Below are 57671 nucleotides of genomic sequence, written 5' to 3' on the forward strand. Positions count from 1 at the left end.
ATTCGTAATATTGATTTACGAACATAATAATCATTTCAAATCGTCACGCTCTAAAATGACTCTTAAAATACAGATTTACAATAATTTCAAAGAACTTATTTTAATTTTTAGTGGACACTAGTGTTAATGTATATATAATAATAGCATATAACAAAGAGAGTAGCATTGATAGTCTTGAACTTTCAAAGAATTGTTTTAAAGGTAAGAATCTATTATTTTCGGAAGAAACATTCTTCCTATATAATCTTTTTGTTATGATTCTAAAAGTAATGCCCAAAAAAGCAATTGCAATAAGCATTAGAGAAATTTTATTCCAATTAGGAGCTGTCTTTTCAATTTGATTAATTAATAGCCAAATACATGTTGAAATTCCTCCAAATAATGCCCAAATAGTCCAACCAGGTTTTGTTTCTTCTTTTTCTATTTGTGAAATTTCTTCATTAAGAAAAGACAGTAATTGTGAACGTTGTTCAGATACTAAATCCTCAGTAGTTTTTTTTTTCAAAATATTAATATTAAAAGTTAGATATAGAAATACCAGTGACTAATATTTAAAATTATAATTGTTATATAATTTTATTTTTCTCCAATAACAAAGTTGCTAATTATACTGAACTTCATTCAGCTAATATAACAATCTTATTATTACAAAAGAAAATCAACATTCAAATCATCCACAAAAAAAACCTCCCGAAAAAATTACTTTCCGGGAGGTTCAATCCTACAACTATTAATATAAAAAATGATATTATTTCCAGCCTCCGCCTAAGTCTTTGTAGACATAAACTGCTGCATTAAGCTGTTCTTTTTTGGTGTCAATCAATTCTAATTTTGATTCTAAAGCGTCACGCTGTGTCATCAAAACTTCGAAATAATCTACTCGTGCCGACTTAAACAAGTCATTCGAAACCTCGATCGATTTATTTAAGGCGTCCACCTGCTGTGATTTTAAATCGTAGCTTTTCTGTAAATTATCAATTTTAGAAAGCTGATTCGAAACTTCCAGATACGCATTCAAAATCGTACGATCGTAGTTGTACAAAGCCTGAAGCTGTCTGGCATTGGCACTTGAAAACTCAGCCTTGATTGCGTTTCTGTTAATCAATGGTGCTGCAAGATCTCCTGCCAGCGAGTACAAAATCGACTCCGGAAACGTGAATAAATAAGACGGTTTAAAAGCCTGTACACCAAAAGCTGCCGAAATATCAAGCGAAGGATAGAATTCGGCGCGGGCTACTTTTACATCTAATTTGGCTGCAACGAGTTCTAATTCGGCTTGCTTAACATCCGGGCGGTTCATCAATAACTGAGACGGAATTCCAGAGTTCACTTCCGCAGGCAATAAGGTCAAAAAGTTACTATTGGTTCTTTTTACTTCCTGCGGATATCTACCTAATAAGAAATTGATTTTATTCTCGTTTTCTTTAATTTTCTGAAGGATATCAAACTCTAAACTTTTCGCAGTTAAAACCTCAGCCTGAAACTTCTGTACACCAAGTTCTGTAGCCCTGGCGGCCTGTTTCTGAATTTTTACGATTTCTAAAGCATTCGTCTGCAATTCGATGGTTTGTTTTACAATTTCCAACTGACTGTCTAAAGCCAATAACTCGTAATACGAATCGGCTACCTCAGCAATCAGATTGGTAATTACAAAGTTTTTCCCTTCTACGGTTGCGAGATAACGGTTTACTGCCGCTTTTTTAGAATTGCGTAGTTTTTTCCAGATATCTACTTCCCAGTTGGCATAAGCTGCAATGGTAAAATCACCCAATGGATCCGGAGTTTCTACTCCCGGTTTTATTTCGGTAGTCGCATCACCCGCACCCTGACTGGTGTAGCGCCCTACTTTTTCTACTCCTGCACCGGCACGTACGCCAACAGACGGCAGTAAAAGTCCTTTTTTAACACGGATATCATTTTTTGCAATTTCGATTTCCTGCAGTGTAATGTTTAACTCCTGATTGTTTTTTAAGGCTGCATCAATTAAGTCAATCAGATTTTGGTCCTTAAAAAATGTTCTCCATTTCATGGAACCCGTATTAACTGTATCCAGGTTTTTGGCTGCTCCAAAAGATTCCGGAACAGAGGCACTTGCAGTTGATGTCTCGGCTACAGGGGCTTTACAGCCCACTATAGCAAGACAAAGACCTAATGCAATACTATATTGATATGCTTTGAATTTATACATGATTATTGTCAATTTCTTCAGTTAATGGATTTTCTTCTTCATGTTTCACCAGCTTGTATTTCTCTGCTATTTTACCAAAAATGTAATACAGACCCGGAATCACAAATACTCCGCAAATGGTTCCGATAAGCATTCCTCCTGCTGCTGCGGTACCAATGGTTCTGTTTCCAATTTTACCCGGACCAGTCGCAAAAGCAAGCGGCAATAATCCGGCGATAAACGCAAACGAAGTCATCAAAATAGGACGAAAACGAGCTTTTGAACCTTCCATAGCTGCTTCCAAAACTGATTTTCCTGCGGCATGCCTTTGAATGGCAAATTCCACAATCAATACAGCATTTTTACCCAAGAGACCAATAAGCATTACCATGGCTACCTGCGCATAAATGTTGTTTTCTAATCCTGCGAATTTCAACAGAAGGAAAGCTCCAAAAATACCCGCCGGCAGTGAAAGAATTACAGATAATGGTAAAATGAAACTTTCGTATTGCGCTGCTAAAACCAAATACACGAATCCTAAACAGATTAAGAATACCCAGATGGCCTGATTGCCCTGAGCCACCTCATCGGCAGAGATACCTGCCCAGTCAATATCATAACCCCTTGGCAGTTTTTTGGCAGCCACTTCCTGAATCACTTTAATCGCTGTTCCGGAGCTGTACCCCATAGCAGGACCACCACTAATCTCTGTAGAAGTGTACATATTGTGTCTCGTAATTTCTGAAAGACCATATACTTTTTCCAGTTTCATAAAGGCCGAAAACGGTACCATTTCATCACGGTCATTTTTTACATACAATTTCAGAATATCATCCGGCTGAGCACGGTATTCCGGTGCAGCCTGAACGATAACTTTATAGTTGATTCCGTATTTAATGAAACTGATTTCGTAGTTACTTCCCACAAGGGTTGACAAAGTATTCATCGCATTTTCGATAGAAACCCCCTTTTGCTGCGCCAGATCATTATCAACTTTCATCATGTACTGAGGAAAACTCGCACTAAAAAAACTGAATACGTTGGTTAATTCAGGACGTTTGTTTAGTTCTTCAACAAATTCTTTATTAACTTCTTCCAGTTTTTTAAAATCACTTGTACCTGTTTTATCGAGCAAACGTAGCTCAAATCCTCCTGCTGCTCCATATCCCGGAACTGCCGGTGGCTGGAAAAATTCGATATTGGCACCTGGAATGTCTTTCGACTTTTCTTCGAGTTCAATCATAATCTCCTGAACGGATTGTTTTCTGTCATTCCAGTCTTTCAGGTTGATCAGACAGGTTCCGGCATTGGCTCCGGTCCCTTCTGTCAGGATTTCATAACCAGCCAATGATGAAACCGATTTTACTCCTTCTATACCTTCGGCCACTTTTTGCAATTGCTCGGCAATATTATTGGTCCTTTCTAATGATGAACCCGGAGGTGTCTGGATAATCGCATAAAACATTCCCTGATCCTCATTCGGAATAAACCCTGAAGGAACCGAACCGCTTATTAGCCATGTTCCGGCGCAAAATCCAAGAAGTGCAATAACTGTTACCGCTCTTCGGTTTACAATTTTTGCCAGTACATTTTGGTATTTGCCCTGCGCCAGATTAAATTTATTGTTGAAACCATCAATAAATCTGTTTACCGGAGTTTTCTTTTTCGGTTTACCGTGATTATTTTTCAGCATCATCGCACAAAGTGCCGGTGTTAAAGTCAAAGCCACAATACCCGAAAGTATAATTGCCGTTGCCATTGTAATCGAGAACTGTCGATAGAAAACTCCCACAGGGCCAGACATAAACGCAACCGGAATAAATACTGCCGCCATTAAGAACGTAATAGCAATAATTGCCCCCGCAATTTCGTGCATTGCTTTTTTAGTAGCTTTAAATGGCGACAGATGTTCTTCTTCCATCTTGGCGTGGACAGCTTCGATAACGACAATCGCATCATCGACGACGACTCCAATTGCCAATACTAAAGCAAATAACGTAATTAAATTCAGTGAAATATCGAAGAAGGTCATGAACACAAATGTTCCCACCAGTGAAACCGGAACCGCAATTGCCGGAATAACCGTAGAACGCCAGTCTCCAAGGAAAAGGAATACTACCAGTCCTACCAGAATAAAGGCTTCTACCAAAGTGTGGATTACTTTTTCTATAGAAGCATCAAGGAATTTCGAAACGTCATATGAAATTTCATAATCCATTCCTTTTGGGAATTTGGTTTTAAGTTTTTCCAGTTTGGCTTTTACGTCTTCAATAACCTGATTAGCGTTACTTCCAAAAGACTGTTTTAATACGATTGCTGCAGATGGTTTTCCGTTCAGGTTCGAATAAATATCGTACATCGAACTTCCGAATTCAATAGTCGCAATATCTTTTAAACGTAAAAGCTCTCCATTAGGATTAGATCTTACGACAACATTTCCGTATTGTTCTTTGGTTGTAAAACGCCCTGAATATTTCAGTACATATTCAAATGCCTGAGAACGCTTACCGGAACTCTCACCTGTTTTACCAGGCGAAGCTTCTAAACTCTGGCTGGACAAGGCCTCCATTACCTCTTCGGCAGAAATTTTATAGGCCAGCATTCGGTCCGGTTTCAGCCAGATACGCATGGCATATTCACGTGTTCCTAAGATATCTCCGGAACCTACACCGTTTACCCTTTTTAATTCTGACAGTATATTGATATCTGCATAATTGTAAAGGAACTTCATATCGGTATTTTTATCCGTACTGTAAAGATTCACGTACATCAGCATACTCGGTACCTCACGGGTAATTTTCACTCCTTCTCTCACGACCAAAGGAGGCAATTTATTGGTTACCGAAGCCACACGGTTCTGAACATTAACCGCAGCCTGATTCGGATCTGTACCCAGATTGAAAACCAGCTGAATACTGGCTTCACCGTCATTTCCTGCATCAGAAGTCATATATTTCATTCCCGGAACACCATTCAGGGCTCTTTCCAACGGAATAATAACCGACTTAATCATCAATTCTCCATTCGATCCCGGATAATCTACAGTGATATTTACCATTGGAGGAGAAATCGAAGGAAACTGTGTAATCGGTAAATTTAGCACCGATAATATTCCTAAAAAGACAATAATCAGCGATATTACGATCGACAGTACAGGTCTTTGTATAAATTTATTAAACATCTGTTTGTTTTTTTAATTGATTGAACTAAAAGAAAGTTTAAAATCGTTTCAGGTTTCAAGTTTCAAGTTTAAGCTCAACTTGAAACCTGAAACTTGAAACAACAAAAACAAAAACCTACTCAGCTTTTAATCGTAAATTGTTGATTACCTTTTGCGGAGCGATATAACCGTAATTGATTTTATCATCTTCTTTTACTTTCTGAACTCCTTCAAGCAAAATTTTATCATTTTCGGTAAGTCCGCTGTTGATTACATATAAATCCGGGATTTCGCCTGTAATCGTGATTTCTTTTGAACTCACTTTGTTGTTTTTACCAACTACGAATACGTATTTTTTATCCTGAATTTCATAAGTTGCTTTTTGCGGAATCACAATAGCATTTTTCAACGGAACCAGCATCTGAACTTTTCCGGTTTCTCCGTTTCTAAGCAGTTTCCCATTATTGGCAAATCTGGCCCTGAACGCAATATTTCCGGTTTCATTATCAAATTCACTTTCAATAAGTTCTACTTTTCCTTTGTATTTAAAAGATTCTCCATTAGCCAGAAGTAAGTTTACATTGTTCCCGGCACGGTCTTTTACATTAGTCTGATATTGCAGGTATTCCGGCTCAGATACATTAAAATAAGCAAACATCTGGGAGTTGTCAGAAAGGCTTGTCATCAATTCGCCTTCATCAATAAGACTTCCTAATTTTAACGGAATACGGTCAATCGTGCCGTCAAAAGGCGCCCTGATTTCGGTAAATGACAAATGAAGTTTTGCCAGTGCCACCTCTGCTTTTGCTGATTGCAGTTTTGCCTGGGCAACACTCAGTTCGTTTTTAGAAACGATATTTTTATCTGCCAGGGTTTTGGCGTTTAAAACTTCTATTTCTGCAGATTTTTGCTCTGCCTGCGCTTTCAGCAATTCTGCCTGATACATGTTTGGCATAATTCTGAACAACAACTGGCCTGCCTTTACAAACTGACCTTCATCCACATAAATGTTTTGTAAAAACCCTTTTTCCTGGGCACGGATTTCAATGTTTCGTACAGAACGAATCTGCGAAACATATTCTTTGGTAAACGAAGTATCAATTTTTACAGGATTGGTTACCGTAAATTTTTCTGCTTCCTCTTTTTCTTCTTTTTTAGATGTACAACTGGTTAGGCACACTAAGGCAATTAAGCCTGTGAAAACAATTCTTTTCATGATTTAAGTATGGAAATTAAGCGATTGAATGCTTGGAATGCAAAGATTCCCTTAGAGATAAAAAAGCATCAGTAACCATAGTCAGAACAGAACTGTCCCATGTGAAGAAATAAAAAATACACATCACGAGATATGAACATGCTCATAACTCAGGCAACCGATGTATAGGTTTTATCAGATTCTTAAAACGCGCTGCGTGATGTAAATAGGATTTGAATAGCCACAGAATGGCACGAAGAATTTGAAATGGCTGTGATAATTAAACGTAATCTGATCTGAAAATGCCAGATACCAATTATCAAGAAGACTGTAATTTGAAGTAAAAACTTTACTGCTTAAATCACTTTTAAGAGTATCGCCGCCCTGGAATTCCTCATCAAGGTCAACGTCAGCTTCTTCAAGGATAGAACTGCCCTGCTCGTGTGTGATATACTTTACACGGTGCTTGTGTTCGTAATTGTGATGAGGATTTTGGTGTGTACCGGCATTAACATATTGCCCTCCGCCCAGCAGAAGGAAATTCATAAAGACCAGAAAAACAATTATTCTTCTCATATTGGTTGCGAAAGTAAGCAAAGAATCCAAACAAAAAAATAAATTTTAATAAGGTTTAACAACTAGAAATATACGAAAACGTTTTCTTTTGTTCCTCCCGATTTTAGTGATACCAATTTTCAGATTTAATTTGTAAAGAATAGAAGACTTTTTCTTTGAAGTAAGTCGAAAGTCTGAATTCGTAAAGCCGAAAGAATTAATATTACAAATAATTACTCATAATCAATACGTTATAAAATTAAAAACACGGCATTATTCTATTATTATTACTTAAATTATCTCGAAAAACTGAAGCCTTATGTTTTAATTACAAACATTTCACCATCATATACATAAGAAGAATAAAATCAATAATCATAATGCTATCGTCAAGAGTTAATATACAACTATACACAAAACTTAATTCTTCCTTTTCATTTTTTTAAGCAAAAGACTTAGTCTTACAAAAGAAATATTTCTATATTCGTTTCATATTAATTTAAACCCCAAATTAGTTTTTATGAAACACCTATTACTTACTTTATTTTTTATGGTGACCTGCTCAGTATGGTCACAATCGGCAAATGATTATTTCGATAAAGCAATGAAAAAAGCTGAAACAGGAAACACAAAAGGCGCAATTGCTGACTATACTAAGGCAATCAGCAAAAATCCTAAATTTGTAGAAGCTTATCAAAACCGAGGCGTTGCCAAATTCAAACTGAATGATTTACAAGGAGCTTTAACCGATTTTAATAAAACGCTGGAATTAGACGATTTTAATTCCGGGGCTTATTCAGGAAGAGCAAATGTAAATTACAAATTAATGAATTATCCTGATGTTATAAAGGATTGTACAATGTCAATAAGTATAAACCCAAAAGACTATGTAGCTTACAACCTTAGGGCTTTGGCTTACAACAAATCTGGTGACAAGAAAAATTGTTGCAAGGATTTCTCAAAAGCAATAGAATTAGGCAGCCAGAGCGCTATTAAAAACAAAGCTACTTTCTGCAAATAAAAAACATCGGCTATTAAATCACACAAAGCAATCTGTAAAAAAAGTAAATTTTACAGATTGCTTTTTTTATATAAAAACCACAACTAATTTAATCTACTAAAATTGCTGTAATTCATAGCATAGTATAAGTTTTTTTTGCACTGAAGGGCTTCGACTCCGCTCAGCCTGACAATTTATAATTACAATAAAAGATATCCTTACATTTGTCCAAATTAAAAAACGAATGGCTCTTTTAAGAAAAATAAACCATAATGTCCAAACAGATCAAAACTCAGGTTTTGGTACCAATGCAAGCAGTTACGGTGGAAGATTTGTAAACAAAAACGGAACCCCGAATATCGAAAAAAGAGGCATGCATTTGTTGCGCCGAATCAGCTGGTATCATACTATGATTGATATGCCCAACTGGAAATTCATGCTTATTCTGTTTACATTTTATATCGTAATCAATTTTATTTTTGCCATTCTTTATTACGCAATCGGAATTGAACATCTTGACGGAATTGCCCAATCACAAAGTGTATGGACACAATTTGGACAGGCTTATTTTTTTAGTGCACAAACTTTTACCACCGTTGGCTATGGTCACATTAGTCCGACAGGTTTTTTAACCAGTGTTCTTTCTTCTGCTGAAGCCTTAATTGGCCTTTTAAGTTTTGCTATTGCAACAGGTTTGTTCTTTGGAAGATTCAGCAAACCGACTGCTTTTTTAAAATTTTCTCATCATGCTTTGATTTCACCTTATGGGGAAGGCAAAGGATTAATGATTCGGCTTGTTCCTTTTAAAAACACCAATTTTACAGATGCCAAAGCAAAAGTAACGCTTGGAATGACCGTAGAAGAAAATGGTAAAATGACGAATAAATTTTACAATCTGGAATTAGAATTAGACAGAATTAATGCGCTTTCATTAAGCTGGACATTAGTTCATCCCATTACAGAAAACAGTCCTTTATATAATTTTACCGAAGAAGATTTCAGAAGAATTCACGGTGAAATTTTAGTATTCATTACCACTTTCGATGATATGTTTAGTAATACCGTTGCTGCCAGAACTTCTTATACTTTTGATGAAGTTGTGTATGGAGCCAAATTTCAGACCATGTACAACCGAAGCAAAGACGGTTCTAAAACGATTTTACACCTGGATATGCTAAACGATTTTGAGCGAATAACCTTCTAATACTATCATTTTAAGCGTTCCTTCAGGGTTTTTTCAGATTTTATTCTATTTTTGTTTATCCAATTACAAAAAATGATAAACAATATAAAGACCGTTTTCAGTATAAAAGATCTTGAAAACTTATCCGGCATCAAAGCGCACACCATCCGTATATGGGAGAAAAGGTACAATGTCCTTGAACCCATGCGTACCGACACCAATATTAGGTTGTATAATATTGCAAGTTTACAAAAACTCTTAAACATTACGCTTCTTCATGAATATGGATACAAAATATCTAAGATAGCTACTTTTCCGGAAGAAAAAATTCCGCAGCTTGTTCGCGAAATTACTTCCAGAAAAAATTCAACAAATTACGCTATCAATTCTTTTAAGATGGCCATGATGAATTTTGATCAGGAATTGTTTTTTAACACATTCGACTGGCTCATTTCAGAGAAATCATTTCAGGAAGTTTTTAAGGACCATTTCCTGCCCTTGCTAAAAGAATTAGGATTATTATGGCAATCTCAAACCATAAGTCCTGCCAATGAACACTTCATGACCAATCTGATTAAGCAAAAAATATTAATTTACACTGAAAGTCTTCAAATTCTGAAACCCACCAGAACCGATAAGGTATTTGTGCTTTCACTACCAATGAATGAAGTACACCAGATTGGTCTTCTTTACATTCAGTACGAAATTTTATTAAGGGGTTACAAAGCGATTTATTTAGGCGAGAGCATGCCGATAGAAAATCTTCAGGATCTTACCAGACATTTCAATTCAATAGCTTTTGTTACCTTTATGACTATTCAGCCTGATCCCAATTTTGTCAATCAGTATGTAAAACAGATGGAACAAAAATTACTTTCTGAAAACAATGAAATATGGCTCATGGGAAAAATGACCAAAAATATAAACAGAGAAAATCTGTCTAAACGAACATTTGTTTTTGACTCAATGGATGAAACCATCCTGAAACTGTAACTTTTACGGTTTCATACAATTAAGTAAACAAGTCAATTCCGGGCTAAGCAATTACTATAGTTATGAAGTTATACAAAATAGAAACCGTACAATACATCAATACCAGCGTTGAAGAATGCTGGGATTTTTTTTCGAGTCCTAAAAACCTGCAAATCATAACTCCCGACAACATGAGTTTTGAAATTCAGTATTTTGATGGTAAACGAATGTATCAAGGACAAATTATAACGTATACTTTAAAACCTCTTTTGGGAATTAAAATTTCGTGGGTTACCGAAATTACAGCCTCCAAAGAGAATCAGTATTTTATAGACATTCAGCGCTTTGGCCCCTATAAATTATGGCATCATAAACATTTCTTTGAAGCTACAGAAGATGGAAAAACAAAAATGACAGACATTGTGCATTATGCATTGCCACTCGGAATTTTAGGACGTCTCATGAATCGTTTGGTGGTAAAAACCAAACTGAAAGCCATTTTTGAGTATCGCCATCATAAAATAGAAGAATTGTTTAATTCAAAATTATAATTGCAGATTTTAGTTTGAACACATAGATTCTCTTTGTGGTTAAAGGCGTTTCACTTTACGAAAACACATAAGTAATTATTCCCAAATGTGTTTCTCTTAGATCCTTTCCAGAAAATTAAAATCTATATTTCTATGTGTTAAAAAAAATATTTAGTGAAAAACTCATACAATGACAAAACCAAAAGTTACTTTTTTCTGGTTCAGACGTGATTTACGATTAGAAGACAATACCGGATTATTTCACGCTTTGCAATCAGATTTTCCTGTGATTCCGCTTTTCATTTTTGATGATGAAATTCTGGACAATCTTCCAAAAAATGATGCCCGAGTGAGTTTTATTTATGACTCCCTTGAAAAGATAAATACTGAACTGAATACTTTAGGATCTTCCATTTTAATTAAAAAAGGAAACACCAAAAACGTCTGGCAATCCCTCATCGGAGAATTTGATATTCAAAACGTTTTTTTCAATAAAGATTATGAACCTTTTGCGATTAAACGTGATTTAGCGATTACCAAATTATTAAAAGAAAACAATATTGAATCTTTCTCTTATAAAGATCATGTAATTTTTGAAGAAAAAGAAATTACAAAAGCAGACGGACTTCCTTACACCGTTTACACACCTTACAAAAATAAATGGCTGGAGAAATATCATTTTTTAGGTTCAGCTCCAGAATATGATAGCAAACCCTACTTTTCAAATTTTTCCAAAATTGAGTTTACATTTCCTGAATTAACCGCAATTGGTTTTGAAAGAAGTACCATAAAAGTACAGCCCCACAACCTGACTCAAATTGCCGATTATAAAGAAACACGGGATTTTCCTGCTTTGGACAGTACTTCTTATCTTTCGCCACATTTGCGTTTTGGAACCGTTAGTATCCGTAAATTAGTGAATTGGGCCAACCGAAAAAATCAGACTTTTTTAAGCGAACTAATCTGGAGGGAATTCTTTATACAAATACTTTTCAGTTTCCCGAATTGTGTCAATCACAATTTCAAACCGGCTTATGACGGGATTCAGTGGCGTAATGATGATGAAGATTTTAAACGCTGGTGTTCCGGAACCACAGGTTATCCAATGGTCGATGCAGGAATGCGCCAGCTAAACGAAACCGGATACATGCACAATCGCGTACGTATGGTTGTGGCGAGCTTTTTATGCAAACATTTATTAATCAACTGGCAATGGGGCGAAGCTTATTTTGCAGAAAAATTATTAGATTTTGAATTAGCCTCCAACGTTGGCAACTGGCAATGGGCTGCCGGAACCGGCTGTGATGCTGCTCCGTATTTCAGGGTTTTTAATCCGGAAATCCAGCAAAAGAAATTTGATGAAAAAGGAATCTACATCCGCAAATGGATTCCTGAATTTGATTTGGGTTATAATGAACCGATGATCGATCATGCTTTTGCAAGGGACCGAGCGATTGCAACTTATAAGGCGGGAATAGTTAAATAAAATAATCAATTTTTAAATTCCAAATTCCAATTGCTTTGCTTAGTCTTGTCAGAAATGACAAAAAAACCTTTGTAAAAATGTAAAACTTTCACAAAGGTTTTCAAAATTGGAATTTGGAATTTTTATATTGGAATTTCTCCTCTAATATTTCAAATAATTCTCAACAACAATCTTCGCTTTCAGATCAAACATCAAATTGTACAAGCCGAAGAAGGTACGGTTCATGTAAATAAAATGCTTGGAACCGCGATTACCGTTCATTTTTTTGAGGTTGGTATCTTCTGAAAAACGTTTTCCTAATTCGGCGATAGCATTGAAGAATTTTTCATCGGAAAAATCAAAAGTCTCTTCCTGAAAAGGTTTCGTAAACAGCGACAATAAATCATGAAACATTGCTGTAAAATATTCAATTTCTGAAGGCGTATCGTCTGCACGAAGGATTTCTAATTCGAATAATTTATCGTTGAAACGATTTTTGTCGGTAATGACATTTTTATTGATCAGTTCGAAATACGGAATGTAAAACTCATTGGGAATTTGCTTCATACAGCCAAAATCCAACGCAATCAGTCGGTTTTGATCGTCTACCAAAAAATTTCCGGGATGAGGATCGGCGTGTACTTTTCGTAAAACATGAATTTGGTACATGTAAAAATCCCAAAGCGCCTGCCCTATTTTATCTCCGGTTACACTATCAAAATCTTTTGCCGTAAACTCCGAAAGGTGAATTCCGGTCATCCAGTCCATCGTAATGATTTTCTCTGAGGAGAATTCCGGATAATAATTCGGGAACAAGATGTTTTCAATTTTACTGCAGGCTTTTACAACTTCCTGGCTTTGTTTTAATTCAAGCAGATAATTGGTTTCTTCGATCAGTTTATCTTCAACTTCCTTAAAATATTTATCAGAATCTTTTCCCTGCAGATTAAACATTCTGATGGCAATTGGTTTTACCAAAGCCAAATCTGACGAAATACTGTTGGCAACACCCGGATACTGAATCTTAACGGCGAGTTTTTTGTCGCCTTTCTTCGCCAGATGCACCTGTCCGATGCTTGCTGCGTTAACAGAATTGGCATTGAATTCGTCAAAGATTTCATAAGGCGTTTTGCCAAAATTACTTTTGAACGTCTTTAAAACCAAAGGTGCCGAAAGCGGCGGAACAGAAAACTGTGACAACGAAAATTTCTCTACATACGCCTGAGGCAAAAAGTTTTTGTCCATGCTCAGCATTTGGGCAACTTTCAGTGCGCTTCCTTTTAGGCTTTTTAATCCGTCGTAAATGTCTTCGGCATTGTTTTCATTGAGTTTATCCCGGGTCAAATCAGGATTAACTATTTTTTCGGCATAATGTTTAACATAATTAACTCCAATTTTAGCTCCAGTCTGAACCAGTTTTCCGGCCCTTTCTATTTTTGAAGTTGGTATATAATCGATTGTTTTCATGATTTGCTGTATATTTTTTCCTTGAACAGAAATTTCCCTAAATCTATAAGGTGATTCATTGGTCCTACATTCATTAATTCGAAGGAAGCATTGACCGATTTCTCGATAAAAATATCTGTTTTTTCAAAAGCTGCCGATTCATCGTCTTTCCAGAATTTTATCGTAAGCATCAATTGAACCCAGGCGCTTTCCTGAATGGCTTTCTCCTGAAACTTTTGCAGTTTTTCAACTTCAAGCCTGTAATCATCTGTCAGGATTTCAGAAACATATTCTTTAAAACTATCTCTGAGTGAAGTAAGCTGAACCAAATTTTTCAATGGGTTTCTGTCCAGTTTTAGCGATTGCAAAACATAGCTTCTGTTGGCAGTTAATATTTCGAAAAATGTGAAATAAAAGCTCAGCATTTTGTTCTTCATATCGTATTCTGAATAATCTGAGTTTTTATGAAGCAGATCAACTGTGTTGACAAAAAACAATCTGAAAATTTCTTTTTCCAAACCTTCCAATGTTCCAAAAAACGCATAAAATTCGGCCTCTGTAAAATCATTTTCTTTGGCAAAATGATAAACCGATTTTGGTTTCTGGCCTTTTTCCAAAACTTCATTCATGTATATTGAAACGATATCTTCTTTACTGATTACCTTCTTTTTAGCAGCCATTTCTTTTAAATTTAGAATTTGCCCTAAAGGTAAGCAATGTTTAAGTATCTTTACAGATGCTTAAACAGCTGACACTGTTAAATATATTATAAACTATCATGGCTAAAAACGTCTTATTAACCGGAGGAACCGGGTTCATTGGCAAACATCTTACCAGTGTACTGATTGCTAATGGTTTTTCGGTATCTGTTTTAAGCAGAAGCCCTCGAAAAAGCGCTGATTTTATTACGTATTACCAATGGAATCCGGATCGTAATTATATTGATGAAAATGCCGTTTTAAATGCCGATTTCATTATTCATCTCGCAGGCGAAGGAATTGTAGAAAAGCGCTGGACAGAGAAACGTAAAAAAGCCATTATAGAGAGCCGTATCAAGCCCATTGAACTTATTCATTCGGTTTTACAAAAACACAATAAATTTCCGGAAGCTTTTGTTTCAGCCTCAGCAGTTGGAATTTACGGAGCCGTAACATCTCATGAAATTTGTACCGAAGAGACACCAACAGCAAATGATTTTTTAGGCACCACCTGTCAAATTTGGGAAGATACAGCTGCTAAAATTGAATCATTAGGAATCCGGACTGTAAAAGTCAGAACCGGAATTGTACTGGGAAGAAACGAAGGTTTTCTAAAAAAATTAAAACCCAGCTTTAAATGGGGTTTTGGATCCATTTTAGGAACCGGAAACCAATACGTACCCTGGATTCATATTCAAGATTTGTGTGCTATTTATTTAAAAGCAATTCAGGATAAGGAAACAAGCGGTAGTTATAATGCAACCGTTTTAGATAACACAACCAATGCCATATTATCTAAAACGCTTGCCAATTTATATGGTTATTCTGTGTGGCTGCCCAAAGTTCCGGCTTTTGTTCTTAAATTGATTTTGGGAGAAATGAGTATTGCTGTCCTGACAGGTCAAAGAGTTTCACCGGAAAAGATTAAAAAAACAGGTTTGAAGTTCCAGTTTGAAGATTTAAAAACTGCCCTTTCAGATTGTGTATCCTGACCTCTGATTTATTTCAGGGTCAAAAGCATTTCATCATTTCCTATCACGCCGTTTAACTCAGTACTGACTGTTTTTGCAATTTTTGAAGATATCTTTTCAGGAATTGCAATATCAAAATCAGCAATAGCAATCGGAAAATCAGATTTGATCTGTATTCCCCCATATACTTTTTTTAGCATGGCTTTTACAGCAATTTCTTTGTATTTTCCGCGAATCATCAATTTTCCTTTAATTACATATTCTTTCTCCGTTTCATCAATATCCTTCAAATCAAATTTTGCTATTTTACCTTTAAAAATAGCTTTGGGATAACGGTCACTTTCTACGTAATTTTCATTAAAATGCTGTTTCATCAAATCCAGTTTAAAATGAAAATCTCTCATGACAACAGTACACAATAAAGTACTTGCTTTAGGATCTAAAATAATCATAACCGATCTGTTTACCGCTTTGATTTCCTCAAAATAGGGTACGGTAGCTTCAAAATTTATTATTGCCTTATTTGTAGATATTTTTTCCTGGGCAATAATAGAGCAGGCGGTAAACATTAAAATAAAAAATACAGTTCTTTTCATAATCGTCAGCATTTAAACAATTATGTCATTCGGTTTTTTTATTTGAAAAGAAAGTAATTAAAAAACCGAATGGCGTACTCCGTGAAAAATATAGCAACTCAGTGATTGTATACTTAAAGTTACGAAATAATAAGGAATACGAAAGGCGATTTTATGCTAAATATTTGTGAATCTTTATATTAAAATTACCTGCCTTTCATCAAAGCGTAAAACACATTTACAAGGAATAGCAACTGAGCACAAATAACCATAAACAAGGTTATAAATATTGCCCATCTCATCTTTTCGTTAAAATATATATCCTCTAAAAGAGTTTCAAAATCACCCGGAACTGTTTCCGAATAAGCATAAAAAAACCGGCTGTTAAACAAAAACCTCCAATGGAAATAATTACATGGGCAATTGTCATCCATTTTATCAATGGTAAATTAAATTTTATCAGGGCAAAATATGTAAGTCCTAAAAAGCCATAAACAAATGATAAAAGCAAACCAAAATCTAAATACGAAATAAGCAAATAGGTACTATGAATATTGATATCTAATATCTTTCCGGCATTTGTAAACCCAATTATTAAAAGAAGGATTATAAAAGCTAAAAATATAAAATAAGGTTTGCTGTAAATATATTTTATCATATTAGCCAATTTCAACCAATACATTGTATTTGTCTAAATTTGCCAGATCTTCAATCGAATTTACTTTAGCTTCTCTGGCATGTTCTTCGATTTCTTTTTTAGTTTCAATTTGTTTGATGCATTTTCTAAAGCGGCGCACCTCATCCAGATTCGTCAAAATTAACCCGGGTACCTGAACACTTTTACCTTCTTTATCTTTGGCAACCATCGTGAAATAAGAGGAGTTACAATGTTTGATTACACCCGTCTGAATATGCTCTGCTTCAACACGAATACCCACAATCATCGAACTGCGCCCTACATAATTCACCGATGCTTTCATCGTTACCAGTTCGCCAACTTCAATCGGTTTTAAAAAGTTTACTGTATCCACTGAAGCCGTTACGCAATAATTACCACAAAATTTTGAGGCACATGCAAAGGCAATCTGATCCAGTAATTGTAGAATGTAACCTCCGTGAATTTTTCCGCTGAAATTGGTATGCGATGGCAGCATTAATTCTGAAATACTAATTTTTGATGAAGAAACGGGTCTGAAATCTGTAGTCATTAATCTTGTAATTTATGGTTTTTGTTTGGTTTATTTTAAAATGAAAATTTAATTCAATAATTGGTTTTCATCTGTATTTGAAGCTCTTGCAATAATATTTTCCGGAAGTGTTTTTTTTGCCTTAGCTCCCATTTTTCTTAATTTCTCAACACTCGAAATTAGGTTACCTCTACCCTCCACCAACTTGTTCATGGCGTTTTCGTATTCGGTTTTGGTGTCTTTTATTTTGTTTCCGATTTTGACCAAATCGGCTACAAAACCTTCAAATTTGTCATACAACGCTCCGGCCTGACGTGCAATTTCAAAAGCATTTTCCTGCTGTTTCTGATTGGCCCACATACTGTCAATAGTGCGTAAAGTAGCCAATAAGGTTGTTGGTGTAACAATCACAATATTTCGTGCAAAAGCTTTATTGTACAAAGCCGAATCTTCGTTTAAAGCAATGGCAAAAGCAGGTTCTATCGGAATAAAAAGCAAAACAAAATCCGGACTTTCAATTTGGTACAAATCATGATAATTTTTACTTCCGAGCTGTTCAACATGCCTTTTCAGAGAATTGACGTGTTCTTTCAGGAATTCATTTTTAAGGCTTTCCTCCTCTTCATTTACCCATTTCTCATAAGCCGTTAGAGAAACTTTCGAATCGACAATCATTTTTTTTCCGTCCGGCAGATTAATTACCACATCAGGAAATACGCGATTTCCGTCTATATTGGTAAAACTTTGCTGAACTTCGTATTCTCTTCCTTTTTCCAGCCCTGATTTTTCGAGTACACGCTCTAAAACCAGTTCGCCCCAGTTACCCTGCATTTTACTGTCTCCTTTTAATGCTTTGGTGAGGTTTAAAGTCTCTTTGCTCATCTGAACATTCATTTCGCTTAAACCTAAAATCTGCTGGCGCAGGGCTGCATGGTAATCAATACTTTCTTTATGGGTTTGTTCTACTTTTTGCTCAAAACCCTGAATTTTATCCTGGAGAGGCAAAAGAATATTTTTCATATTTACAGAATTCTGTTCTGTAAATTTTGCCGATTTTTCTTCGAGAATTTTATTGGCTAAATTTTCAAATTCTTTGGTGAATTTTTCCTGTAGCGCTGTTATTTCTGCTTTTTGTTCTTTATGACGCTCCCATAAATTTTCAAAATCAACTTCTTTTTTAGAAAGCTGAATCGCCAGGCTGTCTTTTTCGTTTCGGATATTTTCTTTTTCTGAGTGAAGTAAATGAAGCTGTTTTTCAAAACTGTTTTTTTCAATTTGAAATTGTTCTTTCTGAAATTGAAATTGATTATTTGCTGCATTTAACTTTTCGTTCAGACTCACTTTTTCTGATTCAAATTTAGCCGAAGAGAGTATTCTCCCTAAATAAATCCCGAGGAATACAGCCACAATAAAAACCAATAAAATCGGAAGAATATCCAACATAACTACGTTAATTTTTAAGTAAAAGTACGCAATAATACGTAGTTCTTAATCTTTAAAAATAAAATTTCACGAATTAGTAACCATTCTAAATTAAACAAACAATTCAGTTATTTTTTTAAAAAAAATATTCTTCAACGCAACCATTTTAAAACAATTACATCTTTTATACATAATCTTAATAATAAAAATTCATGAAAAAATTGATGCTAAGCTTGTTTATAGCTTTTGGATTCAGTGGCTGTTCACTGAATGATGATTTGCCTACTGATACTTGCGGAGAATACACAAATGTTGCTTTTACCGGTTTTCCTCTGCCATGCAATTACAGTATTAAGGAGTCACCAACCAATCCGGCTTTTGCTCTTATAACTTCTGAAGAAAAACTAAATCAGTTTTTTACAAAACATAGCAATACGTGTTCTGTAGTCAGTGATCCTACTATCGATTTTACGAAATACTATCTTGCTGCGGTTTTTTCCGGAGAAAAAGCAACTACTGGTTATGGTATAAAAATCACTTCAATAGTAGAAAATGGCTGTCAGGTTATAATTAATTATTTTGAGAACGGACCGCAAACGGGAGAAACCACTTCACCAACCAAAACTTATCCTTCTGATTATGTATTAATTCCAAAAACATCTAAATCTGTTTATTTTAACAAAACTACAGAAAACAAAGACAATATAGTAATTGGAAGTTTTGGGACTGTTAATGACTTTTACCAACTAAATGATTATAACATTCTTAAATTTTTAAATATTGACGCCGAGGAAAGTTATACATTTAGTCAGTATAAATATTCTGCTACAATAAAAAGAGGAGAATACACGTTGTTCCTGAAAAGTGTCCCAACTGAAATCTTAAACTTAAAAGGCCAAACCAAAACCTACGGATCTCCAGACCCAGCAAATCAGGGTGGTGTTTATTTTGAATTACACCAAGGTGCCAGTACAACAAAAATCTACATCGACAACAACGATACTGCAGATCAAAGTACAGAAGTAAAAGCTTTCAAGAAGGCGATTAAAGACAAAATCCTTCTTTTAAAATTAAACTAACATGAGAAAAAAACTATTCTTTTTTATTGTATTTGGAATTTTTACAACTGCTTCTTCTTTAGAAGCAAACACCGCTGAAACCAGCAAAATTATCAACACCTGGATTTGGGAAAAGACAATAGGCGGAGAGAGCAATCCTTATATTTCAACTCCTAAAACAACGGGTTTCAATAAAAAAATAGTTTTTACTCCAGACGGAAAAATCATCACTTATAAAGATGGTGTCGAAATTCGAAACAGCTCTTATGAAATAAAAAAAGGGGTCAGTGTTTTTGATCAGTCAGAACAGGAACTGATCTCTTTTGAAGGCAAAACCTATATCATAGAAAACCTTGACAATCAAAACTTAACACTAATAAGCAACGATTCTGAAGGCACGCGCACAATTTATAAAAAATAGCTAAAACACTTAAAATTCGTTATTTTTGCCAAAATCAACCCCACCAGTTTTTTGAAAAACGATTTAGATACATATATAAAGCAATGCGTACAAAATGACAGAGCAGGACAACTGAAAATTTATCAGTTGTTCTCTCCTGTCTTATACGGTATTTGCTTAAAATATATGAAAAATGAAGATGATGCAAAAGATGTTTTTCAGGAGGCCTTTGTTATTGTATTTCAGAAAATTCATCAATATAAATTTGAAGGGAGTTTTGAAGGCTGGCTCAAACGAATTTTTATCAACAAACTGATCGAAACATTAAATAAGAAAAAAAAGGAAAGTTTCTTTTTGGATGTTTTTGATCCGGATACCGATTTTATAGAAGAAGAGGAATTAAACACCATTACTGTCCCGCAGGAAAAACTACTGGAATACATAAAAGAATTACCTGATCAGTATCGTATGGTTTTTAATTTGTATGTTTTTGAAAAAATGAAACATAAGGAAATTGCAGAATTACTCAAGATTTCGGAAGGCACTTCAAAATCAAACCTTAACAGAGCCAAAAAAATTTTACAGAAAAAAATTTTGAGTATTAAAAATTTTAAAACAGCATGAAAAAGCAAAAAATAGAAGATATTTTTTCTTCAATAGAAAACTTTTCGAGTGTTCCGCCACCCGAGCTATGGAGTAAAATTGAAGAAGAACTTGACAAACCTAAAAAGAAAAAAAGAGTTGTTCTTTGGTGGTCGGCTGCTGCATGCCTGTTATTAGGATTATTACTCCCGGCAGTTTTACATTTTTCCTCTGATTCCGGAATCAAAACAATAAATAACGGAAATGCAGAAAAAAGTGTTGTAGTTGATAAAAACAAAAAAAACTCAAATAATAAAAACATTTCTACAGAAAACAACATTATTAAAAAAGAAACCGTTGTTGCTGAAAGTTCAGCTATAGAAAATGCAACAATACAATCGAATAACGAACAAAAAAATAAAGCCTATAAAACAAACGTTACCAAAACTTCTGATACAAAAATGAATTCTGGTGATATTACAACAGATGAATTAAATAATAATATAAAAAACAACAATCAGGCTGTAGCTGAAAAAACTTTAGGTACTCAAAAACAAAATTCATTCAATTCGTATTCAAATAAGCAATTGCCGAATTCAGTAAAAGAAAATAAAAACAAGGCTGTAGCCGAAAAAACTTTTAGCATTCAAAAACAAAATTCATTCAATTCGTATTCAAATAACCAATTGCCGAATTCAGTAAAAGAAAATGAAAATAAGGCTGTAGCCGAAAAAACTTTTAGCATTCAAAAACAAAATTCATTCAATTCGTATTCAAATAACCAATTGCCGAATTCAGTAAAAGAAAATGAAAACAAGGATGTAGCCGAAAAAACTTTTGGTACTCAAAAACAAAATTCATTCAATTCGTATTCAAATAACCAATTGCCGAATTCAGTAAAAGAAAATGAAAATAAGGCTGTAGCCGAAAAAACTTTTGGCAACGAAAAATACAATTCAGCCAACACTTTTTCAAACAACTTAACGCCAAATTCTGTTGTAGAAGAAAAAAAGACTTCTACAACCACAGCTATTATTGCTTTAAATTCTTCTAATTCAACAGAAAAAAACAATTCTCAGAATAAGGAAGAAGCTGTAACTGAAACTGTCAATTCGAAAGCTGCTCTTGCACAACTTACTCAGAAAAACAATATTACTTTGACTAAACAAGATTCAATTCAGTTGGTGCAATTACAAAATTTAGAAAAAGGTATTGCAGAAGTTGAACCTAAGAAAGAAAAAGAAACCAAACCGGTTTCTAATGATGAGAAATGGTCTCTGGAAGTTTTTGCCGGAATTGCCAATTCTGAGAATTATGGTAAACAAAAAACACTCGGAAATGTTAATGAATCTAAACAGACAAATTCATACGGTGTAAAAACGAATTACAAACTAAATAAAAAGTGGGCTGTAAGTTCGGGTTTAAAATTTAATGAATTAGGACAGAGCATTGCAAATGTTCCTTACTATAGCAATTATGAAATGTCTTCATCTCCTTTAACTAGTGACAATTTACACAATGGCTCAAATGTAATTGCTCCTAAAATAACAAGTAATTCTAATTATGTTTTTGTTTCAAGAAGCACGCAAAACACTTTAAAAAGCGACAATGTCGAAAGCGGAAATATTGACCAAAGCCTGAAATATATTGAGATGCCTCTTGAGGTTTCATACTCCCTTTTTAATAAAAACAAAACCAATATCAGTTTAAATACCGGTGGTTTTGTTGGAAAACTAATTTCAAATGATGTGACCTTAAACGGGAATTCAATAGGCGGAAATTTAAATGCAAATGACTTTGTTTACGGTTCTTTATTGAGCAGTACTTTTCAATATCAACTATACAAAAAAACACATATATTTGTTGAGCCGGGTATGAATTATTATATCAATCCACTAAATAATCAAACTTTTAATCAATTTCAATGGTCGTTCAATTTTGGACTTAATGTTTCGTTTTAAGTTATAACTAATGACTGATCACAATTCGAGGACTAACTTCAAGTCACTACCAGATGATTTAATTCTTGCAAGAGAATTCGTTTTTGCACCTTCTAATCTAGAATGCAGTCAGCCGGAACCGGAAGCAGAAAGTTCCGAATATAGTGCTTATCGTTTTGAAATCAACGACAAAAAAATCTGTTACAGAGAAGCCAAAATTACCCCAACAAAAACAGGACAGTTTGTTACTTTATGGAAACGAAATGTATCGGGAACCATTGAACCATTTGATTTCTCAGATCCAATCGATTTTGTGATTATCAGTGTCCGAAAAGAAAATAATTTCGGGTTATTTATCTTTCCGAAAAGCATTTTACTGGAAAAAGGAATTTTCTCTACTTCGGTTAAAGAAGGCAAAAGAGCAACCCGTGTTTATCCTCCCTGGGATACTACTACAAGCAAACAGGCTCAAAAAACACAGGAATGGCAGATTCATTATTTTTTAGAAATATCAGAAAAGGAATCTATTGTTTTAAAAGCAAAAAAGATATTTGATATCCCATAAAAAAACAGGCAGCCCGAATGAGCTGCCTGTTTTAGTATATATAGGAAAGTTTATTTTTTTATAATCTTTCCTTTAAACGCAACTTTGTTATTTTCTGTCAAAGTGTAAATATAAATTCCAGATTGCAAATGAGTCACCGGAATTACAGTCGTACTTATATCCTGACCTGCTTTAACGTCAATAGCACTTCCTGTTTGGCGGCCGTTGATATCATAAAATCTTAATTTCAGATTTTTATCTGTATTTTTTACATCAAAACTAACAACATCTGTCACTGGATTTGGATATGCTTTAACATAAAAATTGTTATTAGCAAAATCCGGCGTCGACAATACATCTTGTTTCAACTGAAAACGAGCAATTACAGGTCCGTGATCTGAAGTCGTTTCGGTATAATCTGTAATTTCATTACGAGGATCATAAACTGCTGTAGAACCCTGAATATATTGATTCACTAACTCATTTGAAATTGTGATATGATCTAAAAATCCGCCTGAACTTAAAAAGCTGAAAGCGCCCGCCTGACTGATTTCTAATGTCAAAGCTTTATAATTATTGTTATCTGTTACAAAAGCTTCATAAGAAGACGGCTGTCCCGGAATAACAGATGCTTTTACATCGTCATTGTAATCTCCTAAAAGAATCAAATTAGCGTTTGGATAATGTGCATCTAAACTGTCTTTTAGCACCTTTGTGTCGTACTTACGCATATTATAGCGTGAAATATCTGTCCCGCTGTTTGCACGAGCGTGAAGATCTATAAAATTGATTTCGTTTTTAACCCCATTAAGATTCGTTTCTAAAGTCACCATATAGGGCAGACGACCAGAAGAAAAGAAACTACTGTTAGAACCTCCTGGATAATTAGCCAATGTTTTGGTCCCGGCACGTAATTCATCGTAAAATTCTTTAAACATTACACGAGTTTTTTTAACCGTCGTAGTTTGAGTATTATAAATTACAACCAATTTTTGAGGTGGAAAAGTTGGATCTGAAGTCGGATCCCAGGAATAGGACCATGATGTCGAAACGGCTTTATCGAATGTTTTTCCGTTTACATTTAGTTTTTGGATCAAATTATCTATTTGAGCATCGCTTGAAACTTCCTGAACTACGTAAACGTCCGCATCTAGTTTGTTCATTACTGTTGCTACATTATCGAGCTGTAATGCTTTGTTACTTGGTCCGTAAACTGAAGTCGGAGCACCAAAAAACTCCAAATTATAGGTTACTACATCAAAAGTATCTGCTTTTGAAAGTGAAGAACCAGTTAAAGAACCTACTTGTTTGTTTAACGAAGTCCCTGTAACTGTAAGCGGGCCTGCAATTTTAAATTCTTTCGCAGTTGGTGCAAATCTCGCATATAATGTTTTTCCAGCAAAAGCATCAGCTTCAGTCAAAGCAACACTGTTTTGGAATGTACTATTATCTAATGATAACTGATAACCTACAGGTGCAGTAATTGTTAGATCTCCATATCCTTTGGCTTTAAAAGCAAAAGATTGTGAAGCAGAAATAGTATTTTGATCTACAGTTCCGAAATCTAAAACAGGGTTTGAAGCCACATATCCTGATTCGTTTACAATAGCATAGTCATCAAATGACCATTCTGCTGCATTTCCTGTACCACTTCCAATTGCAGTTTCATAAACCCAAGCTACATAAGTATGATTAGTTTTAAATGCTGATAAATCAATATATTGAGATTTAACATACGAATCTGTTGTAGTTGGAAAACTGCCATCAATTTCTGTCCATGTAGCTGTTTCCGGACTGCTTACTCCATCATAATTGGTAGAAACCATTAATTTTAAAGCTGGTCCCTGAAAGTACTTACGAGAATAAAAAGATAACAATGGCAATTTGTCAAAAGTATCTAAACGTAATTTTGGCGAAATCAACCAGTCTTTACTTGCTCCGCTGTCCGAATAGCCATTCATAAGAACCGCTCCCGCTCCAGAATTTACATTTCTTGCTGTTGTAGTGTATGCCCATTTATTGGCAGTTCCAGCTACATCGTATTGTGTCCAGCCGCTGTTGCTTAACACATTTGGATCATCAAAATTTTGAAAGTATGGATTGAATCCTCTTCCTGCTAAAGATAAATTTTTAATAACAGAAGTAGATTCATGTGTAATCTGTCCTGTAAAAGCACCCGCCAAATCTGGATTAAATCTTACATAAACCGTCTGTGAAGCATTTGAAGCAAAGTCAGCAGCAGCGTAAGTAAGTATTGACACAAATGTTACATTATCTTTTGAGATCGAAAAATTTGGTGTAACACTCACCGTTAAATCACTTAGAAGATCAGTCGCCTGAATTTGATAACTTTTAGATGCTGATTCGAAGTTTAATTCATTAGCACCCAAATCTAAAGCACTTGCAGAAGTTGTTACTACAGGTAGTGCTGTTGCTGCTGTTGTAACATCTACTTTATTTACTGCTGTTTGTAAATTTCCATATTCATCCTCAGAAACAGAAAATACAGTATAAGCAGTAGAAAGAGATAAACCAGCAATATTTTTAGTATATGCTGATGCAGGATCAGCTATAGTTAAAGATCCTGCTTGTAAAGCAGCAGTTCCGTTTGCATCCAATCCTGATTTTACCTGAGCAGGAGTTGGTGCTGTGCTGCCACCTGCAAGCAAAACATAATAGGTTTTTCCGATTTCATTCAACTTATCAGAAAAATCAAAATGGGTTGAGGATATATTAGCAGATTTTGGAAATCCGGTTTCGTTTACCGGCGCTGTGTGATCGCTGTTTACATCAATATTGTCAATTGCGAAAGAAGGACGAGAACCAGAACCTGAAAGTTGTCTTGCAATCCATCTAAGCTGCACGACTGACTGATTATCACAATCTGAAGGCAATGTTACTTTTATAACTTGAGGATTTTGCCCCGAAGTATCTCCAGGTCCTATTTTTTGAGTTGAATTATTGACATAAACAGTAGTTGGCAAAGTTGTGAATGGAGCTGTTGTTCCGACCCTATATTGTAATACGAACTCATTAATTCTAGTGGTTGCCGGGCTTCCTACTCCTGTTGGATTACGAATGACCATCGCATCATATTGCACTTGAATTCCGTACAAATTAGTAGTTTCTAATGCAAGACCAATTGCCTGATCAAGAAAGGTTCCTGCATTTAAAATCCCCATTTTTTCATTAAAATTGTAAACATCTCCAGAAGTAGAACTAGCGGAACCTGCAGTTAGACCTTTATTTCCTGCTATAGTACCCGAGGTTGTAAAATTTGATGGAGTTGGTAAGCTTGAAGGAGTACTTGCAGACCAGCCTTGAATTCCTAAAGGAAAAGTTGTTCCTAAGCCTGTAAAATTCTGCTTATAAGGAAGTTTCTGCGCTTCCGGCATTGTCTGAGCAATTACACTTAAAGAAAAGCAATAAAAAAAACTTAAAAAAGCCATTAAATGGCGTACAGTGTAGATCTTTTTCATAGTTTAAAAAAATAGAGTTTTTAGAAGTCAAATTTATACCCTTTAAAGTTAAGCGAATATTACAAAACCATAAACTTAAATACACTAAACTTATAAACATTTCACAACAAAACACTATTTTTAAAGAACTTTTATTCAGCATTATTAACAAAACAGCCATTAGACGGTAAAATTAATATTTTAAACATTTCCAATCTGTTGACAAAAAAGTATAGTACGGAGCATAAAAAAAGGCTATCTGAAAAACAGACAGCCTAATAATACATTTTTAAAATGCTTAAACCGCAGTATAACCACCATCAGCAATAATGTAGCTTCCGGTAGTAAAAGAAGATTTTTCAGAACTTAAAAACACAACAAGTTCCGCAATTTCTTCTGATGTTCCTAAACGATTCATCGGCGCTTTTGCTGCAATAGCGTCCATCATACTCTTATTCAAATTATCTTTTAACAAGGCTGTTTCGATATAACCTGGTCCTACTGCATTACAGCGAATATTTTTTTGTGCATACTCAGCCGCAATGTTTTTCGTTAGGCCTACAACACCATGTTTTGAAGCCGTATAAGCAGGACTTAGAGGGGCAGCAACCTGTCCGTGAATCGAAGCAATATTGACAATACTGCCTCCTCCGTTTTTCTCCATTTGTTCCAACTGATAGCGACAGGCATAAAAAACGCCACTCAAATTGAGGGCAATTACCTTATCCCATGCCTCTGGTTCATATTCTCCTGTTGGTTTTGCAGGACCTCCCATTCCGGCATTGTTACAGGCAATATCCAATCGCCCGTATTTTGAGACCGTAACTTCAACCATGTGCTTATTATCTAATGCGCTTGAAGAATCGCCTTTTACAAAAAAAGCTTCTCCTCCGTTATTCTTTATATTTTTTACAGTTTCCTCACCATGTTCTACATTAATATCCGAAACTACTACTTTTGCTCCTTCACGAGCGTAAGCTTCTGCTACTGCGCGTCCGATTCCTGAACCGCCACCTGAAACAAAAGCTACCTTGTTTTCTAAAAGTGCCATATTTATAAGTTTTAAAATTGTCCTTTAAAATTACGAAGACATTTCTTGCTGCTCTGCCCAAAACATAAGTTTATCATAATATTAACCTGATATGCTAATCAAATGTTATTTTAGACAAAAGAGTATCAAATCTGTCCATTTTTCGTTACTATTTTAGTCTTCATCCAATTTCATATTTCCTCTGTCTTCATGACTTTCCGGATTAGAGTTAGAGTAACGGTCTGGCGTAATATCCGAATTCCGGTCTTTGTTTTCTACCGTTTTCTTTGCTTCTTCTTCGGTTTCTACACCACGATTTGCATTGGGGTTATCCTGATCTTCTCGAAATGATTTGGTAATATCCTCATTTTCGTTTCTGGCGCGTTCAACTATTTGTTTATTTCCGTCAGCATCGGTTACAACTTCTTTTTTAAGATTCGCATCATCTGATTTTCCGTCGTGCGAAATATTTTTACCTTTAGATTCATCTATGTCTTTTTGTACTCCATTTATTTTTTTAGAGCCTAAATCATTAGTTCCCATAACATTATTCTTTAAAATTTGTAGTATAATATTACGAATTCTAAATTTTAAAACTAAATGGTTTAACATAGCCTTTAGTTTATTACCCGATTATTTTTAATGAAGATGAAACAAACTATCTTTGCAAAAAATTAAAAATGCACCGACACTTCATTCTTTTTAAACCTTATGGCTACCTCAGTCAATTTATTTATGAATTAAAAAGAAAGAAAAAGCTTTTAGGAGAATTGCATGACTTTCCGGAAGGAACAATGGCTATAGGAAGGCTCGATGAAGATTCTGAAGGTTTGCTGCTGCTCACCACTGACGGAATGGTAAGTGAACTAATCCGAAGCAAAAAAGTAGATAAAGAATATTACGTTCAGGTTGATGGGCTCATAACTCCTGAAGCGATAGAACAGCTCCAAAAAGGCGTCGAAATTGGTTTTGATGGCGGAAAATATAAAACGAAACCCTGTAAAGCTTTTATTGTTACTGAAATTCCTGATTTTGGACCAAGAGCCAAAAAAATCAGGGATGAACGTCATGGCCCGACTTCCTGGGCTTCGATCACTATCAGTGAAGGAAAATTTCGTCAGGTTCGAAAAATGACATCTGCAGTTGGTTTTCCTACTTTGCGTTTAGTGCGTGTTCGGATAGGAAATGTATATTTGCAAAACTTAAAAGCGGGTGAAGTTCGCGAAGTTTCCGATTTTCAATTAGATAATGAGTCAATTTGAGAATTAGATAATTATTTTTCAAAACTTCTAACTTTTAACCTCTAACATTTAACTTAAAAAAAATGCTAAACGTTGTTCTTGTAGAACCGGAAATACCAAATAATACCGGAAATATTGGCCGTTTGTGTGTAGGTACAGAAAGCCGTCTTCATTTAATTCATCCTTTTGGATTTGTAATTAATGATAAAAACCTGAAACGTTCGGGTTTGGATTACTGGGTACATCTTGACGTAACCGAATATCAAAATGCAGAAGAATGGATTGCACAGGTTCCGGATCAGTCACGAGTGTTTTTAATGAGTTCACATTCTGAAAAATCGTATCTGGAAAACGAATTTCAGGATGGAGACTGGTTGGTTTTTGGCAAAGAAAGTGTTGGTTTAAGTTCCGAATTTATGGCTAGGTTCGAAAATCATTTAACTATTCCGATGTCTCCTCTTATTCGCAGTTTTAATATTGCCAATTCGGTTGCTTTTGTGGTTGGGGAAGCTAAAAGGCAGATTGGATTGAAGTAAATTAAATCGTTTATTTGCTAAACTGTTTAATCAAAAAGAAAACTTTATATATGATTGAAAGATTATTATTTAGCTTAGAATTTATACTCTTAGATTTTTTTTCTGAATATGGATTAGTTACAATTCTATGCCTAATTCTTTCAATATTTATCAAAAATCCATTTCTCCAAAAAATCAATGATGAATCAGATCGGTTTATTTCGTTTATTGGAATTGTTTATTTAATCGTATGGTTGCTAGCGACAATCATTGAATTAAATATTTCAGATCAGGAAAATAAAAACTTTTTACTTAACAGAATGTTTGGTAAATATTGGTTTGGATTCTGGCTTCAACCCTTATTCTGGTTTTCTATAAGCCAGCTTCTTAGAATTAAAGCAATCCGAAAAAACATTCTTATAAAGTTAATATTTAGTTTTTTCTTTATCCTGTCAATTGAAAAAATAGTAATCATTTTCACTTCTTTCCATAGGGATTATTTACCAAGTTCATGGACAATGACTTCAAATATTTATTCTTCAAACACATTCCTTGAAATATTAATGAAGCTTTTTGTTTTTTTACTTTCTGTTGGAATCTTCAAAATGATTCAAAAGAAAGTTAATAATTGGAAAACAGTAAGTAACAGTTCTAAAATAAACTTTTAACATCAAAAATGTGAGACCTCTAATTGATGAAAATAATTTAAGTTATTCTAAAGAATTCCTGATTTATTATACAAGAAGCGCTATTTTTGGGAGAATATTTCTAGTCGTTGGAGCTTTAGCAGGGTTTATTTACTTCTACATGCAGAACCAACTTATTGTAGTGGCATTTTCGTTTTTTCTTTTTATTTTTCAAATTCCTTTACTTATCAAATCAATAAAAGGAATTGACGAAATTCAGTTTAGAATTAACTCTAAAGGCATTCAATATAGAAATAATTCTTTGATACCATGGAGTAATATTGAAAACGAAAGAGCTGTTTGGATCGATAATGAAAACAGAAATGACGACACAACATACTTTATCTATCATATTATTGAACCAAGCCAGATAATGAAATTTAATCTTGCCGGGTTTAGTACAGACGTAAGTGAGCTAAGTATAGCTCTCACTATTCACCGAAATAGATTTAAGAGAGAAAATGATATTCTCTAACTCACAATAAACTTTCCTTTTTCGGCATCAAAAACAATATGTTCGTCTTTAAATAATGTTGCAAAACTTCCTTGTAAAATTAAATCGCAAGGTTCATCCTGCACCACCATTTCGGGTGTCATAATAATCATTTCATCACTGAGCTGAATGGCAAGATCGATATCATGAGTTGAAAACAAAATGCATTTTTGAGTTTCTTCTGTGAGCTTTTTCAGCAATTTGAATAATGAAACTTTGTGCAGTAAATCAAGATGTGTTGTTGGTTCGTCTAAAATAATCAATGGTGTATCCTGCGCTAAGGCTCGCGCAATCAAAACTTTTTGTAGTTGTCCGTCACTGATTTCAAAATGTTTCTTTTTTGCTAAATGTGTAATTTGAGTTAATGCCAAAGCTTCGTTTACTTTTACAATATCTTCGGAAGTCAAAGTTCCCACCCAATTGGTATAAGGCTGACGGCCTAAAGCCACCAGTTCAAAAACCGAAAGATTACTTTGAGGCAGTTTCTCAGTTAAAACCAAACTTAGGTTTTGAGCTAAATCCAAAGGTTTATAATCTGAAATATTTTTATCATTCAGAAAAACATTTCCTGACAACGGTTTTTGGATCCCTGTTATCGTTCTCAGCAAAGTTGATTTCCCTATTCCGTTTGCTCCAATTAAGGAAATTAACTTTCCTGATGCTAAATTTAAATTCAGATTCTCAGCAATGGTCGTAACACCTTTTTTGGATTTGTAGCCAATATTTAAATTTGAAGTTGATAAGATGTTTTTCATTTTTTAAAGGTTCTGAGTTACTAAGATGCTAAGATTCTGAGTTTTTTTGCCAGAAATAATTATTGAAAATTTCTTTTTCGAACCAATAGCCAAATTACAACCGGAGCCCCAATTATAGATGTAATAGCATTAATCGGCAGCGTAACATCAAAGCCCGGCATTTGCGAAACGATATCGCAGAATAACACAATAATAGCCCCAAAAAGCAATGTGCTCCAAAACAAAATCTTATGATCGCTGGTCTGAAATGTGAGTTTTGCGATATGTGGAACTGCTAATCCTATAAATGCTATGGGACCCGCAAATGCGGTGATGCTTCCTGATAAAATACTGGTTGCAAAAATGATTACCAATCGTGTTTTTTTTAAATTCAGCCCCATGCTTTTTGCATAGTTTTCACCTAATAATAAAGCATTCAGAGGCTTAATACTTCCGGCACTTAAAACCAGACCAGAACATACAGAAAACGCTAAAACACAAATGGAGTTCCATGAAAGATTCCCGAGGTTTCCCAACGACCAGAAAGTAAATTTCTGAAGCTGCTCAGCCGTACTAAAATAAGTTAAAACACTTACAATTGCCGTGGTAAAACTACCGAACATCAACCCAACGATTAAAATTGCCATTGTATCTCTTAACCTTTGGGAAACCAACAAAACCAACAATAAAACAAGCGTGCTTCCTAAAGTAGATGCCAAAACGATTCCGTAAGATGACAAGGCGATTACTTTTAGAAAATAAGGTAAAAATCCCGCTCCCAAAATTACAAACGCCACACCTAAACTGGCTCCCGAACTTAATCCTAAAACATACGGTCCTGCCAATGGGTTTCTAAATAAAGTCTGCATCAGCAAACCGCTTATCGAAAGTCCTGTCCCAACTAGAATTGCTGTAATGGCTTTGGGCAGACGGTAATTAATTATAATATATTCCCAAGTCGATTTACTGGCTTCACCTCCGGTTAAACTTGTATAGACGTCTTTAAATGGAATACTCACAGAGCCCAGACTAATGCTCATAAAAAACATTAGCAAAAGCCCTAAAGCCAAAATGAAAAATAAAATGGTATTTCTTTTTTTGTTCGCCAATTTAATTCAGTTTGGTTGCAAAAGTAAACTCATAACTTGGAAGTATATCCGGATGAAAGATTTTAATGTAATCTTTCAGTACCAAATCCGGACGGCTTGGAGATAATTCATAATAAACAGTTCCTCCGGTAGCGCCAAATTTACTTTCTAACGTATAAACCGTTTTGTTTTTAAAAGCGTCAAATTCGCTGTAATGCGGATTCGCTTTCTGCAATTCGTCTAAGGTTTTAAATGACCCTGTCACGATCCAGACATTTGCCGTTTTCGCTTTGTCCAGCACTTTTTCATACGACAATCCCTGGCTTCCTGTCCCTTTCAGATCAGACCATAAATAATTGGCCTGAGCATCATTCATAAATTGAGCAACCCAGCTATTTCCTTTGGCCACATACCATACATCTTCGTACATGGAGCCGTATAAAACTGTTGAACTGGCAGGTTTACCGGCAACTAATTTCTTTGCCTCATTGTAGCTTTCTACGATTTTATCAAACAATTCTTTTGCTTTTTCTTCTTTCCCGAATAAAGCCCCATACAGTTTAATCCATTCTGCTTTTCCCAGAGGAGATTGTTCCATCCAGTCACCCTGAATTAAAACATTCAAACCACTTTTTTTCAGATTATCCAGCATCGGATTGTTATTATCTACTCCAAAAGTCACAATCAGATCCGGGGACAATTCTATTAATTGCTCAATATTTAATTTTTCGTTTTGTCCAACATTTTTAACAGAACCTTTGTCAATTAAGGCTCTTGTTTTTTCAGAAGAAATATAATCCGTATGCGGAAAGCCCGTCAGTTTGTTTTCGACATCCAGCATTTCGAGAAACGGAATGTTGGTTGTTGAAGTTACCACCACAGATTTCAAAGGAACATTAATTGTTGTGAAATTCTGAAGGCTATCTGGCACTTGAGCGTCTTTTTCTTTCAAAATATATTTAAAATCCTTATTTGCTTCCGGCCATGGATTTGAAACCGTTACAACCGAATATCCTTCGTGTTTTACAATAGAAAGCCCTGAAGCATATTCGATACTATTTTGAGGAATTTTAGAAGTTGTAACTTCTGTGGTTTCATTTTTTTTACATCCTGTCAGAAGAAAAAAAGGTATGATAAAAATAAAATTGAAAAAAAAATGTTTCATGTTAAGGTCAGTTATTTCAGGGGATATGGCATTGTTATTGTTCACGATTATTGTTCCCTTATCAATAATGACAAAGGTAACGTAATTTATTTTTTTTTGTTTATCTTTATTCTTACAAATTTAAACAAACACATTTTTGCATATTTTATGAATGGTATAAAAACAAAAGTTTGTTCAAGCTGTGAATCTCCTTTTAGTTGTGGAAATATTTCAGTAGAAAATAGTTGCTGGTGTAATGATTTTCCCCCTATTTTTAATCTTTCAGAAGGAGGAGACTGTCTTTGCCCGGAATGTTTCAAAGAAGCATGTATTGACAAAATCGATGCTTATGTCGAAACAATCACCCCTAAAAAAGCACTTCAAAATAAAGCCATATCTTTACCAAAAACTGAAAAATTAATTGAAGATATTGACTACTATGTAGAAAATGGCAATTATGTATTCAAACCCTGGTTTCACTTAAAAAGAGGAACCTGTTGCGGGAATGCCTGCCGTCATTGTCCTTATTAATCGTTTAGATGTAATGTGATTTGTTAAATTTGTGAAGATTGAATTTACAACTAAAACCATTCTTTTACATCTCGCTTTTCACAAATTACATTACACATTTTACATTATAAATTATGATTTACTTAATTACCGGAGGCGAACGATCGGGAAAAAGCAGTTATGCCCAAAATCTGGCTTTACAACTTTCAGACACTCCAATCTATGTGGCAACGGCCAGAAAATGGGATGATGATTTCCAGAACCGAATTGACCGCCACCAACAGGAACGCGATGAGCGATGGAGCAATATTGAAAAAGAAAAATATTTGAGTGAAATTGATTTTTCTGGCAAAACAGCTTTAATTGACTGTGTAACCCTCTGGCTAACCAACTTTTTTGTTGATACCAAGAATGATGTTGCATTATCACTGGAAGAAGCTAAAACTGAATTTGAAAAAATTGCCCGTCAGCCAAACACCAACCTAATCATTGTAACAAACGAAATCGGGATGGGTGTTCATGCCGACACGCACATTGGAAGAAAATTTACAGAACTGCAAGGCTGGATGAATCAGTTTCTGGCTTCAAATGCTGATGAAGTGGTTTTGATGGTTTCGGGCATTCCTGTCAAAATAAAAGGGTGACAAATTTCAATAACAAAAATCAATGGCAATTTCAATGGCAATTTCAAAAGTCAATATAAATAAAGAAATTCCAAATTTTAAAATTCCAAATTCCTTAGTGTTGTCTTAACTTTACATAAATTCAAACATCAGGATTATTATAATTGTTTTTGTATTGAATTGACTTTTGAAATTGTAATTGATTTTTTAAACTGCAATTGAAATTGCAATTGATTTTTGAAATTGAAATTGAAATTGATTTTTTTGAAAATGAGTAATCTAGACGACATATTAAAATCACGCCGCGACACACGCCACTTTACAGCTGATGAAGTTCCTGATGAAGTAATTGAAAAAGCTTTGCAGGCAGGACATTGGGCGCCTTCAGTAGGATTAACAGATGCTACCAGATATTATATCATAAAAGACGCAGAAGTAAAAAGCACTGTTAAAAATCTGTTTTTGGATTATAACAAAAAGGCTGAGGAACTTACTGATAATCCGGAACAAAAGGAACATTATAAATCCTTAAAACTGGAAGCAATCGAGGAAGCTCCAATTGGTCTCATCATTGCTTACGACAGATCTGTCCTCAATCAGTTTACGATTGGAACCGTTGGAAGCAATGAAGCGGTAAAATTCAGCTCGGTTTGTGCAGCGCAAAACATCTGGCTTTCGCTTACAGAACAAGGCTATGGAATGGGCTGGGTTTCGATTTTGAATTATTACCAGTTTAAAAAAATACTTGATTTACCCGAAAGCATTGAGCCTCTGGGTTATTTCTGCATTGGAAAACCCGCAACCAATTACGACAATCAGCCTATGTTGCAGCAACTACACTGGAAACAAAAATCTGAAACACCGAATTGTAGCGAAATTAAAACTGTTATTGAAAACAATGTCTCAGATTTTGTTTTAAAAACTCAACCTGAGACTGAAAACACAACAAATTTCAGCAGACTTTTACAGGAAAAAATAGATTCTAAAACCAAACCTGTTGGCGCTTTAGGCACTTTAGAAACGTTAGCTTTTCAAATAGGAAAGGTTTTTAAAACTTTAAATCCCAAAATAATCAACCCGAATATTGTGGTTTTTGCAGCCGATCACGGAATTGCAAATCATGGAGTGAGTGCTTATCCGCAGGATGTGACCCGACAAATGGTTCATAATTTTCTGGAAGGCGGTGCTGCAATTAATGTTTTCTGCAATCAGCATGATATTAAACTCTCCATTGTAGATTCGGGAGTCAATTATGATTTCCCAACGAATGCAAATCTGATCCATGCTAAAATCGCCAAAGGAACCCAATCTTTTTTGCATGCCCCTGCAATGAGCGAAACCGAATTGCAGTTGTGTTTTGAAAAAGGAAAAGCAATTGTAGAAACTATTGCTCAAAATGGTTCTAACTGTATTGGTTTTGGCGAAATGGGAATTGGAAATACTTCTACAGCTTCAGTTCTAATGAGTGTTTTAACCGGTTTTCCGATTGAAGAATGTGTTGGAAAGGGAACTGGGGTTGTTGATGAAAAACTACTTCAGAAACAAAACTTACTTAAAAACGCCATCGATAATTATTCCGGTTCTACTGAATTAATGCAGCAAATCGCCTACTTTGGAGGTTTTGAAATCATACAAATGTCAAGCGGAATGTTAACGGCTTTCGATAACAATATGATTGTTTTGGTTGATGGCTTTATTTGCAGCGTTGCCTTTTTGATTGCTTCAAAAATAAATCCTGCTATTATTCACAATGCTGTTTTCTGCCACTGCTCAGCTGAAAAAGCGCATCAAAAATTATTGAATTATCTGCAGGCAAAACCAATTTTAAATTTAGATTTGCGCCTTGGCGAAGGAACAGGCTGTGCAATTGCTTTTCCAATTTTAAAATCTGCTGAAGCTTTTTTAAACGAAATGGCCAGTTTTGAGAGTGCAGGAGTTAGCAGGAAATGACGAAATTGCAATGTCAATATCAATTGCAAATTTCAATTTTAAAAATATTCAATAAATGAAAAAAGAACTACATATATTTTTTACATGTCTAATGTTTTACACACGGATTCCCTGTCCGAAAAACATTAACCACGATCCAGAATACTTAAACAAAGCCACACGTTATTTCCCTTTAATTGGATGGATTGTAGGAAGCATTTCATTTCTTGCTTTCTATATTTCTTCTCTTTTTATCTCAACCGAAACGGCTGTAATTTTAGGAATCATAGCTTCAATATTAACAACAGGCGCTTTTCACGAAGATGGTTTTGCTGATGTGTGTGACGGTTTTGGAGGAGGCTGGACCAAAGAAAAAATACTGATGATTATGAAAGATAGTGCGATTGGTGCATATGGTGCGATTGGTTTGGTGCTGTTATTTTTATTAAAATTCAAATTGCTTTCAGAATCTATTTTGCTGTTGTTTAGTCACAATTATTTAATTCTTCTGCTGTTTATTTCTGCTCACTCCGTAAGTCGTCTCGGAGCTATTTCTATCATTTTTACTCATGAATATTCTCGCGATGATGCTTCGAGTAAAAGCAAACCCATTGCAAAAAATTACAGCTGGAAAGAAATTCTCGGTTCCTTTTTCTTCGGGCTGCTTCCTTTGTTGATACTTTCCTGCTTTCAATATCAAATCCTTTTAGTCCTAATTCCGGTTTTCGCAACCCGTTATTTTCTGGCTCGTTATTTTCAGAAATGGATTGGCGGTTATACCGGCGATTGTCTCGGTGCAACACAACAGGTTTGCGAAGTGGTTTATTATTTAAGCATTCTTTTGATATGGAAATTTATCTAATTCGTCATACCGAAACAATTTGCGAAAAGGGAATTTGTTACGGACAATCGGATGTCGATATTGCAGTACCTTTTGATAGTATTTTTGAAAATATTCTTTCTCAATTACCCTCGGAAGCTTTGATTTTTTCGAGCCCTTTAAAACGTTGTGTGATTCTGGCAAAATACATTCAGGAGAACATCAGCACGATTTCTTTTCAGGAAGATCATCGTTTAAAAGAAATGAATTTTGGCGACTGGGAATTAAAACCATGGAATGACATTCCGCCTGAGCAGCTCAATCCGTGGATGGAAGATTTTGTAAAAATCAAGGCTTCAAATGGGGAATCTTTCATTGAATTACACGAAAGAGTCGGTGATTTCTTAGCCGAAAAAAAGACAAAAAAAACAAACTCCCCCTTGGTTATTGTTACTCATGCCGGTGTTATAAGAAGCTTTTTATGCCATCACTCCGGGCTTCCATTAAAAGATGCTTTTCAGAACAAAGTTGACTTTGGAGAAGTTATCAAAATAGATTTTTAAAAACTTTTTTTATTAGAAAGTAAATACAAATTTGAATTTTACACTTATTTAACTTTATCTTTGCACCCAATTAAGGTTGTGTTTTTATTACAAAAACACATTAAAAGGGAATCAAGTCACTGATTTTAAATTATTTAAAATCGAAAATCTTGAGCTGTACCCGCAACTGTAAGCTTAGTTCTTTTTAAAGAATGCTTGTTGTTATCTACAAACCACTGTCATAATGTATGATGGGAAGGTAAACAGCAAGACGCAAGCCAGGAGACCTGCCTTATTAACAAATATCGAACTCTCGGGAAAAAGAGTGTAGAAATTATGACTTTAAAAATACGTTTTGCTTTTTGCTTTCTGCTTTTGTGCCAGATTATTTCGGCGCAGAATGACTCTGTTATGAAACTTAAAGAAGTTATTGTATCAGACATTAACCTCAACAAATACTCCAGCTCCCAGTCGGTTCTAAAACTCGGTGATTCAATCATCAATAAAAACAAAGCATTGCTAACCGATTTGCTAAACTTCAATTCCACACTTTACTTTAAAGAATATGGACGAGGAATGCTTTCTACGGTGTCTTTCAGAGGAACAACCTCATCCCAGACAGCCGTAATCTGGAACGGAATCAACATCAATTCACAAATGAACGGCAGCACTGATTTTAATACAATTTCAGGTTCAGATTATAATTCGGTAAGTGCAAAAGCCGGAGGAGGCAGCGTTATTTATGGCAGCGGTGCAATTGGCGGAACGGTACATTTAAACAACGATTTGGACTTTTATAATCGTTTTGAGAATAATTTAAAACTTGATTACGGAAGCTTTAATACAATTGGAGTTAATTACAAAACTAATATTTCCAACAAAAAATGGAGTGCGCAGATTGGTTTTTCCAACAACAGTTCTACAAACGATTATAAATATGTGAACAAATACACCTGGAAAGGCGAACAACGCTGGAACCGTAATGGTGAATACAATATTTTCACAATGAGTGCCAATTTAGGCTATAAACTAAATGCAAAAAACACTCTTAAACTGTACAGCCAAACCTCAAACACAGACAGAAATACTTCTTTAATCACAGAAACCGAAACTCCAAGTAAATATATCAATGGTTTTAACAGGAACTTATTAGAATACGATGGTAATTTCGGTAAACTCAATGCGAATTTCAAAACAGCATACATTTTTGAAAACTATCAGTACTATGCTGATAACTCTACCAATAATTATACATACGGAAAAACAGAAAGCTTAATTACAAAAGCTGGTTTGGGTTATACTCTTTTTAAATCAACCCAGATAAACGGGATTTTAGATTACAACAAAACTACAGGAACAGGCAGCGGTTTTGGAACCAATACCCGCGAAATCAGTTCTGCCTCTTTATTGGTAAAACAGGATATTTCTGCCAACTGGAAAAATGAATTTGGAGTTCGAAAAGAATTTACAGACAATTACAAATCGCCTGTTTTATTCTCTTTAGGTTCTTCTTATCAATTTGGCCAGTTGTACAATTTGAAGTTGAATATATCACGCAATTTCAGAATCCCAACCTTTAATGATTTGTATTGGGAAGTAGGCGGAAATCGTGATTTAAAACCCGAAAGCTCCTATCAGGCTGAAATCGGAAACGTATTTACATTTAACAATATTACACTTACCCAGACTTTCTATTACATTAAAATAAAAGACTTATTGCAATGGGTTCCGGGTAAAAACAGTATCTGGACTCCACAAAACACAGATAACGTAAACAGTTACGGAGCAGAAACCTTGCTGAGCTGGAAAAAGCAATTTGGTAAAAATATTTTTGCAGTCAATGCCACTTATGCGCATACTATTTCTGAAAATATTGACACTAAAAAACAGCTCTTTTTTGTTCCTTTCGACAAAGCTACAGCTTCCGCTTCTTATTCGAGAAATAAATTTTCAGCCTATTACCAGTTTTTATACAACGGATTTGTCTACACCAGAGCCGACAACGATCCTCATGAAATCATAAACGATTATATGATATCCAATATCGGAGCCGATTATGATTTGAAATTTTTAAACTCTTTCAAATTAGGTTTTCAGGTCCTGAATTTATTTAATGAAGCTTATGAAAGTCTCGAAAACAGACCTATGCCGGGTCGCAATTTTAATATGTATTTAATCTTAAAATTTTAATATAATGAAGTTTAATAAATTGTTTTTAATAGCACTTAGTGCCTCTCTATTCATTTCCTGTTCAAGTGATGATGACGATTCAAACACACCACAAGGAGTTTACGATAATGGTGTTTTTATTTTGAATGAAGGAAGTTCAGATCAGGGAACCGTCTCTTTTTTAAGCGATGATTTTAGCGTTTTCACAAAAGATATCTACACAGCGGTTAATGGTGATGACCTGCTTGGAAAATATGCTCAGAATATTTTCTTTTATGAGGATAAGGCTTATATCATTTCAGGAGGTTCTCAGGTAATTAACGTTGTTAACCGATACACCTTTAAATTGGTAGCAAAAATAGAAACGGGTCTTAAAAATCCAAGATACGGTGTAGTAAAAGACGGAAAAGCATATGTAACCAATGCAAACTCTTATGCTGATTGGGGAGCTCCTGCTGATGCACCCGGTAATACAGACGATTATGTTGCTATTATTGACTTAAAAACCAACACATATGAGTCTAAAATTGATCTGAATGCAACTGGTAATCGTCTGGTTTTAGAAAATGGCAAATTATATATTACAGAACCCGTTACAAGCACCAAATTATTAGTAATAAATATCGCTACCAAAAAACTGGAAACTCCAATAGAAATTGGTTCAAATGCTGACTGTATCGAAGAAGAAAATGGTTCACTTTATATCTTAAGAGCGCCTTATACAGACAGAAGCGAAATTGTAAAAGTAAAATTATCTGACAAATCGGTTTCTAAAATTACTTTCCCTGAAACTTTAGATGGCGCTGGTTTTATGGATATCGAAGATGATAAAGTGTATTATACAGTAGGAAGTTCGGTTTATGCAATTAACATCAATGCAACAGCAGCCTCAACAACGCCAATTGTTGCTTCTCCGGCTGGTTATGTATATGGGTTTGCTGTAAACGACAATCGTATTTACATCGCTGATGGAGTTTTCACAAAAGACGGTTCAGCCTACATTTATGATTTAAACGGAGCGTTATTGAAAGAATTAACAACAGGCGTGGGAACAAACGGTTTTTACTTTAATGACTAAAACTAAAAATACCCTTACCAACAATAGTAAGGGTATTTTAAATTAACTACCCATGATAAAAAAATTACTTTTCACCTTATTATTTACATCATCGCTAATTTCTGCACAATCTTATGCTCCGGCAGCAGATCAGACAGGCAGTACTGCCATAGCAAAAAACAGCGCTGTTTTTATAGGCTGGGCAACCGGAATTACAGTAGTAAGAGGACCTCAGGATATTGCTGTACCAAATAGCCCTTTGGCTTCAACCGGAACACCAGCAGACGGGATGAAAGGCGGAACTTCCGGATCAGGCGTGGTATGCCTGGGTGATGGAGGAAGCGCAACCTTAACGTTTGATACTCCGATTGCCAATGGTTCAGGATTTGATTTTGCGGTTTTTGAAAATGGATTTAAAACTGATGGTTCAGGGTTGGCTTTTTTAGAGTTGGCTTTTGTTGAAGTAAGTTCAGATGGAGTTAATTTTTTCAGATTTCCATCGCACAGTGAAACCCAAACTAATACTCAGGTTGGACCTTTTAGCGGAATTGACTGCCGATATATCAACAATCTAGCCGGAAAATATATTAATGGCTATGGAACTCCTTTTGACTTGTCTGATATTCCAAATAACATTTTGTTGGATAAAGACAATATTACACATGTCAAAATAATTGATGTCATCGGAACCATTAATCCTTTGTATGCCTCTTATGACAGTAAAGGAAATATTATCAACGACCCCTATTCAACCAATTTTGCATCTGGCGGTTTTGATTTGAACGGTGTGGGTGTAATTAACCAAAAAACTTTAGGCAATAAAGATTTTAATATTAATGCTGTAATGCTATACCCAAACCCGGCTTCAGATATTGTTTATCTAAACAGCACTGAAGAAACCGACATAACCATTTTAGACATTACCGGAAAAGTGATAAAAAAACTACCTAAAGCAAACTATAACGAAATTACCGTTTCTGATATAATTCCTGGAACATATTTGTTTGAACTGAATATTCAGGAGAAAAAAACCATAAAAAAAATAATCATCAATTAGTTAATTTTGTTTTTTTAAATTGTTTTTGGAAAAAAAGGCTTTCAGTTAATGGAAGCCTTTTTTGTGTTTTTTACAATCCAAATTTTACGAATATTTTTCACACAACATACTTTTTTTCAGTATATTAGATCTATTATTGATACTGATTTTTAGCTAATTACCACTAAAGCTTATTTTAAAAAATCTGAATTCACTAATACCTATCTTTCATTTTGACAATACCTTTTCAAATACTGGTGCCTGGACAAAAAGAAAATAATTCAAAAACCAACAGGCCGGAAAATCCCGGAAGTAGTTATAAATCATTTATTTCAATTGCAATTCAAATTTTAATTTAACTTAATTCTTGTTTTATTATGAAAGAAATAAAAATTACGCAAACCCTGATTACTTTTGCAATCGGAATCGCAATATGGCTGATTCCCGCACCAGAAGGTGTTAAAACAGAAGCCTGGCATTTATTTGCCATTTTTGTAGCTACTATTTTGGGAATTATTTTAAAAGCAGCTCCTATGGGCACCATGTGCATGATTGCAATTGCCTTAACCGCTTTATCACAGGTTTTGGCACCCGGAGATCCCGGAAAATCAATCACACTGGCTCTAAGAGGTTTTGGGGATAAAGTAATCTGGCTTATCGGAATTTCATTTTTCATTGCAAGAGGATTTATCAAAACTGGTTTAGGAAACCGAATCGCCTTTTTATTCGTTAGGATTTTCGGCAAAAGCTCTCTTGGATTAGCTTACGGACTGGGATTGGCCGATTTGGTTTTGGCTCCTGCCGTTCCCAGCAATACTGCCCGAGGCGGCGGAATTGTTTATCCAATTATGAAATCAATGTCAATGAGTTTTGGCTCCATGCCTGATCAGCCGGAAACACACAGAAAACTGGGAGCATATCTTACTTTGAATTGTTACAATGCCAATTTAATCGCCTCTTCAATGTTTTTGACTGGTACAGCAAGTAATCCAATGTGTCAAAAATTTGCACTTAATTTAGGGATCAAAATTAGCTGGATTTCCTGGGCAATAGCTGCAATTGTTCCCGGCTTGGTAGCTTTTTTTGTAATTCCGTTTGTATTGTATAAAATTTATCCGCCGGAACTCAAAAAAACTGGGGATGCACCACAATTTGCTGCTCAGAAATTAAAAGAAATGGGAGCCATATCCCGCAACGAATGGATGATGCTCCTAACATTTTTTATTTTACTGTTCCTCTGGATGACGGGTGATTTGTTTTCAATTGACGCTACCTCAACTGCTTTCATTGGATTGGTCATTCTTCTTTTGACTTCAGTTTTAACGTGGGATGACGTAAAAGCTGAGACAGGTGCATGGGATACCATAGTGTGGTTCTCCGTTTTAGTCATGATGGCAAGTTCGCTAAATGAATTAGGATTTATTGGCTGGTTTAGCGATTTAGTAAAAGAGCAAATTGGAGGTTTAAGCTGGCAAATGGCTTTTCCTATCATAATATTGGTATACTTTTTCAGCCACTATCTTTTTGCAAGCGCAACTGCGCACGTAGCCGCCATGTACGCAGCTTTGCTGGGAGTAGGAATTTCCATCGGGATACCTGGTTTGCTTCTCGCCTTTATGCTCGGTTTCGTAGGATCTCTTTACGGAACTTTAACCCATTACGGACACGGACCTGCACCAGTTTTCTTCGGAAGCGGTTATGTCGACCTGAAAAGCTGGTGGGTCAAAGGATTAATAACCGGACTGGTTATGCTCTTTATCTATATGGTAATTGGCGGATTGTGGCTCCGATTAATTGGCTATTTTTAAATCCTGATTCCCGGCGGAAGCAATTCTTTGTATTTTGGATTTTTTTTGAAAAAAGAAACAATTTTCGGATGAATCGGCACCACTCTGAGTTTTTTCTCTTCAATAAGTCCCATAATATTTCCGAGTAAAACATCAATTATCGCCTGATTGTCATATCCTTCAGGCGTATTGATTTTAGTTAGAAATATTTTCTTTTCCTGAAATGAATATTCAACAGAAAGTAATCCTTCGGGCACTAAGGTTTCAAATTGTCTTGCAAAAGCATTGTCTTTGATTACCATAGTAGTTTCAATAGATTCCATAATGATCATGTTTTTTAGCAGGTTTAAAAATAAATTCAGGGCGATACCCGGTCTCAATTCCTCTTCAGAATAATAAACTCAGGCAATTTGGACTGCAAAGTTAATCATTTGATTATCAATATGAAATTATTTTTCAATCTATCATACTTATGATTTTACCATTTTATTAATTTCAGTGAATAATTCAATAACAATATTGTTTTGCATATTGATAAAAAAGGTAATTTTAGCTTAAAAATTCTGCAATTAAAACTTTTTGCAAATGAGCAAGATTCCTGTTTATTTTATGCCTGGATTAGCTGCCAGTCCTACCATTTTTGAAAGAATTAAATTAGATGAGACTCTTTTTGAAATGTTTCTTCTGGAATGGGAAATTCCAAAACCAAAAGAATCATTATCGGATTACGCACTTCGAATTACAAAAAACATTAAACATGAAAACCCTGTTTTAATAGGTGTCTCTTTTGGAGGAATATTAGTTCAGGAAATGGCCAGACATATCGAAGCCCGAAAAGTAATTATTATTTCGAGCGTCAGAAGTAATGCGGAATTCCCAAGAAGAATGAAAATCGGAAAAACTACAAAAGCTTACAAACTCATCCCGATGAAGCTCATTTTAAACATTGAGAATCTTGCCAAATATTCCTTTGGAGAAAAAGTCAATAAACGCATCAAATTGTATGAGAAGTTTTTAGCTGTCCGCGATTTGAATTATTTACAATGGGCTGTCGAGTCTGTAATATTGTGGGACAGAAACCAAATAGACGAAAAAGTAATTCATATTCATGGCGACCAGGATGATGTTTTCCCTATAAAATACATCAATAAATGTATTGTTGTAAAAGGCGGTACACACATTATGATTTTGAATAAATACAAATGGCTCAATGAAAATTTGCCTTCGATTATATTGGAATCTTAAAATTCTAAATTTAGAAATTCCAAATTCCAAGTTTTAACCACAATCTTGTCATCCCGAGGGACGAGGGATCTTGACAAGTATCTCCATAAAGAAATTCAAAAAGATGAGAATCTGTATAGTAGCTTTGATTTTAATTTTATCAGGATGCAAATCTCCTATGAAGGATTACGATTTTACTTTTTTTAAATGGAATATTCGCGAGTCCTATTATCTGAAGTTCAATTCTTCTGACACGCTTTACTATGTCAATGTGTATGGATACAAAGAAGAAACATCTTTCACAATTCTTGGCGAAGATGAAAAAGAAAGAATTCAAACCATATTAGATACTATAACTTTTCCAAAAGAGGAAACTTTTGAAAATAACTTGATTGAAGACGGACAAACTAATGCATTTGTATTAAAAAATGGAAAACAATCCAAAAAACTCAAAATGCACAGTAATGGACCTGATCAATTTTGGCGTTTTGGAAAATCATTGGATGTAATTAAAAACAATCATGTTTTTATTAAAACAAATAAAAAAATTGATTTAAGTGAAATTAATAAAATGGTTTTAATGCCAGCTCCTCCTATTTTAAGTCAATAACTTAAAAAGGTTTTCTTACAAACATATTCTCATAGCCCTGATAGGCAGCGGCATCCTTTTATGGTGGTGTTCGCCATAAAAGATACAAGCGGATAGCAGGAAACAGCTCAAAAAAAATTCCAAACTCACATTTTGGAATTTGGAATTTAGAATATTGTAATTTTAGAAAATTTAAATTTTCTTCATTTGTTCCTTCATCATAGAAATCTGGTCTTTCAGCATTCCCTGTTTGTCTAATTTTTTAGCTTCGTTTAATAAATTAGTCGCTTCCAGTTTTCTTCTGCGGGACATTGCAACTCCGGCAAGGTTTAGTTTCGCAACGGCTAAATCCATATCCATTGACAATCCAAGTTCGATTGCTTTTTTGAAATGCTTTTCAGCCTGATTAATATTAGTCTGAGATAACATGATTCCTTGCAGATAATTTAGATATCCCTGTTGTTTTCTCACCAATGCTGTCTCAGGATTTTTGATGTATGCCAGCCATTTTTTAGCGCCTTCAAAATCTTGTTTTCTTAATTTAAGGAATGCTAAAAGGATAAATTCGTTTTTGAAATAAAGAAAAACTGGAATTGCTGATAATAAAATAAGAAAAATTCCATTTCCTGTATAGTCATCAGTAATTAGATAAATACCAGCAACTACAAGAAGTCCGGCTAAAATAAGTTTTATAATTTTGTTAAACATAATAGATGTATATTTGTGATTGCAAAGATAGCAAAAGGAATTAAAAATATTTTTATAAAACTACTTGCCAGAAAAAAAAGTCTTTGTATATTTGCACTCGGTTTTTGAACAACGATATCCAAAACCAAGAAAGAGTTAATTAGATACCATTTTTAAAGATACAAAGCAATGAGCAAAAGAACATTTCAACCATCGAAAAGAAAAAGAAGAAATAAGCACGGATTTATGGACAGAATGGCTTCTGCGAATGGAAGAAAAGTTCTAGCGCGTAGAAGAGCAAAAGGAAGACATAAATTAACTGTTTCTAGCGAACCTAGACACAAAAAATAATGTTTGTATAAACATACATAAGGCGATTACTTTTTTAGTATCGCCTTTTTTTATACCTTGTCGGTAAAAATTTTCTCAACATTCTAGTTTATAGCACACTAGAATCGTTTTTTAAAATCGTAAATAACTACACAATACATATAAAATGCCTAAAGACACATCAATAAAATCAGTTTTAATTATAGGTTCAGGACCTATTGTTATTGGCCAGGCTTGCGAATTCGATTATGCAGGATCTCAATCTGCTCGTTCGATTCGTGAAGAAGGAATTGAGGTTATCTTGATTAACTCGAACCCAGCAACAATTATGACCGACCCATCTATGGCCGATCATATTTATTTGAAACCTTTAACAACAAAATCGATTATTGAAATTCTTAAGGAACATCCGCAAATTGATGCTGTTTTACCAACAATGGGAGGTCAGACTGCTTTGAACTTGTGTTTGGAAGCTGAAGAAAAAGGAATCTGGCAGGATTTCGGGGTAAGATTAATCGGTGTTGATGTAAATGCAATTAATATTACTGAGGACAGAGAGCAGTTTAAACAGCTTTTAGAAAAAATTAAGGTTCCAACGGCGCCTGCAAAAACAGCTACTTCTTACCTTGAAGGAAAAGAAATTGCTCAGGAATTTGGCTTCCCGCTTGTAATTCGTCCTTCGTTTACACTTGGAGGAACCGGAGCAGCTGTGGTTTACAAAAAAGAAGATTTTGATGAGCTTTTAACCAGAGGTCTTGAAGCGTCTCCAATTCACGAAGTTTTGATCGACAAAGCTTTGATGGGATGGAAAGAATACGAATTAGAGCTTTTAAGAGATAAAAATGACAACGTTGTAATTATCTGTTCGATCGAAAACATGGACCCAATGGGAATCCATACTGGAGATTCGATTACAGTTGCTCCGGCAATGACATTATCTGATACCACTTTCCAAAAATTACGTGACTACGCAATTTTGATGATGAGAAGTATCGGAAACTTTGCAGGAGGATGTAACGTACAATTCGCAGTTTCTCCAGACGAAAAAGAAGATATCGTAGCAATCGAGATCAATCCTCGTGTGTCTCGTTCTTCTGCTTTGGCATCAAAAGCAACCGGATATCCAATTGCAAAAATTGCTTCTAAACTAGCTTTAGGATACAACTTAGATGAATTGCAAAACCAAATTACAAAATCGACTTCGGCTCTTTTCGAACCAACTTTAGATTACGTAATCGTAAAAATACCTCGTTGGAACTTCGATAAATTTGAAGGTTCAGACAGAACTTTAGGTCTTCAGATGAAATCTGTGGGTGAAGTTATGGGAATTGGACGTTCTTTCCAGGAAGCACTTCACAAAGCAACTCAATCTCTAGAGATTAAGAGAAACGGTTTAGGTGCTGACGGAAAAGGCTACAAGAATTACGAACAAATTATCGAGAAACTAACTTATGCAAGCTGGGATCGTGTTTTTGTAATTTATGATGCTATCGCAATGGGAATTCCATTAAGTACCATTCATGAAATTACAAGAATCGATATGTGGTTCCTGAAACAATACGAGGAGCTTTATATCTTAGAAAAAGAAATTTCAAACTACAAAGTTTCAAATCTTCCAAAGGAATTATTGCTTGAGGCGAAACAAAAAGGTTTTGCAGATAGACAATTAGCACACATGATGAGTTGTTTAGAAAGCGAAGTTCACGCTTTGCGTATGGAACAAAAAATCAACCGTGTATTCAAACTGGTTGACACTTGTGCGGCTGAATTTAAAGCATTAACACCTTACTACTACTCTACTTTTGAAGCTGAAATTGAAAAAGCTAACGGAGAACGTTTTGTTGACAACGAAAGTATTGTAACAGATAAAAAGAAAGTAATTGTTTTAGGTTCTGGGCCAAACAGAATTGGACAAGGAATCGAGTTTGATTACTCTTGTGTACACGGAGTTTTAGCTGCGAAAGAATGTGGTTACGAAACAATCATGATTAACTGTAATCCTGAAACGGTTTCTACAGATTTCGATACAGCTGATAAATTATACTTCGAACCCGTTTTCTGGGAGCATATTTATGATATTATCCAACACGAAAAACCAGAAGGTGTAATCGTTCAGTTGGGTGGACAAACGGCTTTGAAATTAGCTGACAAACTTTCTAAATACGGAGTAAAAATTATCGGAACTAGTTTCGACGCACTTGACTTAGCAGAAGACAGAGGAAGATTCTCAGACTTATTGACTGAATTAAACATTCCTTTCCCAAGATTCGGAATCGCTGAAACAGCTGATGAAGCTTCAAAATTGGCAGATACTTTAGATTTCCCGCTTTTAATTCGTCCTTCTTATGTATTAGGAGGTCAGGGAATGAAAATTGTAATCAACAAAAAAGAGCTTGAAGAGCATGTTATCGATTTATTGAAAGCAATTCCAGGAAACAAATTATTACTAGATCACTACTTAGCCGGAGCAATTGAAGCCGAAGCTGACGCGATCTGTGATGCTGATGGAAATGTGTACATCATCGGAATCATGGAACACATCGAACCTTGCGGAGTTCACTCTGGAGATAGTAACGCAACATTACCTCCTTTCAACTTAGGAGAATTTGTAATGCAGCAAATTAAAGATCATACGCATAAAATTGCAAGAGCTTTAAAAACTGTTGGTTTGATCAATATTCAGTTTGCGATTAAAGACGATACAGTTTACATTATCGAGGCAAATCCGAGAGCTTCCAGAACGGTTCCGTTTATTGCAAAAGCTTACGGAGAGCCTTATGTAAACTACGCTACAAAAGTAATGTTAGGTCATAACAAAGTAACTGACTTTGATTTTAACCCACAATTAAACGGTTATGCAATCAAACAACCGGTTTTCTCTTTCAGCAAATTCCCGAATGTAAACAAAGCATTAGGACCTGAAATGAAATCGACAGGAGAAAGCATCTTGTTTATTGATGACTTAAAAGACGATCAATTCTACGAATTGTACTCCAGAAGAAAAATGTATTTGAGTAAATAATCTCAGGTTCTATTATAAAAGTAAAGCTCCAATTTTTCATTGGAGCTTTTTTTATTTTTAAATCAATTTGATGTTATTCTCCTTGACCAAAGTTCATGTTGTCTCTGGTGTTTTTTTGAACTGAAATAGCTCCAAACAATGCTAATAAAAAAGCAAATGCGTAGAAACCTTTTTCGCTTGGCAAAATTGTAGCATTCCATAATCCTACAACTAAAAGCACAATTGAAAGCAATGTTCCGAACCAGCAAATTCCGTAATAAATATCAGTTACAGGAAGATTTTCAAGTCTGTCTCTTACACTTTTCTGCAATGAAACAACGGCAAAAAGCCCGAACATTAAAACGGTAAAATAATATCCTTTTTCGTTTAATAACATTTCTGCTCTGGCAAGTCCAACAATAAAACCGATTGTTCCTGCACCAAGCGCTACCCAAGATGCTGCGATAAAAGCATTTGAAGTTTTTTGTATCATATTAATTCTGGTTTAATTAAATTTGAGATTTTGATTTTTGTTTTTTTTTGTAATCTCATTTGGTAAATGTAATTAATTTTGATTAATCAAAAAATAAATCCAGAATCAAATTAGTAAGTATTATCTGCATTATTGTAAAAAGAAAAGCCCCAATAAATTGGAGCTTTCTATTGTAAAAGTAAGATGTATTATTTTTCAAGCAACTTCTCTAAAGGCTTTAACTGTTCCATGTTTATTTTAGAATTTTGTAAAACAGACATTAAAATCATAATATTATTCGGATTCATATTTTTTCCTAAAACACGGATCACAGCAAAACCATTTTCTTTTCGGTTGGCAAAAATTACAAATTCTTCTATATCTTCATCAGTACCTACAAAACTTATTGTAGCACCATCTTTACCAGACCCCACCTTCATTAATTCCTGATATTTAGGGCTTTTCAAAATACCTTTTATCTTTACCCTTTCTGCTTCAAATTCTGTTTGATTTTTATCATTTGCTTTGAAAGCCAAAATATTCATTTTATCAAAAGAATTTAAAGCTTCAGCTTGTTCTGTAGATAATTTTGTCTGATCAATATTTAAAATACCGGGAGAAATATCCAGCGCAATAAAATTTTTCTTTTCAGAGTTTTCTACAAAATACTTTTGCAATGAAGGTTCAGAATTACAACTTGTCAAAGCTAGTAAACCCAGAAAAATTAAAGTAACAACATTGCTTTTCATACTACTTTTTGCTTTTAGAAGCCTTTTTTAAATCAGAACCTCCAGGAAGCTGCATTTTATCTGTTAAAACCGAAATTTCGTTTAAATCAAAGTTCCCTGTTAAAGACAACAAAACAGTTTCTTCATTTTTCGCACCATCAATAAACATAAATAACTCTTTTATTTTTGTATCGTTTGCACTGGATTTAACGTAGATTTTTACATTTTTACCACTATCGTTAATACGCATTAATTCTTCTAAGCTCGCAGATTTGATGTATTTATCTGCCGAAAGTTTCATATCTGCTTCTACTTTTGGATTACTGGTTGTAAACACCTTCAAGTTGTCCAGCTTTTTAATAAGACTCATATACTGCTGAGTTTCTTTATCAGAAGGATCAACTTTTACTTTACTCATTATATCAAACATTTTTTTGTTTACAATTACAGACGTCACATCATCCTGACCGTCATATTTATCAAAAGCACTTTGTGCATAAAAAAACTGACTAATCAAAACAAAGACAAATGTCAAAATGATTTTTTTTGTCATGCTATTTTCATTTTCCTGCATGTATTTATGAATTGCTGATTTCATTTTTATCGGATTTAATTATTGTTTAAAGATCTTGTTTTTTGATTGTTCGTATTCATTAATGTATTGTACACTTTCTATACCCACATTAACATTCTTTGATAATAAAGCCAAAGCTTTTTGCGTTGCTTTTAAGGCTTCTTCGGGATCATCATAGGTTCCTAATTCTGTTTGCGAAGCCATTTCAGATCTGTTATTTTGTTCGCTAACAAAAAAGTAAGTTCCTATACCCAGTAAAAGAACTGCTGATGCCGCAATCGATAACCACGCTACTTTACGTTTCTTAGATTGTAGTGGAATTTCATACGCCGATTTTTGTTCTTTTACCTGAGAGAAATAACCAAACACAGGCTTGTATTGCTCCAAATGCTGCGCAACATCGGGCGAAGAAAAATATTCTTTTAACTCGTTTTCTTCAGCAATAGTTGTTTCTCCCTGAAAGTATTTTTCTAATATATTTTCTATTTTATTTAATTCCATAACTGTGTGCATTAAGCATTGATTCCCTAATTTTTTTTCTGGCTCTTGAAAGTGCCACCCGAATTGCAGTTTCATTCATATTTACAATTTTGGCAATTTCTTCAAATTCATATTGTTCAACATCACGCAACTGAATTAATACCTGAAGCTGTTCCGGCATTTGATTTATTATTTTCTCAACCCATTCCAAACTATCTGAGTCTTCCAGTTTTTTATCCAATCGAGCTTCACGATCTGTAAAATTATTGTGCACAATTTTAAGATTATCTGCTCTTTTAGACTTTAGCTGATCCAGACAATAATTTTTTGTCATGGTCATTGCCACGGCTTCAACATTATTATAGGTATTTAAGCTATCTTTTTTACTCCATAATTTAACCATCACCTCCTGAGTAGCATCTTCTGCCTCTTCAGTACTCGTAAGCAATCGTTTTGCCAGACGAAAAACTTTGTCTTTAAAGGGATTTACTAATTCTATAAACACATTTTGGTTCATAAATTATTACGTTTTTCGTTAGCTTATATAGTCAAGACGAGCCACTATTATTTTTGTTACAATCAAATTGAAATATATTATCAAAAAAAATGCTGCAATTTATTAAAGTTAAAACTAAAGATACTACTTTTATATTGATACAATATGAAACCCTATTTTGCATGAAAAGAATATCAAAGAATTTAGTTTTATTGTTTTTGGCAGCTTTTAGCCTGCAGGCCTGTGAAGACAATGATGATGTAGCGACTCCAATAGACCTGCAAGTAAATAATTTTATATGGAGAGGACTAAATGAAGTTTACTTATGGCAAGCTGATGTGCCTAACTTGGCGGACAACCGTTTTGCAGACCAAAATGCCCTTGATTCATTTTTGAAAGGATATTCAAAACCAGAAGATTTATTTGAAGATTTATTAAACAAACCTGAAAGCAAGTATCCAAACGGAGACGCTATTGACCGTTTTAGCTGGATCGTGAACGATTACACTGTTTTGGAACAGGAATTAAACGGAATTACAAAAAACAGTGGTATTGATTTTAGATTAAGCAGACAGTCAACAGGATCTGACAATTTAGTAGGCTACGTACGTTATATTATCCCTAACTCAGATGCTTCGAAGAAAGAGATTAAACGTGGAGACCTTTTTACGAGTGTTAACGGAACACCGCTCACAATTTCAAATTATGAAAAATTGTTACTGGATTCAGATAGTTACACTTTAAATTTAGCTGATTTCAACAACAATTCCTTTGTTTTAAATGGTAAATCTGTTGCATTAACAAAAACCACTTTAGAAGAAAACCCAATCTTAATCAATAAAACAATAACCTCAGGAAGTCATAAAATTGGATATTTAATGTATAATGGCTTTTATGCAGAATATGACAACGAACTGAATCTGGTTTTTGGAAAATTTAAATCAGAAGGAGTTACCGATTTAGTTTTAGATTTAAGGTACAATGGCGGTGGTTCTGTTCGCTCTTCAATTAGATTAGCAAGTATGATAACGGGGCAATTCCCAAATGATATTTTCGCAAAAACACAATTTAATTCCAAACAGATGAATGCTCTAAGCAGTTCAGAATTAGAGTCCCTAAATGATCGATTTATATCATCATTTGACGGAAATGCTGTCAACAGCTTAAAATTAAACACATTATATGTTATCACAACAGAAAGTACTGCTTCTGCAAGCGAGTTAGTCATTAACGGCTTAAAACCATATATTAATATAATTCAAATTGGCGATGTCACTACGGGTAAAAATGTCGGCTCATACACGCTTTATGATTCTGAAAGCTTAACAAAAACAAAAGTAAACCCGACTCATAAATATGCAATGCAACCTTTAGTTTTCAAAATATCAAATTCAGCCAATTTTGGAGATTATACACAGGGCTTACAACCAACTTATCAGCAATATGAATACGTTAGCAGCTATGGCATTTTAGGCGACCCATCTGAACCTTTATTAAATTTGGCAATCTCAAAAATTACAGGTTCAACTTCAAAAAGAATACAAACTGATAAAAGCCAAACTCTTCCTTATTTTAAAGATTCAAAATCAATGCGTCGTTTTGGACAAGAAATGTATTTAGAAAATCCTCCAAAAGGCTTTAAACCATAAATTAATAAAATACCCCTAAAAGTTAAATACTATTTAGGGGTATTTTTTTTTATAAAAGAAAACTAAGTCTATTGTTACTTTTCAATTTCTCTCATAGAATCCATTTTCTTATGAGCCAAGAAACCTGTTATATCTTCAAAATGCTCTTTTACGCGTTTATTTCCGAATTCAAAAACCTTAGTTGCTAATCCATCAAGGAAATCACGGTCGTGAGAAACCAGGATTAATGTTCCGTCAAAATCACGGAGTGCATCCTTAATAATATCTTTAGTCTTCATGTCAAGGTGATTTGAAGGCTCATCCAAAATCAATAAATTAACCGGTTCCAATAACAATTTAATCATTGCCAAACGTGTTTTTTCTCCTCCGGAAAGCACTTTTACTTTTTTGGTAATATCATCCCCCTGAAACATAAAGGCTCCCAAAATATTTTTGATCTGTGTTCTGATATCTCCAACAGCGATACTATCGATTGTTTCAAAAATCGTAGCATTTTCATCTAATAAAGCCGCCTGATTTTGAGCAAAATATCCAATTTGTGCATTATGTCCAATTTCTACACTTCCGGAATCAACACCTATTTCTTTCATGATTGCTTTGATCATCGTCGATTTTCCCTCACCATTTTTCCCAACAAAAGCAACTTTCTGACCACGTTCGATTACAATATTGGCATCTTTAAAAACAACGTGATCGCCATAAGCTTTAGACATTTCTTTTACAACAACAGGATATTGACCTGAACGTGCTGCAGGAGGAAATTTTAATCGTAATGCAGATGTATCAACTTCATCAACCTGAACAATTTCGAGTTTTTCAAGCATTTTTACACGAGACTGAACCGCATCTGTTTTAGAAAAAGTTCCTTTAAAACGATCAATAAACGCCCTGTTATCAGCAATCATCTTTTGCTGCTCATCATACGCTTTTTGCTGATGAATACGACGGTCTTTTCTTAATTCTAAGTAATGAGAATATTTTGCTTTATAATCGTAAATTCTTCCCATTGTCACTTCAATAGTTCTGTTTGTAATATTATCTACAAACGCTCTGTCGTGCGAAATAACCACAACTGCTTTCGCCTGAGTCAGTAAGAAATCTTCTAACCACTGAATACTTTCAATATCCATGTGGTTAGTTGGCTCATCCAGTAAAATTAAATCTGGTTTTCTTAAAAGAATCTTTGCCAGCTCAATACGCATTCTCCATCCTCCTGAAAATTCAGAAGTCTGACGTCCAAAATCTTCACGCTCGAAACCTAAACCAACTAAAATTTTCTCAACTTCTGCTTCATAGTTCACCTCTTCGATAGCATAAAACTTTTCACTTAGATCAGAAACTCTTTCGATCAGTTTCATGTATTCATCACTTTCATAATCTGTACGAACTGTCAATTGTTCATTGATTTCGTCGATTTCAGCTTTCATTTTAAAAATCTCACTGAAAGCTTTAGACGCTTCTTCCATTACAGTAGCTCCATCTTCGGTAAGCAGATGCTGTGGCAGATAAGCGATTACAGCTTCTTTAGGAGCCGAGATACTTCCGGTAGAAGGCTTGTTTGCACCTGCAATTATTTTTAAAAGTGTCGATTTTCCCGCACCATTTTTCCCCATAAGGGCAATTTTATCATTTTCATTAATAGCAAAAGAAACATCGCTAAATAATGTAGTTCCACCAAACTGAACCGAAATATCGTTAACTGTAATCATGTTAGATCATTAGATTTTAGACTGCTTAGATTGTTCGTTTTCTGAGCTAGTATTTTTTGAAGCCGCAAAGATAGATTAATTAGAAAATATAGCAATTAGAAAATGTGTCAATTTGATAATTAGATAATTTTCAAAATCTTAAACAAAACAAAACCCGAAAGTTTCAAGACTATCGGGTTTTCATTATCACATTTTCAAATTGACTGATTATCTCATTAAATCAATCCTTTCTCCATTTTTTTGTTTCTTCAAAAACATGTTCTAAGATTGCAGCTTCTGTTTCATCAAATTCAACATTTCTGCGTGCCATAACCAGTTTTGCAGTTTCAAAAGCTTTTTTGGTAATATAAGTTGTAAAGCCGGCTGCTCCGCCCCATGAAAAACTTGGAACAAAATTACGAGGAAAACCGCTTCCAAAAATATTAACACTCACCCCTACAACCGTTCCGGTATTAAACATCGTATTGATACCGCATTTGCTATGATCTCCCATCATTAAACCACAAAACTGAAGTCCGGTTTTGGCAAAACCTTCTGTTTCGTAGCTCCATAACTTTACCTCTTCATAATTATTCTTAAGGTTCGAATTATTGCTGTCTGCTCCAATATTACACCATTCACCTAAAACAGAATCACCCAGAAACCCATCATGACCTTTATTTGAATTTGCAAAAAGAACAGCATTTTTAACTTCACCCCCTATTCTGGATCCTGGCCCAACTGTTGTAGCTCCGTACACTTTTGCATTCAGTTTTACCTGAGCATTTTCGCATAACGCAAAAGGGCCACGAATTACAGTTCCTTCCATAATTTCAGCATTTTTACCTATATATATAGGACCTGTTGAGGCATTTAAGGTTACAAACTCTAATTTTGCACCTTCTTCAATAAAAATATTTTCAGGAGAAATAACATTTACACTTTTCGGAATTGGCTGCGATTTTCTATCTTCTGTCAAATAAGCAAAATCTGAGCGGATAGCAGCATCATTCTTAGAAAAAATATCCCAGGTATGCTCTACAATTAAACAGTCATCGTTATACTGAATAATTTCATACGAATCAAAATCAACTTCTTCCTGATTTTCAGTTGTAAAAAAAGCAATTACATCATCCCCTTTAAAAATTGCCTGATTTTCCTTTAAATCAGAAATCATTTCAACAAGCGTATCATTTGGTAAATACGCAGCATTTATCATCACATTTTCCTCCATTTCTACCATTGGAAATTTCGCAGACAAATATTCTTCGGTAATTGTAGTAATGGTTGAACCCAAACGTGCTTCCCATTTTTGACGAATCGTCATAATTCCGATTAGAATATCAGCCACGGGCCTTGTAAAAGTAAAAGGCAATAAAGCATTCCGGACAGGACCGTCAAAAAGAATGTAGTTCATATATAATAAATTTGGTACTTGTTAAAATCTTGATTTGGTTATCAGGTTCAAAGTTACAAATATTTTATTTGTGTCATTTATACTGTGGCGGATATAGGCTGTTTTTTACCGCAAAGTCCGCAAAGTTTTTTCTAATACGAAATGTAGAAGAAACACAAAAGTCCGCAAAACTTTATAAAACTTTGCGAACCTTGAGTAAATCTTAGCATTCATAGCGGTTAAATCTTCGCACAAAAAAAGCCCTCCAAACGGAAGGCTTTTGTATCAATATAAAACAGCTATTATTTTTTAGCGTGTTTTGCATATTTAGTTTTGAACTTGTCAATACGTCCTGCAGTATCGATAAGTTTAGATTTACCAGTATAAAAAGGGTGAGATGTTCTTGAAATCTCCATTTTTACAACTGGATACTCAACTCCGTCAA

At 34.7% G+C, this 57671-nt stretch carries 55 protein-coding genes and 1 riboswitch (1 of these 56 running past the window's edge); of the genes, 28 read left to right on the top strand and 27 right to left on the bottom strand.

Going from position 1 to position 57671, the window contains the following annotated elements:
• Positions 1-100: 100 nt before the first annotated feature.
• The 5 genes from AAEO57_RS13690 to AAEO57_RS13710 all read right to left on the bottom strand — a co-directional run bounded on the left by AAEO57_RS13690 (position 101) and on the right by AAEO57_RS13710 (position 7098).
• A complete protein-coding gene (locus AAEO57_RS13690) occupies positions 101-505 on the bottom strand; it encodes a hypothetical protein (RefSeq protein ID WP_341693547.1) in 405 nt (134 codons plus the stop codon).
• 243 nt (positions 506-748) lie between these two features.
• Positions 749-2188 carry a TolC family protein gene (locus AAEO57_RS13695; RefSeq protein WP_341693550.1) on the bottom strand — a complete coding sequence of 480 codons (1440 nt, stop codon included), beginning with the start codon at positions 2186-2188 and terminating at the stop codon, positions 749-751.
• Positions 2181-5348 carry an efflux RND transporter permease subunit gene (locus tag AAEO57_RS13700; RefSeq protein ID WP_341693552.1) on the bottom strand — a complete coding sequence of 1056 codons (3168 nt, stop codon included), beginning with the start codon at positions 5346-5348 and terminating at the stop codon, positions 2181-2183. Before AAEO57_RS13700 ends, AAEO57_RS13695 begins: the two co-directional genes overlap by 8 nt.
• Positions 5349-5463: 115 nt before the next feature.
• Complete coding sequence (locus AAEO57_RS13705) at positions 5464-6543, bottom strand: efflux RND transporter periplasmic adaptor subunit (protein ID WP_341693554.1); 1080 nt, start codon at positions 6541-6543, stop codon at positions 5464-5466.
• Positions 6544-6717: 174 nt separating this feature from the next.
• Positions 6718-7098 carry a hypothetical protein gene (locus tag AAEO57_RS13710; RefSeq protein WP_341693556.1) on the bottom strand — a complete coding sequence of 127 codons (381 nt, stop codon included), beginning with the start codon at positions 7096-7098 and terminating at the stop codon, positions 6718-6720.
• Between the two features lie 499 nt (positions 7099-7597).
• Between AAEO57_RS13710 and AAEO57_RS13715 the strand changes: the two genes are divergently transcribed.
• The 5 genes from AAEO57_RS13715 (at position 7598) to AAEO57_RS13735 (ending at position 12248) form a co-directional block, all read left to right on the top strand.
• The gene (locus AAEO57_RS13715; RefSeq protein WP_341693559.1) at positions 7598-8098 is read left to right on the top strand and encodes a tetratricopeptide repeat protein; all 501 of its coding nucleotides are present in this window, start codon (positions 7598-7600) and stop codon (positions 8096-8098) included.
• Between the two features lie 223 nt (positions 8099-8321).
• Positions 8322-9281, top strand: a complete 960-nt coding sequence (locus tag AAEO57_RS13720; protein WP_341693561.1) for an ion channel — start codon at positions 8322-8324, stop codon at positions 9279-9281.
• 72 nt (positions 9282-9353) lie between these two features.
• Positions 9354-10253, top strand: a complete 900-nt coding sequence (locus AAEO57_RS13725; RefSeq protein ID WP_341693563.1) for a MerR family transcriptional regulator — start codon at positions 9354-9356, stop codon at positions 10251-10253.
• Positions 10254-10315: 62 nt separating this feature from the next.
• Positions 10316-10783, top strand: coding sequence for an SRPBCC family protein (locus AAEO57_RS13730; RefSeq protein ID WP_341693565.1), 468 nt, complete (start codon positions 10316-10318; stop codon positions 10781-10783).
• A 169-nt stretch (positions 10784-10952) separates the two neighbouring features.
• Positions 10953-12248: a cryptochrome/photolyase family protein gene (locus AAEO57_RS13735; RefSeq protein ID WP_341693568.1), complete on the top strand. Its 1296-nt coding sequence runs from the start codon at positions 10953-10955 to the stop codon at positions 12246-12248.
• A gap of 141 nt (positions 12249-12389) precedes the next feature.
• On the opposite strand, the gene AAEO57_RS13740 is transcribed toward AAEO57_RS13735, so the two are convergent.
• Positions 12390-13694: an ABC1 kinase family protein gene (locus tag AAEO57_RS13740; RefSeq protein WP_341693570.1), complete on the bottom strand. Its 1305-nt coding sequence runs from the start codon at positions 13692-13694 to the stop codon at positions 12390-12392.
• A complete protein-coding gene (locus AAEO57_RS13745; RefSeq protein ID WP_341693572.1) occupies positions 13691-14353 on the bottom strand; it encodes a TetR family transcriptional regulator C-terminal domain-containing protein in 663 nt (220 codons plus the stop codon). The genes AAEO57_RS13740 and AAEO57_RS13745 overlap by 4 nt, the downstream gene beginning before the upstream one ends.
• 98 nt (positions 14354-14451) lie before the next feature.
• Between AAEO57_RS13745 and AAEO57_RS13750 the strand changes: the two genes are divergently transcribed.
• Positions 14452-15363: a TIGR01777 family oxidoreductase gene (locus tag AAEO57_RS13750; protein WP_341693574.1), complete on the top strand. Its 912-nt coding sequence runs from the start codon at positions 14452-14454 to the stop codon at positions 15361-15363.
• 8 nt (positions 15364-15371) lie between these two features.
• Here the strand turns inward: AAEO57_RS13750 and AAEO57_RS13755 are convergent, their stop codons facing one another.
• From AAEO57_RS13755 to AAEO57_RS13770, 4 genes are all read right to left on the bottom strand, one after another.
• The gene (locus tag AAEO57_RS13755; protein ID WP_341693575.1) at positions 15372-15938 is read right to left on the bottom strand and encodes a YceI family protein; all 567 of its coding nucleotides are present in this window, start codon (positions 15936-15938) and stop codon (positions 15372-15374) included.
• A 304-nt stretch (positions 15939-16242) separates the two neighbouring features.
• Positions 16243-16575, bottom strand: a complete 333-nt coding sequence (locus tag AAEO57_RS13760; RefSeq protein ID WP_341693577.1) for a hypothetical protein — start codon at positions 16573-16575, stop codon at positions 16243-16245.
• Position 16576: 1 nt separating this feature from the next.
• Positions 16577-17125 (bottom strand): acyl-CoA thioesterase, encoded by a 549-nt coding sequence (locus AAEO57_RS13765; protein ID WP_341693579.1) that lies wholly within the window; start codon positions 17123-17125, stop codon positions 16577-16579.
• A 48-nt stretch (positions 17126-17173) separates the two neighbouring features.
• On the bottom strand, positions 17174-18547 hold the full coding sequence (locus AAEO57_RS13770) for a DNA recombination protein RmuC (protein WP_341693581.1): 1374 nt from the start codon (positions 18545-18547) through the stop codon (positions 17174-17176).
• Between the two features lie 191 nt (positions 18548-18738).
• On the opposite strand from AAEO57_RS13770, the gene AAEO57_RS13775 reads away from it, so the two are divergent.
• From AAEO57_RS13775 to AAEO57_RS13795, 5 genes are all read left to right on the top strand, one after another.
• On the top strand, positions 18739-19605 hold the full coding sequence (locus tag AAEO57_RS13775) for a protease complex subunit PrcB family protein (RefSeq protein WP_341693583.1): 867 nt from the start codon (positions 18739-18741) through the stop codon (positions 19603-19605).
• Between the two features lies 1 nt (position 19606).
• Entirely contained in the window at positions 19607-20005 is a 399-nt protein-coding gene (locus tag AAEO57_RS13780) for a hypothetical protein (protein WP_341693585.1), read from the top strand.
• A gap of 126 nt (positions 20006-20131) precedes the next feature.
• A complete protein-coding gene (locus AAEO57_RS13785) occupies positions 20132-20608 on the top strand; it encodes an RNA polymerase sigma factor (RefSeq protein ID WP_341693745.1) in 477 nt (158 codons plus the stop codon).
• Positions 20605-22527, top strand: a complete 1923-nt coding sequence (locus tag AAEO57_RS13790; protein ID WP_341693587.1) for a hypothetical protein — start codon at positions 20605-20607, stop codon at positions 22525-22527. The genes AAEO57_RS13785 and AAEO57_RS13790 overlap by 4 nt, the downstream gene beginning before the upstream one ends.
• Positions 22528-22537: 10 nt before the next feature.
• Complete coding sequence (locus tag AAEO57_RS13795) at positions 22538-23071, top strand: MepB family protein (protein WP_341693589.1); 534 nt, start codon at positions 22538-22540, stop codon at positions 23069-23071.
• 50 nt (positions 23072-23121) lie between these two features.
• On the opposite strand, the gene AAEO57_RS13800 is transcribed toward AAEO57_RS13795, so the two are convergent.
• The 3 genes from AAEO57_RS13800 to AAEO57_RS13810 form a co-directional block, all read right to left on the bottom strand.
• On the bottom strand, positions 23122-26529 hold the full coding sequence (locus tag AAEO57_RS13800; RefSeq protein ID WP_341693591.1) for a T9SS-dependent choice-of-anchor J family protein: 3408 nt from the start codon (positions 26527-26529) through the stop codon (positions 23122-23124).
• 277 nt (positions 26530-26806) lie between these two features.
• The gene (locus tag AAEO57_RS13805; RefSeq protein WP_341693593.1) at positions 26807-27559 is read right to left on the bottom strand and encodes an SDR family NAD(P)-dependent oxidoreductase; all 753 of its coding nucleotides are present in this window, start codon (positions 27557-27559) and stop codon (positions 26807-26809) included.
• A 153-nt stretch (positions 27560-27712) separates the two neighbouring features.
• Entirely contained in the window at positions 27713-28081 is a 369-nt protein-coding gene (locus AAEO57_RS13810; RefSeq protein WP_341693595.1) for a hypothetical protein, read from the bottom strand.
• A 137-nt stretch (positions 28082-28218) separates the two neighbouring features.
• Here AAEO57_RS13810 and AAEO57_RS13815 point away from each other — a divergent pair, with 137 nt between their 5' ends.
• From AAEO57_RS13815 to AAEO57_RS13825, 3 genes are all read left to right on the top strand, one after another.
• Entirely contained in the window at positions 28219-28800 is a 582-nt protein-coding gene (locus AAEO57_RS13815; protein ID WP_341693597.1) for a pseudouridine synthase, read from the top strand.
• Between the two features lie 62 nt (positions 28801-28862).
• A complete protein-coding gene (locus tag AAEO57_RS13820; RefSeq protein WP_341693599.1) occupies positions 28863-29315 on the top strand; it encodes a tRNA (cytidine(34)-2'-O)-methyltransferase in 453 nt (150 codons plus the stop codon).
• Between the two features lie 657 nt (positions 29316-29972).
• The gene (locus AAEO57_RS13825) at positions 29973-30455 is read left to right on the top strand and encodes a hypothetical protein (RefSeq protein ID WP_341693601.1); all 483 of its coding nucleotides are present in this window, start codon (positions 29973-29975) and stop codon (positions 30453-30455) included.
• On the opposite strand, the gene AAEO57_RS13830 is transcribed toward AAEO57_RS13825, so the two are convergent.
• From AAEO57_RS13830 to AAEO57_RS13840, 3 genes are read right to left on the bottom strand one after another with little or no spacing between them, the layout of a single operon-like run.
• Entirely contained in the window at positions 30452-31228 is a 777-nt protein-coding gene (locus AAEO57_RS13830) for an ABC transporter ATP-binding protein (protein ID WP_341693603.1), read from the bottom strand. The two genes, AAEO57_RS13825 and AAEO57_RS13830, sit on opposite strands and share 4 nt — an antisense overlap.
• A 59-nt stretch (positions 31229-31287) precedes the next feature.
• A complete protein-coding gene (locus AAEO57_RS13835) occupies positions 31288-32316 on the bottom strand; it encodes a FecCD family ABC transporter permease (protein WP_423972149.1) in 1029 nt (342 codons plus the stop codon).
• A 1-nt stretch (position 32317) separates the two neighbouring features.
• The gene (locus tag AAEO57_RS13840; protein ID WP_341693606.1) at positions 32318-33460 is read right to left on the bottom strand and encodes an ABC transporter substrate-binding protein; all 1143 of its coding nucleotides are present in this window, start codon (positions 33458-33460) and stop codon (positions 32318-32320) included.
• A 147-nt stretch (positions 33461-33607) separates the two neighbouring features.
• Between AAEO57_RS13840 and AAEO57_RS13845 the strand changes: the two genes are divergently transcribed.
• The 9 genes from AAEO57_RS13845 (at position 33608) to AAEO57_RS13885 (ending at position 43933) form a co-directional block, all read left to right on the top strand.
• A complete protein-coding gene (locus AAEO57_RS13845) occupies positions 33608-33970 on the top strand; it encodes a C1orf53 family protein (protein WP_341693609.1) in 363 nt (120 codons plus the stop codon).
• A gap of 113 nt (positions 33971-34083) precedes the next feature.
• Positions 34084-34593, top strand: coding sequence for a bifunctional adenosylcobinamide kinase/adenosylcobinamide-phosphate guanylyltransferase (gene cobU, locus AAEO57_RS13850; RefSeq protein ID WP_341693610.1), 510 nt, complete (start codon positions 34084-34086; stop codon positions 34591-34593).
• 249 nt (positions 34594-34842) lie between these two features.
• Positions 34843-36522 (top strand): nicotinate-nucleotide--dimethylbenzimidazole phosphoribosyltransferase, encoded by a 1680-nt coding sequence (cobT, locus tag AAEO57_RS13855; RefSeq protein ID WP_341693611.1) that lies wholly within the window; start codon positions 34843-34845, stop codon positions 36520-36522.
• Between the two features lie 55 nt (positions 36523-36577).
• The gene (locus AAEO57_RS13860; RefSeq protein WP_341693612.1) at positions 36578-37363 is read left to right on the top strand and encodes an adenosylcobinamide-GDP ribazoletransferase; all 786 of its coding nucleotides are present in this window, start codon (positions 36578-36580) and stop codon (positions 37361-37363) included.
• Positions 37348-37884, top strand: coding sequence for an alpha-ribazole phosphatase (gene cobC / locus AAEO57_RS13865; RefSeq protein WP_341693613.1), 537 nt, complete (start codon positions 37348-37350; stop codon positions 37882-37884). The genes AAEO57_RS13860 and cobC overlap by 16 nt, the downstream gene beginning before the upstream one ends.
• Positions 37885-37940: 56 nt before the next feature.
• A riboswitch (cobalamin riboswitch) is annotated at positions 37941-38172 on the top strand.
• A 27-nt stretch (positions 38173-38199) separates the two neighbouring features.
• Positions 38200-40053, top strand: coding sequence for a TonB-dependent receptor plug domain-containing protein (locus tag AAEO57_RS13870; protein WP_341693614.1), 1854 nt, complete (start codon positions 38200-38202; stop codon positions 40051-40053).
• Positions 40054-40057: 4 nt separating this feature from the next.
• Positions 40058-41110 (top strand): YncE family protein, encoded by a 1053-nt coding sequence (locus AAEO57_RS13875; protein ID WP_341693615.1) that lies wholly within the window; start codon positions 40058-40060, stop codon positions 41108-41110.
• A 52-nt stretch (positions 41111-41162) separates the two neighbouring features.
• Positions 41163-42146, top strand: coding sequence for a T9SS type A sorting domain-containing protein (locus AAEO57_RS13880; protein WP_341693616.1), 984 nt, complete (start codon positions 41163-41165; stop codon positions 42144-42146).
• Positions 42147-42502: 356 nt separating this feature from the next.
• A complete protein-coding gene (locus AAEO57_RS13885; RefSeq protein WP_341693618.1) occupies positions 42503-43933 on the top strand; it encodes an anion permease in 1431 nt (476 codons plus the stop codon).
• Here AAEO57_RS13885 and AAEO57_RS13890 read toward each other — a convergent pair.
• Positions 43930-44214 carry a GNAT family N-acetyltransferase gene (locus tag AAEO57_RS13890; RefSeq protein ID WP_341693747.1) on the bottom strand — a complete coding sequence of 95 codons (285 nt, stop codon included), beginning with the start codon at positions 44212-44214 and terminating at the stop codon, positions 43930-43932. The two genes, AAEO57_RS13885 and AAEO57_RS13890, sit on opposite strands and share 4 nt — an antisense overlap.
• Before the next feature lie 283 nt (positions 44215-44497).
• Here AAEO57_RS13890 and AAEO57_RS13895 point away from each other — a divergent pair, with 283 nt between their 5' ends.
• Together AAEO57_RS13895 and AAEO57_RS13900 are read left to right on the top strand one after the other, a co-directional pair.
• Positions 44498-45157 carry an alpha/beta hydrolase family protein gene (locus AAEO57_RS13895; RefSeq protein WP_341693620.1) on the top strand — a complete coding sequence of 220 codons (660 nt, stop codon included), beginning with the start codon at positions 44498-44500 and terminating at the stop codon, positions 45155-45157.
• Positions 45158-45260: 103 nt separating this feature from the next.
• Positions 45261-45746, top strand: a complete 486-nt coding sequence (locus tag AAEO57_RS13900) for a hypothetical protein (protein ID WP_341693622.1) — start codon at positions 45261-45263, stop codon at positions 45744-45746.
• A 171-nt stretch (positions 45747-45917) separates the two neighbouring features.
• Here the strand turns inward: AAEO57_RS13900 and AAEO57_RS13905 are convergent, their stop codons facing one another.
• Positions 45918-46433, bottom strand: a complete 516-nt coding sequence (locus tag AAEO57_RS13905; RefSeq protein WP_341693624.1) for a DUF2892 domain-containing protein — start codon at positions 46431-46433, stop codon at positions 45918-45920.
• Positions 46434-46601: 168 nt separating this feature from the next.
• On the opposite strand from AAEO57_RS13905, the gene rpmH reads away from it, so the two are divergent.
• Together rpmH and carB are read left to right on the top strand one after the other, a co-directional pair.
• Positions 46602-46763, top strand: coding sequence for a 50S ribosomal protein L34 (gene rpmH, locus AAEO57_RS13910; RefSeq protein ID WP_008464848.1), 162 nt, complete (start codon positions 46602-46604; stop codon positions 46761-46763).
• Between the two features lie 145 nt (positions 46764-46908).
• Entirely contained in the window at positions 46909-49764 is a 2856-nt protein-coding gene (carB, locus tag AAEO57_RS13915; RefSeq protein ID WP_341693626.1) for a carbamoyl-phosphate synthase large subunit, read from the top strand.
• Positions 49765-49837: 73 nt separating this feature from the next.
• Here the strand turns inward: carB and yiaA are convergent, their stop codons facing one another.
• The 5 genes from yiaA to AAEO57_RS13940 form a co-directional block, all read right to left on the bottom strand.
• Entirely contained in the window at positions 49838-50236 is a 399-nt protein-coding gene (gene yiaA, locus AAEO57_RS13920; RefSeq protein ID WP_269237313.1) for an inner membrane protein YiaA, read from the bottom strand.
• A gap of 188 nt (positions 50237-50424) precedes the next feature.
• Positions 50425-50964, bottom strand: coding sequence for a DUF4252 domain-containing protein (locus AAEO57_RS13925; RefSeq protein ID WP_341693627.1), 540 nt, complete (start codon positions 50962-50964; stop codon positions 50425-50427).
• A gap of 1 nt (position 50965) precedes the next feature.
• Positions 50966-51541, bottom strand: a complete 576-nt coding sequence (locus tag AAEO57_RS13930; protein WP_423972150.1) for a DUF4252 domain-containing protein — start codon at positions 51539-51541, stop codon at positions 50966-50968.
• Between the two features lie 15 nt (positions 51542-51556).
• The gene (locus AAEO57_RS13935; protein WP_341693629.1) at positions 51557-52018 is read right to left on the bottom strand and encodes a hypothetical protein; all 462 of its coding nucleotides are present in this window, start codon (positions 52016-52018) and stop codon (positions 51557-51559) included.
• Positions 52005-52514, bottom strand: a complete 510-nt coding sequence (locus tag AAEO57_RS13940; RefSeq protein WP_341693631.1) for an RNA polymerase sigma factor — start codon at positions 52512-52514, stop codon at positions 52005-52007. The genes AAEO57_RS13935 and AAEO57_RS13940 overlap by 14 nt, the downstream gene beginning before the upstream one ends.
• Positions 52515-52675: 161 nt before the next feature.
• On the opposite strand from AAEO57_RS13940, the gene AAEO57_RS13945 reads away from it, so the two are divergent.
• Positions 52676-54142 (top strand): S41 family peptidase, encoded by a 1467-nt coding sequence (locus tag AAEO57_RS13945; RefSeq protein ID WP_341693633.1) that lies wholly within the window; start codon positions 52676-52678, stop codon positions 54140-54142.
• A 74-nt stretch (positions 54143-54216) separates the two neighbouring features.
• Here AAEO57_RS13945 and AAEO57_RS13950 read toward each other — a convergent pair whose 3' ends face one another.
• From AAEO57_RS13950 to AAEO57_RS13960, 3 genes are all read right to left on the bottom strand, one after another.
• Positions 54217-55851, bottom strand: a complete 1635-nt coding sequence (locus tag AAEO57_RS13950; RefSeq protein ID WP_341693635.1) for an ABC-F family ATP-binding cassette domain-containing protein — start codon at positions 55849-55851, stop codon at positions 54217-54219.
• A gap of 220 nt (positions 55852-56071) precedes the next feature.
• Positions 56072-57247, bottom strand: a complete 1176-nt coding sequence (locus AAEO57_RS13955) for a GlmU family protein (protein WP_341693637.1) — start codon at positions 57245-57247, stop codon at positions 56072-56074.
• A 281-nt stretch (positions 57248-57528) separates the two neighbouring features.
• Positions 57529-57671: the 3' portion of a type B 50S ribosomal protein L31 gene (locus AAEO57_RS13960; RefSeq protein ID WP_011921626.1), read on the bottom strand. The gene runs 112 nt beyond the window's last position; 143 of the gene's 255 nt are visible here — the last part of the coding sequence; its start codon lies off the right edge, out of view — the gene reads right to left on this strand; its stop codon occupies positions 57529-57531.

This window comes from Flavobacterium calami (genome assembly GCF_038290035.1).
GTDB classification, from domain to species: domain Bacteria; phylum Bacteroidota; class Bacteroidia; order Flavobacteriales; family Flavobacteriaceae; genus Flavobacterium; species Flavobacterium calami.

Bases quoted from the DNA above. Each gene is read 5' to 3' on its own strand.
- AAEO57_RS13780 (WP_341693585.1), top strand. From the start codon at position 19,607: ATGAGAAAAAAACTATTCTTTTTTATTGTATTTGGAATTTTTACAACT.
- AAEO57_RS13755 (WP_341693575.1), bottom strand. From the start codon at position 15,938: ATGAAAAGAACTGTATTTTTTATTTTAATGTTTACCGCCTGCTCTATT.
- AAEO57_RS13860 (WP_341693612.1), top strand. From the start codon at position 36,578: ATGAAAAAAGAACTACATATATTTTTTACATGTCTAATGTTTTACACA.
- cobU (WP_341693610.1), top strand. From the start codon at position 34,084: ATGATTTACTTAATTACCGGAGGCGAACGATCGGGAAAAAGCAGTTAT.
- AAEO57_RS13870 (WP_341693614.1), top strand. From the start codon at position 38,200: ATGACTTTAAAAATACGTTTTGCTTTTTGCTTTCTGCTTTTGTGCCAG.
- AAEO57_RS13745 (WP_341693572.1), bottom strand. From the start codon at position 14,353: ATGGCTGCTAAAAAGAAGGTAATCAGTAAAGAAGATATCGTTTCAATA.
- AAEO57_RS13730 (WP_341693565.1), top strand. From the start codon at position 10,316: ATGAAGTTATACAAAATAGAAACCGTACAATACATCAATACCAGCGTT.
- AAEO57_RS13715 (WP_341693559.1), top strand. From the start codon at position 7,598: ATGAAACACCTATTACTTACTTTATTTTTTATGGTGACCTGCTCAGTA.
- AAEO57_RS13875 (WP_341693615.1), top strand. From the start codon at position 40,058: ATGAAGTTTAATAAATTGTTTTTAATAGCACTTAGTGCCTCTCTATTC.
- AAEO57_RS13770 (WP_341693581.1), bottom strand. From the start codon at position 18,547: ATGTTGGATATTCTTCCGATTTTATTGGTTTTTATTGTGGCTGTATTC.
- AAEO57_RS13880 (WP_341693616.1), top strand. From the start codon at position 41,163: ATGATAAAAAAATTACTTTTCACCTTATTATTTACATCATCGCTAATT.
- AAEO57_RS13845 (WP_341693609.1), top strand. From the start codon at position 33,608: ATGAATGGTATAAAAACAAAAGTTTGTTCAAGCTGTGAATCTCCTTTT.
- AAEO57_RS13800 (WP_341693591.1), bottom strand. From the start codon at position 26,529: ATGAAAAAGATCTACACTGTACGCCATTTAATGGCTTTTTTAAGTTTT.
- AAEO57_RS13710 (WP_341693556.1), bottom strand. From the start codon at position 7,098: ATGAGAAGAATAATTGTTTTTCTGGTCTTTATGAATTTCCTTCTGCTG.
- AAEO57_RS13805 (WP_341693593.1), bottom strand. From the start codon at position 27,559: ATGGCACTTTTAGAAAACAAGGTAGCTTTTGTTTCAGGTGGCGGTTCA.
- AAEO57_RS13830 (WP_341693603.1), bottom strand. From the start codon at position 31,228: ATGAAAAACATCTTATCAACTTCAAATTTAAATATTGGCTACAAATCC.
- AAEO57_RS13795 (WP_341693589.1), top strand. From the start codon at position 22,538: ATGACTGATCACAATTCGAGGACTAACTTCAAGTCACTACCAGATGAT.
- AAEO57_RS13725 (WP_341693563.1), top strand. From the start codon at position 9,354: ATGATAAACAATATAAAGACCGTTTTCAGTATAAAAGATCTTGAAAAC.
- AAEO57_RS13930 (WP_423972150.1), bottom strand. From the start codon at position 51,541: ATGAAATCAGCAATTCATAAATACATGCAGGAAAATGAAAATAGCATG.
- AAEO57_RS13950 (WP_341693635.1), bottom strand. From the start codon at position 55,851: ATGATTACAGTTAACGATATTTCGGTTCAGTTTGGTGGAACTACATTA.
- AAEO57_RS13815 (WP_341693597.1), top strand. From the start codon at position 28,219: ATGCACCGACACTTCATTCTTTTTAAACCTTATGGCTACCTCAGTCAA.
- AAEO57_RS13925 (WP_341693627.1), bottom strand. From the start codon at position 50,964: ATGAAAAGCAATGTTGTTACTTTAATTTTTCTGGGTTTACTAGCTTTG.
- AAEO57_RS13890 (WP_341693747.1), bottom strand. From the start codon at position 44,214: ATGGTAATCAAAGACAATGCTTTTGCAAGACAATTTGAAACCTTAGTG.
- rpmH (WP_008464848.1), top strand. From the start codon at position 46,602: ATGAGCAAAAGAACATTTCAACCATCGAAAAGAAAAAGAAGAAATAAG.
- AAEO57_RS13695 (WP_341693550.1), bottom strand. From the start codon at position 2,188: ATGTATAAATTCAAAGCATATCAATATAGTATTGCATTAGGTCTTTGT.
- AAEO57_RS13810 (WP_341693595.1), bottom strand. From the start codon at position 28,081: ATGGGAACTAATGATTTAGGCTCTAAAAAAATAAATGGAGTACAAAAA.
- AAEO57_RS13955 (WP_341693637.1), bottom strand. From the start codon at position 57,247: ATGAACTACATTCTTTTTGACGGTCCTGTCCGGAATGCTTTATTGCCT.
- AAEO57_RS13700 (WP_341693552.1), bottom strand. From the start codon at position 5,348: ATGTTTAATAAATTTATACAAAGACCTGTACTGTCGATCGTAATATCG.
- AAEO57_RS13945 (WP_341693633.1), top strand. From the start codon at position 52,676: ATGAAAAGAATATCAAAGAATTTAGTTTTATTGTTTTTGGCAGCTTTT.
- AAEO57_RS13775 (WP_341693583.1), top strand. From the start codon at position 18,739: ATGAAAAAATTGATGCTAAGCTTGTTTATAGCTTTTGGATTCAGTGGC.
- AAEO57_RS13790 (WP_341693587.1), top strand. From the start codon at position 20,605: ATGAAAAAGCAAAAAATAGAAGATATTTTTTCTTCAATAGAAAACTTT.
- AAEO57_RS13885 (WP_341693618.1), top strand. From the start codon at position 42,503: ATGAAAGAAATAAAAATTACGCAAACCCTGATTACTTTTGCAATCGGA.
- AAEO57_RS13720 (WP_341693561.1), top strand. From the start codon at position 8,322: ATGGCTCTTTTAAGAAAAATAAACCATAATGTCCAAACAGATCAAAAC.
- AAEO57_RS13740 (WP_341693570.1), bottom strand. From the start codon at position 13,694: ATGAAAACAATCGATTATATACCAACTTCAAAAATAGAAAGGGCCGGA.
- AAEO57_RS13705 (WP_341693554.1), bottom strand. From the start codon at position 6,543: ATGAAAAGAATTGTTTTCACAGGCTTAATTGCCTTAGTGTGCCTAACC.
- AAEO57_RS13735 (WP_341693568.1), top strand. From the start codon at position 10,953: ATGACAAAACCAAAAGTTACTTTTTTCTGGTTCAGACGTGATTTACGA.
- AAEO57_RS13900 (WP_341693622.1), top strand. From the start codon at position 45,261: ATGAGAATCTGTATAGTAGCTTTGATTTTAATTTTATCAGGATGCAAA.
- AAEO57_RS13840 (WP_341693606.1), bottom strand. From the start codon at position 33,460: ATGAAACATTTTTTTTTCAATTTTATTTTTATCATACCTTTTTTTCTT.
- AAEO57_RS13760 (WP_341693577.1), bottom strand. From the start codon at position 16,575: ATGATAAAATATATTTACAGCAAACCTTATTTTATATTTTTAGCTTTT.
- AAEO57_RS13935 (WP_341693629.1), bottom strand. From the start codon at position 52,018: ATGGAATTAAATAAAATAGAAAATATATTAGAAAAATACTTTCAGGGA.
- AAEO57_RS13765 (WP_341693579.1), bottom strand. From the start codon at position 17,125: ATGACTACAGATTTCAGACCCGTTTCTTCATCAAAAATTAGTATTTCA.
- AAEO57_RS13820 (WP_341693599.1), top strand. From the start codon at position 28,863: ATGCTAAACGTTGTTCTTGTAGAACCGGAAATACCAAATAATACCGGA.
- carB (WP_341693626.1), top strand. From the start codon at position 46,909: ATGCCTAAAGACACATCAATAAAATCAGTTTTAATTATAGGTTCAGGA.
- AAEO57_RS13905 (WP_341693624.1), bottom strand. From the start codon at position 46,433: ATGTTTAACAAAATTATAAAACTTATTTTAGCCGGACTTCTTGTAGTT.
- cobC (WP_341693613.1), top strand. From the start codon at position 37,348: ATGGAAATTTATCTAATTCGTCATACCGAAACAATTTGCGAAAAGGGA.
- AAEO57_RS13750 (WP_341693574.1), top strand. From the start codon at position 14,452: ATGGCTAAAAACGTCTTATTAACCGGAGGAACCGGGTTCATTGGCAAA.
- yiaA (WP_269237313.1), bottom strand. From the start codon at position 50,236: ATGATACAAAAAACTTCAAATGCTTTTATCGCAGCATCTTGGGTAGCG.
- AAEO57_RS13940 (WP_341693631.1), bottom strand. From the start codon at position 52,514: ATGAACCAAAATGTGTTTATAGAATTAGTAAATCCCTTTAAAGACAAA.
- cobT (WP_341693611.1), top strand. From the start codon at position 34,843: ATGAGTAATCTAGACGACATATTAAAATCACGCCGCGACACACGCCAC.
- AAEO57_RS13895 (WP_341693620.1), top strand. From the start codon at position 44,498: ATGAGCAAGATTCCTGTTTATTTTATGCCTGGATTAGCTGCCAGTCCT.